This window comes from Caballeronia udeis (assembly GCF_001544555.2).
Classification (GTDB): Bacteria; Pseudomonadota; Gammaproteobacteria; order Burkholderiales; family Burkholderiaceae; genus Caballeronia; species Caballeronia udeis.
This window is the reverse complement of sequence record NZ_FCOK02000046.1, coordinates 1-57671: the sequence shown is the minus strand read 5'-3', so window position 1 is coordinate 57671 and position 57671 is coordinate 1. Positions and strand designations below refer to the sequence as shown.

General features: G+C 56.0%; 41 protein-coding genes (1 of these 41 running past the window's edge). 11 read left to right on the top strand and 30 right to left on the bottom strand.

Annotated elements, in window-relative coordinates; genetic code table 11:
• Positions 1-409 carry the 5' end (the start) of a dihydrodipicolinate synthase family protein gene (locus tag AWB69_RS27710; protein WP_062090026.1) on the bottom strand. The gene continues 533 nt to the left of window position 1, outside the view, so only the first 409 of its 942 coding nucleotides appear in the window; its start codon is at positions 407-409; its stop codon lies off the left edge, out of view.
• 286 nt (positions 410-695) lie between these two features.
• Between AWB69_RS27710 and AWB69_RS27705 the strand changes: the two genes are divergently transcribed.
• The 3 genes from AWB69_RS27705 to AWB69_RS27695 all read left to right on the top strand — a co-directional run bounded on the left by AWB69_RS27705 (position 696) and on the right by AWB69_RS27695 (position 4948).
• On the top strand, positions 696-2777 hold the full coding sequence (locus AWB69_RS27705) for a hydantoinase/oxoprolinase family protein (protein WP_062090025.1): 2082 nt from the start codon (positions 696-698) through the stop codon (positions 2775-2777).
• A gap of 23 nt (positions 2778-2800) precedes the next feature.
• Positions 2801-4417 carry a hydantoinase B/oxoprolinase family protein gene (locus AWB69_RS27700; protein WP_062090024.1) on the top strand — a complete coding sequence of 539 codons (1617 nt, stop codon included), beginning with the start codon at positions 2801-2803 and terminating at the stop codon, positions 4415-4417.
• Between the two features lie 345 nt (positions 4418-4762).
• A complete protein-coding gene (locus AWB69_RS27695; RefSeq protein ID WP_156528987.1) occupies positions 4763-4948 on the top strand; it encodes a hypothetical protein in 186 nt (61 codons plus the stop codon).
• 119 nt (positions 4949-5067) lie between these two features.
• Here the strand turns inward: AWB69_RS27695 and AWB69_RS27690 are convergent, their stop codons facing one another.
• Positions 5068-6036, bottom strand: a complete 969-nt coding sequence (locus AWB69_RS27690; RefSeq protein WP_231937258.1) for an AraC family transcriptional regulator — start codon at positions 6034-6036, stop codon at positions 5068-5070.
• 78 nt (positions 6037-6114) lie between these two features.
• Positions 6115-9522 carry a molybdopterin-dependent oxidoreductase gene (locus tag AWB69_RS27685; protein ID WP_062090021.1) on the bottom strand — a complete coding sequence of 1136 codons (3408 nt, stop codon included), beginning with the start codon at positions 9520-9522 and terminating at the stop codon, positions 6115-6117.
• Between the two features lie 552 nt (positions 9523-10074).
• Here AWB69_RS27685 and AWB69_RS46070 point away from each other — a divergent pair.
• Positions 10075-10860 (top strand): glucose 1-dehydrogenase, encoded by a 786-nt coding sequence (locus AWB69_RS46070; RefSeq protein WP_075643997.1) that lies wholly within the window; start codon positions 10075-10077, stop codon positions 10858-10860.
• A gap of 256 nt (positions 10861-11116) precedes the next feature.
• Here the strand turns inward: AWB69_RS46070 and AWB69_RS27675 are convergent, their stop codons facing one another.
• Both AWB69_RS27675 and AWB69_RS27670 read right to left on the bottom strand, forming a co-directional pair.
• Positions 11117-12097: an aminotransferase class IV gene (locus AWB69_RS27675; protein ID WP_231937257.1), complete on the bottom strand. Its 981-nt coding sequence runs from the start codon at positions 12095-12097 to the stop codon at positions 11117-11119.
• Positions 12098-12261: 164 nt separating this feature from the next.
• Positions 12262-13401: a branched-chain amino acid ABC transporter substrate-binding protein gene (locus AWB69_RS27670; protein ID WP_062090046.1), complete on the bottom strand. Its 1140-nt coding sequence runs from the start codon at positions 13399-13401 to the stop codon at positions 12262-12264.
• A 484-nt stretch (positions 13402-13885) separates the two neighbouring features.
• On the opposite strand from AWB69_RS27670, the gene AWB69_RS27660 reads away from it, so the two are divergent.
• Positions 13886-14752: a helix-turn-helix domain-containing protein gene (locus AWB69_RS27660; RefSeq protein WP_231937255.1), complete on the top strand. Its 867-nt coding sequence runs from the start codon at positions 13886-13888 to the stop codon at positions 14750-14752.
• A 246-nt stretch (positions 14753-14998) separates the two neighbouring features.
• On the opposite strand, the gene AWB69_RS27655 is transcribed toward AWB69_RS27660, so the two are convergent.
• The 5 genes from AWB69_RS27655 to AWB69_RS27635 all read right to left on the bottom strand — a co-directional run bounded on the left by AWB69_RS27655 (position 14999) and on the right by AWB69_RS27635 (position 20630).
• Positions 14999-16012 carry a glycoside hydrolase family 3 N-terminal domain-containing protein gene (locus tag AWB69_RS27655; protein WP_062090017.1) on the bottom strand — a complete coding sequence of 338 codons (1014 nt, stop codon included), beginning with the start codon at positions 16010-16012 and terminating at the stop codon, positions 14999-15001.
• Positions 16013-16020: 8 nt separating this feature from the next.
• The gene (locus AWB69_RS27650) at positions 16021-17070 is read right to left on the bottom strand and encodes a glycoside hydrolase family 3 N-terminal domain-containing protein (RefSeq protein ID WP_062090016.1); all 1050 of its coding nucleotides are present in this window, start codon (positions 17068-17070) and stop codon (positions 16021-16023) included.
• Positions 17071-17439: 369 nt separating this feature from the next.
• The gene (locus AWB69_RS50415) at positions 17440-18978 is read right to left on the bottom strand and encodes a methyl-accepting chemotaxis protein (RefSeq protein ID WP_062090015.1); all 1539 of its coding nucleotides are present in this window, start codon (positions 18976-18978) and stop codon (positions 17440-17442) included.
• A gap of 342 nt (positions 18979-19320) precedes the next feature.
• On the bottom strand, positions 19321-20202 hold the full coding sequence (locus AWB69_RS27640) for a sugar phosphate isomerase/epimerase family protein (RefSeq protein WP_062090014.1): 882 nt from the start codon (positions 20200-20202) through the stop codon (positions 19321-19323).
• A 74-nt stretch (positions 20203-20276) separates the two neighbouring features.
• A complete protein-coding gene (locus tag AWB69_RS27635; RefSeq protein ID WP_062090013.1) occupies positions 20277-20630 on the bottom strand; it encodes a hypothetical protein in 354 nt (117 codons plus the stop codon).
• Positions 20631-20864: 234 nt separating this feature from the next.
• Here AWB69_RS27635 and AWB69_RS27630 point away from each other — a divergent pair, with 234 nt between their 5' ends.
• Positions 20865-22136 (top strand): ABC transporter substrate-binding protein, encoded by a 1272-nt coding sequence (locus tag AWB69_RS27630; protein ID WP_063977926.1) that lies wholly within the window; start codon positions 20865-20867, stop codon positions 22134-22136.
• 585 nt (positions 22137-22721) lie between these two features.
• On the opposite strand, the gene AWB69_RS27625 is transcribed toward AWB69_RS27630, so the two are convergent.
• Positions 22722-24386 (bottom strand): GMC family oxidoreductase, encoded by a 1665-nt coding sequence (locus tag AWB69_RS27625; RefSeq protein ID WP_231937254.1) that lies wholly within the window; start codon positions 24384-24386, stop codon positions 22722-22724.
• A 76-nt stretch (positions 24387-24462) separates the two neighbouring features.
• On the bottom strand, positions 24463-25554 hold the full coding sequence (locus AWB69_RS27620) for a Gfo/Idh/MocA family oxidoreductase (RefSeq protein ID WP_231937253.1): 1092 nt from the start codon (positions 25552-25554) through the stop codon (positions 24463-24465).
• 362 nt (positions 25555-25916) lie between these two features.
• Here AWB69_RS27620 and AWB69_RS27615 point away from each other — a divergent pair, with 362 nt between their 5' ends.
• A complete protein-coding gene (locus AWB69_RS27615) occupies positions 25917-27065 on the top strand; it encodes an MFS transporter (protein WP_062090011.1) in 1149 nt (382 codons plus the stop codon).
• 288 nt (positions 27066-27353) lie between these two features.
• Here AWB69_RS27615 and AWB69_RS27610 read toward each other — a convergent pair whose 3' ends face one another.
• The 4 genes from AWB69_RS27610 to hisD all read right to left on the bottom strand — a co-directional run bounded on the left by AWB69_RS27610 (position 27354) and on the right by hisD (position 34761).
• Positions 27354-28436 (bottom strand): MFS transporter, encoded by a 1083-nt coding sequence (locus AWB69_RS27610; protein ID WP_269447497.1) that lies wholly within the window; start codon positions 28434-28436, stop codon positions 27354-27356.
• A gap of 735 nt (positions 28437-29171) precedes the next feature.
• A complete protein-coding gene (treS, locus tag AWB69_RS27605) occupies positions 29172-31283 on the bottom strand; it encodes a maltose alpha-D-glucosyltransferase (protein ID WP_231937251.1) in 2112 nt (703 codons plus the stop codon).
• Between the two features lie 200 nt (positions 31284-31483).
• Entirely contained in the window at positions 31484-32614 is a 1131-nt protein-coding gene (locus AWB69_RS27600) for a porin (protein WP_062090009.1), read from the bottom strand.
• Between the two features lie 869 nt (positions 32615-33483).
• Complete coding sequence (hisD, locus tag AWB69_RS27590) at positions 33484-34761, bottom strand: histidinol dehydrogenase (protein WP_062090007.1); 1278 nt, start codon at positions 34759-34761, stop codon at positions 33484-33486.
• A 553-nt stretch (positions 34762-35314) separates the two neighbouring features.
• Here hisD and AWB69_RS27585 point away from each other — a divergent pair.
• The 3 genes from AWB69_RS27585 (at position 35315) to AWB69_RS27575 (ending at position 39482) form a co-directional block, all read left to right on the top strand.
• Positions 35315-35980, top strand: a complete 666-nt coding sequence (locus AWB69_RS27585) for a ThuA domain-containing protein (protein WP_062090006.1) — start codon at positions 35315-35317, stop codon at positions 35978-35980.
• Between the two features lie 101 nt (positions 35981-36081).
• Entirely contained in the window at positions 36082-37869 is a 1788-nt protein-coding gene (locus tag AWB69_RS27580) for a thiamine pyrophosphate-binding protein (RefSeq protein ID WP_062090005.1), read from the top strand.
• Between the two features lie 14 nt (positions 37870-37883).
• Positions 37884-39482, top strand: a complete 1599-nt coding sequence (locus tag AWB69_RS27575) for a GMC oxidoreductase (protein ID WP_062090004.1) — start codon at positions 37884-37886, stop codon at positions 39480-39482.
• Positions 39483-39538: 56 nt separating this feature from the next.
• Here the strand turns inward: AWB69_RS27575 and AWB69_RS27570 are convergent, their stop codons facing one another.
• The 6 genes from AWB69_RS27570 to AWB69_RS27545 all read right to left on the bottom strand — a co-directional run bounded on the left by AWB69_RS27570 (position 39539) and on the right by AWB69_RS27545 (position 46430).
• The gene (locus AWB69_RS27570) at positions 39539-40621 is read right to left on the bottom strand and encodes a LacI family DNA-binding transcriptional regulator (RefSeq protein ID WP_231937250.1); all 1083 of its coding nucleotides are present in this window, start codon (positions 40619-40621) and stop codon (positions 39539-39541) included.
• 91 nt (positions 40622-40712) lie between these two features.
• Positions 40713-41528 carry an inositol monophosphatase family protein gene (locus AWB69_RS27565; RefSeq protein WP_062090002.1) on the bottom strand — a complete coding sequence of 272 codons (816 nt, stop codon included), beginning with the start codon at positions 41526-41528 and terminating at the stop codon, positions 40713-40715.
• Positions 41529-41633: 105 nt separating this feature from the next.
• Positions 41634-42725 carry an ABC transporter ATP-binding protein gene (locus tag AWB69_RS27560; RefSeq protein ID WP_062090001.1) on the bottom strand — a complete coding sequence of 364 codons (1092 nt, stop codon included), beginning with the start codon at positions 42723-42725 and terminating at the stop codon, positions 41634-41636.
• Between the two features lie 2 nt (positions 42726-42727).
• Positions 42728-43618 (bottom strand): carbohydrate ABC transporter permease, encoded by an 891-nt coding sequence (locus tag AWB69_RS27555; RefSeq protein WP_062090000.1) that lies wholly within the window; start codon positions 43616-43618, stop codon positions 42728-42730.
• Between the two features lie 4 nt (positions 43619-43622).
• A complete protein-coding gene (locus tag AWB69_RS27550) occupies positions 43623-44582 on the bottom strand; it encodes a carbohydrate ABC transporter permease (protein ID WP_082913623.1) in 960 nt (319 codons plus the stop codon).
• 78 nt (positions 44583-44660) lie between these two features.
• Complete coding sequence (locus AWB69_RS27545; RefSeq protein WP_062089999.1) at positions 44661-46430, bottom strand: thiamine pyrophosphate-binding protein; 1770 nt, start codon at positions 46428-46430, stop codon at positions 44661-44663.
• Positions 46431-46785: 355 nt separating this feature from the next.
• On the opposite strand from AWB69_RS27545, the gene AWB69_RS27540 reads away from it, so the two are divergent.
• Positions 46786-47613 (top strand): helix-turn-helix domain-containing protein, encoded by an 828-nt coding sequence (locus tag AWB69_RS27540; RefSeq protein WP_082913619.1) that lies wholly within the window; start codon positions 46786-46788, stop codon positions 47611-47613.
• A gap of 526 nt (positions 47614-48139) precedes the next feature.
• Here the strand turns inward: AWB69_RS27540 and AWB69_RS27535 are convergent.
• The 8 genes from AWB69_RS27535 to AWB69_RS27500 all read right to left on the bottom strand — a co-directional run bounded on the left by AWB69_RS27535 (position 48140) and on the right by AWB69_RS27500 (position 57270).
• A complete protein-coding gene (locus tag AWB69_RS27535; RefSeq protein ID WP_062089997.1) occupies positions 48140-48730 on the bottom strand; it encodes a DUF1349 domain-containing protein in 591 nt (196 codons plus the stop codon).
• A gap of 230 nt (positions 48731-48960) precedes the next feature.
• On the bottom strand, positions 48961-50091 hold the full coding sequence (locus tag AWB69_RS27530) for a porin (RefSeq protein ID WP_062090041.1): 1131 nt from the start codon (positions 50089-50091) through the stop codon (positions 48961-48963).
• Between the two features lie 293 nt (positions 50092-50384).
• The gene (locus tag AWB69_RS27525) at positions 50385-51176 is read right to left on the bottom strand and encodes an IclR family transcriptional regulator (protein ID WP_062089996.1); all 792 of its coding nucleotides are present in this window, start codon (positions 51174-51176) and stop codon (positions 50385-50387) included.
• 16 nt (positions 51177-51192) lie between these two features.
• Entirely contained in the window at positions 51193-52854 is a 1662-nt protein-coding gene (locus tag AWB69_RS27520) for an ATP-binding cassette domain-containing protein (protein WP_075643999.1), read from the bottom strand.
• On the bottom strand, positions 52847-53683 hold the full coding sequence (locus AWB69_RS27515) for an ABC transporter permease (RefSeq protein WP_062089995.1): 837 nt from the start codon (positions 53681-53683) through the stop codon (positions 52847-52849). The genes AWB69_RS27520 and AWB69_RS27515 overlap by 8 nt, the downstream gene beginning before the upstream one ends.
• A gap of 26 nt (positions 53684-53709) precedes the next feature.
• Positions 53710-54732 (bottom strand): ABC transporter permease, encoded by a 1023-nt coding sequence (locus tag AWB69_RS27510; protein WP_082913618.1) that lies wholly within the window; start codon positions 54730-54732, stop codon positions 53710-53712.
• Positions 54732-56315 (bottom strand): ABC transporter substrate-binding protein, encoded by a 1584-nt coding sequence (locus AWB69_RS27505; protein ID WP_197500336.1) that lies wholly within the window; start codon positions 56313-56315, stop codon positions 54732-54734. The genes AWB69_RS27510 and AWB69_RS27505 overlap by 1 nt, the downstream gene beginning before the upstream one ends.
• Positions 56316-56382: 67 nt before the next feature.
• Positions 56383-57270 carry a dihydrodipicolinate synthase family protein gene (locus AWB69_RS27500; RefSeq protein ID WP_062089994.1) on the bottom strand — a complete coding sequence of 296 codons (888 nt, stop codon included), beginning with the start codon at positions 57268-57270 and terminating at the stop codon, positions 56383-56385.
• Positions 57271-57671: the final 401 nt, after the last annotated feature.

Here is a 57671-nt window from a genome sequence, read left to right as displayed (position 1 = left end):
CCGGCTTGCCGAGCGCGTCGGAGAATTCCCGGATGCCACGTTCGACACCGGTGAGCGTAGTGGGAAAGACGGCTGGCAATACCATCACCGTCGGGAAATTTCGCGCTTTGAGAATGGGCAGACTATCTATTAAGCGACCGTAATCGGCGCCCACGGACGGCAGCACCCACGAATCGGGCGCTGCAAATTCTTCAAGCATGTCGAGCACTTCCGCAAGCTGTCCCGTCGGCAGATGATAGAAGTTTGCGTTGCCGCCGTACATCAGCGAGGTCACTCCGCCCCCCTCGAGGTGGCGGATAAGCCGCTGATTTTCTGCGCGATTCAATCTGTAGTCTTCGTGACGTGCCAGCGGTGGCACCGCGATGACGGAGGAGGCAAGATCGTCGAACGTAACAGCGGTAGTCTTCATAGGGACACTCCAAAAAGCACAAAATGTGAAAAGTTACATATTTGTCATTTCAGAGCGCATCCTAGTACGAAAAAAGCGCTTTGTGTAGCCTGTTTTGGCATTGAGGATCAAAAAATACTGAGGCTGTTTACCCTTACTTTCCCCCTTACCTTCCTCAATAGACTGAGCCCCCATGCCTCGCGGCGTTGAATGACGGCCGTCAGCCCGCCATTACAGATTTATGTTGACAAGTAAAAATTAGTCCAAGAAACTTACTACATTGTCAATACAACAAAGGACGACTGCGATGCCCGATCAACGCTTGCGCCTGTCGGTAGATATTGGAGGGACATTCACGGACGTGGTACTGGACCGTGGCAGTTCCAGACTGTCGATCAAGGTGCTGACGACTCACCATGCACCCGAGATCGGCTTGTTCGACGGCGTCACTCAGCTTTGTCAGCAGGCAGAAACTTCTTTGTCCGAGATCGGCCTTTTCCTGCACGGAACAACCCTTGCCACCAACGCAATCATTGAGCGGCGTGGCGCCCGCACCGCACTACTGACCACGAAGGGATTTCGTGACACGATCGAAATCGGCACGGAAAGCCGTCACGATCAATACGACATCTTCCTGAAGAAGCCTGTGCCATTGGTTCCGCGGGAGTGGCGATTTACCGTGAGCGAACGCCTGAATGTTCACGGCGGCGTACTGCTTCCGCTTGACGAAGACGAAGTCGCTCAGCGAGCTCGCGAGCTCGAGGAACAGGGCGTCGAAAGCCTGGCCATCAGCTATATTCACGCCTACGCAAACGGTGACCACGAGCAGCGCACGCGCGACCTTATCGCTCGACGTTTGCCGAAACTTTCGGTGAGCATTTCCTCGGAGGTTTGCCCTGAAGTCCGCGAATACGAGCGTGCGTCCACGACCGTTGCAAACGCCTATGTCCGGCCTGTCATGGCAAGCTACCTGGGAAGGCTCGAACGCAAACTGACAGAACGTGGCCTCACCTGCCCGATCCTGCTGATGAGCTCTGGCGGTGGTTTAACGACCATTTCACAAGCTTCGGCATTCCCCATCCGCTTGGTCGAATCAGGGCCCGCTGGCGGCGCGATCCTGGCGGCAAAGGTTGCCCGCGAATGTCAATTGGATGAAATCATCTCCTTCGACATGGGTGGCACCACGGCCAAGTTATGCCTCATTGACCACAGCAAACCACTCAAGTCCCGCACGTTCGAGGTGGACCGTACCGAACGTTTTCTCAAAGGCAGTGGCCTTCCGGTGAGGATTCCTGTTATTGAAATGGTTGAGATCGGCGCGGGCGGCGGCTCGATCGCTCGGGTCGATGAGCTCGGCCGGGTCGCTGTCGGTCCTGAAAGCGCATCGTCCGATCCTGGCCCAGCGGCTTACGGACGCGGCGGCACTCGCCCCACAGTGAGCGACGCGGACGTCGTCCTGGGACGGCTGGATCCGGAGCGCTTCGCCGGCGGCAAGCTGCAACTGCGTCCTGATCTCGCCCGCACGGCACTGCAAAAAGCAATCGGCGACACGCTTTCGCTGGATTCGACCATGTCCGCTCTGGCGGTCAGCGAGATGGTCGAGGAAAACATGGCAAATGCCAGTCGCGTTCACGCGGCGGAATTCGGCAAAGACTTGCGCAAACGCGCGCTCATCGCTTTCGGTGGCGCGGCGCCCCTTCACGCAGCCCGCCTTGCCACGAAGCTCGGCCTGAGCAAGGTCATCATTCCTCGCGGGGCCGGCGTAGGCTCAGCCATAGGCTTTCTGGAAGCACCTGTCGCTTATGAGGTTGTCAGAAGCCGCCACGTTCATTTGTCCGGCCTTGATGCTGCGGAAATAGAGCAATTGCTTAAGCCGATGGTAGAGGAGGCAATCACCGTCGTGAAACCGGCGAGCAACGGCTTCCCAGTTTCCGTCAAGCGTTCGGCCTTCATGCGCTACGTTGGTCAGGGGCATGAGCTGGAGGTAGACATGCCTGACACGGCGTCCAACGAGGAGGTCCGAGCCGCGCTAAAGGACGCCTTCACCCAAGCGTACGAGCAAATCTTCGGTCGGGCCTTGCGCGAGCACGCAATCGAAATTGTCACTTGGGCCGTGACTGCCGCCGTGGAGAATCCGCTCGCTACTCAGGCGCTTCCGCTTGCGACGCTCGGCGTGGACGAGCCACGCGTCGGCTGGTGCGATCTCTACGATCCGGACAACGGCGCTGCATCGCGTTCGCCTGTCTACTGGCGCGACTATTTGAAGCCCGGACTTCATATCGATGGGCCAGCGATCATCGCCGAACAGGAAACTAGCACTGTGGTTACGTCATCATTCACGGCGACGGTCGATGAGCTTGGCCATATTGTCTTGAACCGGCGCGCTTAAACCCATTTAGCGAGTGTAAGACCATGACCGAAGCAACACATACCAGCCAAACCCCTGTCGACGCGCGCCGTTCGGCTATGGGCGAGATCGACTTTCAGATCATGTGGAATCGACTCATTGCCGTGGTGGAAGAACAGGCGCAGGCGCTTCGACGCACTGCTTTCAGCCCAATCGTGCGCGAGTCCGGCGACCTGTCGGCCGGTTATTTCGACTACGACGGCCGCATGATTGCGCAAGCGGTGACGGGTACGCCCGGCCACGTCAATACCATGGCCACATCGGTGCTTCACTTTTTGCGCCTTTTTCCGGCGTCAACAATGAAGGAAGGCGATGTATTCGTCACGAACGACCCATGGATGGGCACAGGCCACCTGCACGACTTTGTAATGGTTACGCCAGCATTTCATCATGGCAAGATGGTCGGGCTTTTTGCATCGACTTGCCACTTCATGGATGTCGGCGGGATCGGCTTTGGCCCGGACGGCCGGGATGTCTTCGAGGAAGGCTTTTACGTGCCACCGTCGCGTATGATCGATGCCGGTGTAGTGGACCAGACCCTGATCAGACTCGTCCGGGCGAACTCCCGGTATCCAGCGGAAGCGGAAGGCGATCTGTTTTCGCTTGCCTCTTGCAACGCCATCGGCGTCAAGCGACTTGGTGAGATGCTCGTGGAGTTCAAGCTCGATAATTTGAGCGAGCTCGCTGACGAAATTATCGCCCGGTCACGTCGCGCCGTGCTCGCGGAGATCGCCAAGCTTCCGGAACGCGAGGTGTCGGGTTCCATGACGCTCGACGGGTACGACCATCCAGTCACCCTCCAGGCTCGGCTCAAGATTTCGAAGGAAGGGATCGAACTCGACTATTCGGGTACATCGCGCATCTCTGCACGGGGTATCAACGTACCGCTTTCATATTGCCAGGCCTATAGCGCATTCGGACTCGCCTGTTCAATATTCCCTAACATCCCGAATAATTCGGGCACGCTTTCTGTACTGAAGATCACTGCCCCGGAAGGGTCAATCCTAAACGCGGTCCGCCCTTCGCCAGTGTCCTCCAGGCACGTCATTGGACAAATGCTTCCTGATGTTGTCTTTAACTGCCTGGCACAAATCAGTCCGGATCGGGTGCTTGCCGAAGGCGCCGGCGCATTGTGGAACTTGATCCTCGAGGATGGTCACGATGCCTGCGTGACCGAAGGCATCACAAATACACAACAATTCTCCGCGCTGTCGGTGCTGACGGGTGGTACGGGCGCACGTCCGAACGCCGACGGACTGAACGCTACGGCGTTCCCAAGCGGCGTATCAGGTGTGCCGATCGAAGTCATCGAAACGATTACCCCCTTGGTGTATTGGCGTAAGGAATTCCGCGCCAACAGCGGAGGAAACGGGAAGTTCAGGGGCGGCATGGGCCAGGTCATCGAAATCGGACACCGTGACGGGCATCCGTTTTATTTGTTCGCCGCGTTGGATCGCATTCACAATCCGGCGCGCGGCCGATTTGGTGGTTCCGACGGCGCACCCGGCAAGGTTTCGCTTGCTTCCGGAAAGACACTCAATGGCAAGGGCAAGCAGTTGATTCCACATGGCGAGGTCCTGGTGGTCGAAACACCGGGCGGGGGCGGCTACGGAGAATCCTGACACTCCGTGTAATGCCGAGTCGGTGACGGACCCCAGCAATTTCGTCACCGACGTTCCTCTCGATAGATTACGATTTTTCAAATTTTATTAGTTTAACTATCTATATGGCTTTGGCCGGATACTGCGGCACTTCACGTCGCCAGGCAACGCGCGTGGTGGCTACTACTCAATGAGGCGAAGGGATCAGAAGCTTGACTGATTATTCACCACAGCTTTATGTAGATAGATCATGCCGCGCTCACATCCGGCCCTCAGTGTCGTTCCGTTCGTCAACGGACAATTTCTGTGGCTGAGTGACTTGATAAATAGACATTAGGAGCGGTTAAGATGCATTCGGACTTATTCATGGGTCACACCAACGAGCTGATTGCCACGCTTAAGTATTTCCCCCACAGCATCCTTTTAATTGTCTCTACATGCATGATCGTACTGATAGCCGGTTTTTGTTTGCTGCTTAAAATCAGCTTCAACCTCGATAAGCCCTCTTCCAACGTTGTGAAAGATAGCCTGCGTCAGCGCCCGAAACAGTGAAACGAATGGACGCCTGCGTGCATGGATGCATCCCGACCCGGTACTTGCCGGCGTGCCTGCTAGGACGAAGGGAGTGCTCCGCTCTTCGCAATCTGCGACTTTTGCGCGCGCGGCCCTATTCAGTCCTGGGGTGTTTTGATTTTTGACGCGAGGGGTCGGGAAAGTAATTGAGTCAAAGACATTCCAGCTGAGCGCTTCACCATCGCACTGAAAGCGCTTGTGCTCGTGTAGCCAAGCTCGGCAGCGATCTCGTTGATGGGCTTTGAGTCTTCGGCTCGCGAAACTGCCTCGGCCAGAAGTACTTTCTTCCGCCATTGTGAAAACCCAATCCCCAACTCCCGGCGAAAAAGACGAGCGATCGTCCGAGGGCTGGCGCCAGCGTGTTCCGCCCACGTGTCGAGGGTGGAGTGACGCATGGGATTCTCCAGCACAGCTTGGCATAGTCGGCGTATCCGTCGCTCTTTAGGGAGTTCAATACCGAGCGGAACAGACGGGGCTATCGAAAGTTCTTCGATTGCGACGTTGACAAGCAGCCTTTCCCGTTCAGGCCTGTCAGGAACTGTTGGCATATCGTCGTCGGGACGCGGGTCCATCTGCAGCACCACCGCCCTCAGCAGATCCGACACTTCTATCACCCTGCATCGCTCCCAACGCGCACTGCCACTGACAGGGTTCGGCGGCACGGGTATGGCGTCTTCCAAAAAGTAGAGCGTATAGACTTCTGTTTCTGCCGGTACGGTAACTGCATGCCCCACATTTGCGGGAATCCATAACGCTTGCCAAGGCGCCACAATGAAGACACCGTCTTCGACAATCAATCGTGTCATCCCGGTAATAGAGAACGCCAATTGCGCCCAAGGATGGCGGTGTGGTGACACCTCCTGGTTCATAAACAGACGCTGAACCTTAGCTCTTACCGGACGCGCAGGCGTAGGCTTATTCAGATTAAGCGAAATTTCGTTGTTTATGTGATTTTGTTGCATTGTCACAGGATGCGTTGACGAAGTGGGAATGTCTACTGGCAGTACGTTTACATCATAAGCTGATTGACTTAAGCAATAGATCCATTTATCTCCCATGATATTCATGTAGTCGACACTCGTTCTGTATGCCCCACCAATTCACGTAAACCGTCCCGTACGGGCTCCGACAAAGAACATCTCTGATCATGCTTCAATTGTCACATCGCCGGTAGGTACGGCCTGGCATGCGAGACACGTATCTCCACCAGGATGCGAAACGTGCACACGATGCAGACACTCGCCATGCAGTATTTTCACTTCACACGACTCGCACTGCCCCGCTCTGCAACCGTTGGTAATTTTGATCCCGGCCGACTCAGCCAGTTCCAGAATGGATCCTTTTTCGCGAGACCACGTGAGTGTCTTTCCTGACTTCGAAAACACGACCGCATACTCCCCGGTAGGAAGACTATTTTGGTCAACCTGCGCCGGTGCAAATGTCTCCTCGAATACAAGGCTGGGTGGATGTCCAGCGTCCTTCAGCGCTTGCCTTAACGCTTTGGTCATCGGTGCAGGACCGCAGAAATATATAGCAGGTGCCTCCTCGAAGTCAGGACGCAGGAGATTCTCGATACTGATACGTGTGGTGACAACATCGTCAGGGAGCGGTCCCTCCGTTGCCCCCCAGTGCCGCGATGCTGTCAAAGTAGGAATACGCGCTCTAAACTCGGCAATCCGATCAGCGAATGCTTCGGTCGATTGGGACCTGTTTGCGTACACAAGGTGGATTCTGTGACTTGCACCAGCGGCCGCAACCGTCTCCAGATAGGACATAAACGGTGTGATGCCGATCCCGCCCGCTACCATCACGATCGGTCGACGCGAAATAGCTGGTATTACAAAATCTCCACCCGGTGCCTTCACATCGACCCGATCGCCAACCGTCACTCGACGATTCATGATCTCCGACATTTTCCCGTCAGGAAATTCAGGACGATCATGTGGCGCAGGCACAAACCTTACCGCAACAGAAAACGTCTTTCGATCCTCTTGCCGGGCCAATCCGATCAGTGAGTAGCAACGAATGATCTCCGTCTCTGATCCATCCGGTCGGAGACTGACTGTGATGTGTTGCCCTGGCTCATAATCCGGCAGCGTCGCGCCATCCAAGCCCTCGAATGTCACCATGGTCACTTCGTCCGCCACGCGCCTGATCTGCCGGATTCGCATCGGACGAAATCCTCGCCAGCCGTTTGGATTTCGAGCCTTGACCGGAACAACATTACACGATTGCGACCTAAGCCCCGCGGTTCCACTCATTGGATCAAGACGCTTGGCATCCACCAATATATTGTAGTTAGACCCGCCCGACCTATAAGGATCGTAACTTGATAACCCCTCATGCTCACTTTGTTTCCACCATCCGTATGATGCACGCACCACCCGAGGGTGGAGCGTCTTGTCGATTTTCGCGCGCATCCGGATGCTTCCGTCGTGGTTTTGTATGTCGACCCAGTCGCCTTCCTCTATACCTAATCCTTCCGCTGCCTCAGGCGACAGACTGACGCTTGGATCAGGCTCGCGTTTGCGCAAAGACGGAACCTGACGGTGCTGCGAATGACAAAAATAACCCGCCTTGGCCGTTGTCAAGGCAAAGGGAAACTCCTCGTTGGATGGCAAAATCCCGATGTCGAACTCAGGAACACCCGGTTGCTGGAAACGCACAAGTAGCGCGGAATAGAGTTCAACAAGGCCTGTCTCAGTATTGAATCCATTGACCTTTCCGTCACCCACTTCCGCGTATTTCTTGTAGCGCTGCTTTAGCGGCAGGCTTATTCCCTCCGGATTTTCCTTTAGTTGTTCTAACGTAACCCCGAGAGGTTCCAGAATATAAGACCTCGCCGCATCAATGTCCCCACCGAAAAATTGATCACGCAATCCCAGCTCATTGGCAATCGCAAAAACAATCTCAGCGTCGGAACGTGATTCGCCGATCGGCTCCACCATCTTATGACGGTACTGTATATGTTGTTCGGCCTTCAGGCCGGAGCCAAAACCCACGCGCATGGCGTCTCGTTCCCACGGGGAATTGACAGGCAACAATATGTCGGCGAAACGAGCCGTGGGATTTTCGAAGATGTCGCAATGGACGTAGAAGTCTAATGCCCTCATGGCTTCCCTGCCTCGCGCGGAATTTGCATGAGCAACGGTCAGGTTTGACCCGAATCCAACAAGCGCTTTAGGCTGATACGGGTCCGAGTTGAGGACAGCGTCGTAAAAATCGTGTGCAACAATGCGGCCAACGCTCGGAGGGCCAAGTGGCCGCTCGTTCATACCGATGGCCTTTGCGAGTTGCTCCGCAGCCAAAAGCTGGGGACCGGCCACCTTATTCGTTGGGTGACCCGGCAGGACGAGGTTTCCGCCCATCGCATCAAACCCGCCTTTCAGACTCATCAGCGTTGCAAATGCTCTGTCGATCTGTGTCGATTCAGCGTGCTGGCCGAGTCCTGTCCACGTGTAATACGTGGCACTTTTCGCCGAACCCAATGCGTCCGCCGCTGCAATGATTTGTTCGACCGGGATCCATGTAATTTCCGCCACTTCATCGAGTGTTTTCGCCTCGAACGCTTGTCTAAGCCGATCAAGGGAGGTGGTGCAGTGAATGCGTCCAGTGGATGTTTCCAATTCGATAGACGCTGACAAGCGAGCCTCCAGCAGCTTGTCCCCCTCTACAGCCGAGTTTCTCTTAACGTACACCAGAGCGCCGTCGTCCCCGACCGCCACAAAGGCGTCCGCCTCCTGTGACGAATCGACGTCACGAGCTCGCAGGAACTGGCCGTCGTCCTCACGCACGAGCAGTGCCGCATTGGTCCAGCGTCTAAGGAACCTGGTGTCAAAAGCGCCCGTCTCGAACATCCTGCGCATCATACCCATGGCTAAAAAGCCATCTGCGCCCGGGCGGACCCGAAGCCAATGATCCGCACCCATCGCGAAACCAAAACGACGTGGGTCAACCACTAACATTTTTGCGCCGCGCGCGCGTGCCGCTGCGGCTTGAGTGGCTTGATCAAGCCACACTGAAGTCGGATTGAATCCCCAGAACACGATCATTTCCGTGTTCTCGTAGTCCGGATAAGGGATCGCTGTTCCGATCGTAAACGCATGCGACGAATCTTTATGCCAATTACAAACCTCCGTACTGCTAATCCAGTTAGGGGAGCCGCTGAGCCGAATCAAGCGGTCTATCCAGTCGTCACCATCGCTGAGTGCGGTCCCGCTAGGTGTCGTCGTCGAATAGCATACGGCTTCGGCTCCATGTTCGGCCCGAATGGCCCGCAACTTTTGGCCCACTGTTCCGATCGCCTCCTCCCACGATATGCGAACCCAGCCAGGATCGTCGGCCGTTTTGGGATTCGTGCGCTTGAGTGGATAGAGCAGTCGGTCAGGGTGGTAAAGGATTTCCGGAGCAGCCTTCCCTTTGATGCAAAGCGACTTGCCGGTTGGGTGCTCCGGAGCGGGACCCGCTCCTGTGAGCCGGCCATTTTCAATGGTGTAGGTTGCGCCGCAACGTGACTTACACAACGCGCACCAACCGACCAGTTGCTCAGCCATGGCTCGACTCCTTTTGGAAATGCAATTTCAACGTGGATCTACGGCCAACTGCCTAGGTATAGCTACATTCTCGTCGCCTTCAGTTCGTAGTGGTTGTCCAATCAAGACATTATCTATCTAAAAAATGACAATGTAGTAATTCCTTGAACCCGTTGAACCTATTTATGAAGTAGGTACCTGACGCAAAGAACAGCCATAAATCGCGTGCACGGAGCGATGGCCGCCATCATTGACATTGGCACGCCGGCCACCGCCTGCCCGAAGACGCGCGGCGTCCGCTCATTCACAGCTACCGTACAGCAGTTGCGTACGATTACAGCCAGGGAAATCGGCGCCTCTTACTTGTATTGACATCATTGTACTTTGACTATATTATTTGTCAATAAAGCGTCACGTGCTGAGCGATTCGCCGACTCAACGTGTAACGTCACTCCGCAACCAGTGAAAGCAGACTCGCTGGATGGACGAACAGGATCAAACGAGCTAAGCCAACTTTCAATCAATTGAAGGCGCGCGACGCCAGCCGGCATCTCTAATGGGAGGAGGATCATCGTGAAGGGAATCAAAGGAAAAAGAGTTTTGGTGACCGGTGCATCTCAAGGAATCGGACTTGCAATTGCTGAACGACTTTTAAACGACGGCGCGCGCGTGATGATCGGCGACGTTTGTCGACCTGAAGTTTCCGACAAGGTCCTACAAAATCTCAACGAAAAGCATGAAGGGCGAGTGTTTGCAACTTACCTTGACGTCACAAATGAACAAGCAGTTGTTAAGGCGTTCATTGAGACTCGAGATTTGTTCGGAGGCCTTGATATCCTTATTAATAACGCGGGAATTAATCATCAAAGCCCGTCGCACCTATTTTCTGCTGAAGATTTTGACAGGGTTGTATCAGTCAATCTCCGTGGGCCGTTTTTATGTAGCCGGGAAGCAATTAAAATTTTTCTTGAGCAAGGTTCCGGCTTAATCCTGAACAACTCATCGAATCATGAGGTTATCCCCAAACCCAGTTTTTTGGCATACTCAGTGAGCAAGGGCGGTCTGGGCAATCTTACCCGAACGCTAGCTCTCGAATATGCGGACAGAGGAATCCGCGTCAATGCAGTAGCGCCTGGCGCCACGCTAACCCCGCTGAACGCTTCCTGGTCTGGTGACGACGAAAAACGCGCACGGGTAGAACGCCGCATCCCGTTAGGCCGTGCTGCTTCTCCTGCTGAAGTTGCGAATATTTTTGCTTTTCTTACGAGCGATGAAGCGTTGTATGTAACTGGGCATACTATCTTTGCAGATGGTGGGCTCACGTTACATAACGACTTCCGAGAGAACTGGTCGTCGTAAAGAGCGTTGCAAACGCCTGTGGGACGCGCCTTGATCCGCATTGGAGGCATGTATCAAGGTACAAGTTGCGCTAGCCACGCACTGCTGCCAGCGCCACCTTCGCCTCGAACGCCTCTAAGTCCGCGCACCGGATTCTCCTCGTCATCGTCTGGTTTCCTATGTAGGCATCATGCCTATCTCAGATCCCAGCGACTCCATCTAACCGACTGTCCGGATTTCCCGGCCCCCCTCTCTTCCTTGAGATCGGTGTGCGTTCTCACCAGTAGAGTGCGGGCGACCCGAGCCATCCGCTCGTGCGGCGATCCCAATACTCTCGATGCAACTTCGCCGTCAACGCACCTGGACCGTTTCCAATTTTCCGCCCATTCACCACAGTCACCGGAAGAATGCCCCCCGCGGTCGTGGTCAGAAATGCTTCTTCAGCCGCTATAAGGCTATCCAGGTCGAGATTTATTTCCTCCGCTTCGATGCCGATCTCGCTGGACAACTCCAACACCGTTCGGCGAGTCATCCCGTCCAAAGCAGCAGTCTTGGGAGTGACCAGCTTCCCATCCACTACGGCAAACACGTTGAACCCTGGGCCCTCCGAGATAAAACCATCCATGCTTTTGAGTAATACAGTGTCCGCGGAACAATCCAGTGCCTCGAAAAGACCCATTTCGAAATCGAGCCAGTGGTAATGCTTGATTAACGGGCTCACGGACTGAGCAGGGACGCGCCGAATGTCGCTCACATGAACACTCATCCCGTCTTTCTGCTTTTCCGGACTTGCAATCCAGACATAAGGAATGGCAAATGCCTGGAAGCGGTTCTGACATTGCCGGGGATCTCGACTGCCGATTGGCGGTATGCCGCGTGTCATGATTATCTGAACATAGGCATCGCGCCATCCGCCAATAGCCACAAGCTTGTGTACGACGTCACGGACCTCGTCCTTGCTTAGAGGATTAGTCAACCGCAATGATTTCCATGACCGCTCGAACCGGTCGAGGTGATCCTCGATACGGAAGAACTGTCCGTCCCATACCGAAATTGTGTCCTGGCAGGCATCTGATCGTGTAAAGCCCCAGTCCAGCAGCGGAATTCTGGCGTCGCCCACAGGGACATAACGGTCGTCGACATACGCGACCCCCTGCGCATAAGATGGGCTGAGCGCCTTGTGATCCCAAGGGGAAGTGTGAATGGGAAGCTGCAGGTTTACCGCTTGCTTGACGGACGGTGAAATTGAATTAGTCACAACAAATCCTCGAATAGTGGTTGTCCACGGCGAGCATGGAAACTGCTCAAAACGCGGACGCACGAAAAGTGCTGAGTGAGCCATCCTTCGGTCCGCGGCTCGCTGCTAAGTTGATCTCCGCAACCGGGCATAAATCCCTGACCTTAACGCCGGCTCGAATCCATTCAGGGTTTCATGACGTCCACCAACGTCTTCTGGCCGTCCTGATATCGATAGATGGAAACAACGGGCTGCTTCAGGTCTCCATTCTGAGCAAACTGGATTTTCCCCGTCACGCCGGAATAATCCGTAGTGGGCATGACGGCAAGAACCTTCGCCGCGGAAACGGACTGAGCGCGCTTCATTGCGTCCACGATCACGTAGACCGCGTCGTAGCTGAACGGCGCATAGGTCTGAACAGGCACCTTGAAACGCTCTTCGTACTTCTTCTGAAACTGGATACCGCCTGGCATCTTGGTAATGGCCATTCCACCTTCAGAGCAATAAACTGAACCGGCAGCGGCGCCAGCAAGCTCGGGAAGATTGGCCGTACAGCCGCCGTCACCCAGAAGCACCTTCGAATCTATCGCCAGTTGCTTCGCCTGCTTGGCAAACGGGCCGCCAGTCGCGTCCATCCCTCCGAACATGATCACATCCGGACGTTCGGACTTGAGTTTAGTCAGGATCGCTCTGAAGTCGATCGCCTTGTCGTTGGTGACTTCTCGCGGAAGAACCTTCATTCCCATCGCCGCAGCGCTTTTTGCAAACTCGTTTGCAAGCCCCTGTCCATACGCGGTTGCATCGTCAACAACGCCGGCGGTCTTCGGCTTGAATGTGGCTTCGGCGTATTTAGCAAGAGCGGGGCCCTGCTGAGCGTCGGTTGCCACCAGCCGATACTCAGTCTTGAATCCCTGGAGTGTCAGAACTGGATTCGATGCAGCAGGAGTGATATTGGTGATACCCGCATCGTTGTAAAGTTTCGACGCGGGAATATTGACGCCGGAATTCAAGTGCCCTACTACAGCCACCACTCCGTCGTCGATCAGTCGCTGAGCCGCTTGCGTTCCCTGCCGAGGATCGCCCGCATCATCCTGGGAGTCCAGGACAAGCGTTATTTTCTCGCCAGCGATAACCAGTCCCGACTGGTTGATTTCATCGACCGCAAGACGTGCGCCATTTTCAAGGTCCTTCCCTTGGTGCGCGAGGTTACCCGTCAATGGGGCGATATGACCTATCTTTACGACAGTGTCCGCATAAGCAGACGGGCCTGACGTCATGCCAAAGGTCACAGCTGCGATCATCAAAAACTGAGTCTTGCGCATCATCATGTCTCCCCCAATTTCAGTGAATAAATTTCGTCAGACACCATCGCATGGTGTTACACCAAGAGCAGTGGCGGACGAGGCGGCGCTCTTGCTCTGATGGTCGACAATGCAGCGTCGCCACCTGGCTGCCTGTTTCTGTCGTGAAGTATTCATCGCGAAATTTCGTGACTCAATTTCGCTTCGATAGATAAAATTGCGCAGCTTGACGCACGATGCGCGAACCCTTGCGAATCCTTACTTCGCAGAGCGATCGATGCTTCGAGGCAACTTTGGACGGTGCCTTGCCGGCACGTCGTGTATCAAACGTCGCGTACCTCGCCATCACGGATCTTCTCTTCTTGACGCAGATTGACGCATTTCGCGAGGATGTCATTCAGTATGAATTCGCAGGCGCGGCGAATCGTGCGTAACGAGTGGGCAAAATTAGCAAACGTTAAGTCGCGCAAGATCGAGCGCCGCTTCGTAGGGTAAGAGGTGCCCGATAATGAACTTCCAGCAATCACCTATTTTTACGACCAGGACCATGGATCGACACCAAGACCTCACGAACGTGTCTGCCAATTTGACTCAGCTGGCCAACTCATTCGAGTCGGTGGCGGAGTTCTGCAGAAAACTGGACATCAATCGTCAGCAGTTCAACAAGTACGTAGCTGGGCAACATCTGCCCGCGCAGAAAGTCCTGCAGAAGATCGCGCGATTCTTCCTGATGGAGCCGGACGAACTTTTCCGGCCACCCACGGAGTTCAAGTCTTTCTTTGATGGACGCAATTTCGCCCTGCCTTTTGACCTCCATACGGCACCGGAACTATTGCGTATGCTGCCGCTGCTGAAAAGCTCGGACGAGGCTCTGCATGGCATGCTCGGGGTCTACTATCGGTACCACAACTCGTCGATCTACAAGGGGAAGATCCTGCGTTCGGTTACGTGGCTGTATCATCGGGCCGGTTCTACCCGTTACGTCACCGTAGAGCGCTTCCCCTTGCTGGACGGAAGCGGGAAGTCCGGATATACCTTCACTTATCACGGGTTCTGCATGCTTTTGGGTGATCGGATTTTTTTAATCGACGCCGAAAGCAAACAGCAAAACGAGGTCACCTTCTCAATTCTCAACCAGCAACATCGGCGTCCTAACCGATATTTCTACGGCCTCTATACCGCGATCGCGTCGTCCTCGTACAGACAGCCCTTCTCCACGCGCCTGGCGTTCCAGCATGTCTCGAATGGAAATCTCGCGCGACATCATCTTCGGAATGCGACTGTGCTGTCACCGGACGACCCTTCGCTCCCTGTAGAGGTGCGCGATTACCTCGTCCGTCCAGCCACGAGCACGATTTGGGGCGGCGAGGACTGATACGGACGTGTTCGCCGCGACAAGCAATGCTGCAGCGCGTTTAATGCTGCTTCAAGACGCGTGCTTGCATGTCCGGATCGCCGGACCGGGCGCGCAATCACCTATAACAGCGCACTGATAACGGCGTGGTTTGAACGCGACGACGTTATGATTCATCGGGGCTTCACGTTCGGACCATCAACGCGACGGCAGGCCGCAGCCAAAGACCGCCCCGGTGTCGGTCTTGCTGAGCTGCGGAAGGCTTCGTCAGATGAGACGGCGCTCCGCCTGAGCACACACTTGCGCGTGGGCGGCCTTTAGACGCGAACCGTCAAGTACTCCTCGTTCCACCGCTTTCACAATGTACTGCGCTACCTCGTCGAGATGAGGCACAGCCTTGGTCGATAACAGAAGCAAGTCCGCGCCCGCAACAAGCGCTGCAACCGCCACTTCCCCGAGAGAAGCATCACCGATGGTCGATTTATGATCGAGATCACACGTCATCACGAGTCCCTTGAATCCGAGTTCCTGACGCAACGACCCCATGAGGTCAGCGGACAAAGAGCCGGCTATTGCGGGCTTTACCGCATCGAAACGCGCAGGCCCCATCATGACGGCGTCAGCCCCTTCCTCAATGCCTGCGAGGAAGGGGGCCCAGACGGCCCGGAGTTCGTTGAGCGACAAGGGGACCCTTGCGTCGCCCGTCGAGAGATCACCCGTCAGGACAGGATGACCTGGGAAGTGCTTCAGCGTCGTCTTGACGCCCGCACGATGCACACCGCGCACGTATGCACGCACGATCGCGGCAGCGACTTCAGGGTCCTCCGACAAAGTGCGTCCTGCTAACCACGCGTTGTTGCCCGTCACAATGTCCGCGGTCGGCGATAAAACGAGATTCACTCCAACAGTCGCAACTCCCCGTCCCATTTCAAAACAGATTTCCTCCAACGCTTCAGCCGACAGGGCTTGCGCGGCCACGCGATCCGGTAATGGCGCAGCCAGGCCCTGCAAACGGTGTACCGCCGCGATGTCGGCGTCTGCGGCAAGAATAAGTCTGCCCCCACGATCAACGGCGGTTTCGATCGTTTGATGCCATGAGCTCAGCGTCTCGCGCTCCAGCCTCTCCTTGCTTAGCCGTCCGCTAACATATTCTTCGCCTGATTCACCGAACAGCAGACTCTTGCCGCCCTGATCAAGAAAACGGAGGATGTGCTCGTTAAGTTCGAGGGTTTCAACTACTGGAAATAGAACGCTATACGCTTGCCGGGAAATTTCGCTCATGGCTTGCCTCAGTCTTTTGCCTGCTTGGAAGTTCCACCCGCAAAACTACCGGCACTGAGTTCGCTCGCAAGCGCGCGGACTCGGGAGGCCGCCTCGGCAAGCCGTGCATGTTCTATCACGCCGCTCTGGACGGCGTTCACAATAGCTTGAGCAATGTGGTCCAGGCCGGCTTCGCTGGACAGGAGTAACAAATCGGCCCCAGCGGCAAGCGACGCCACAGCGGTCGCATCGATCTCACGGCCGCGCAAAATACCGGGTGCATCAATGTCGTCGGAGATGATAAGCCCCTTGAATCCCAGTTCTCCACGCAGCAGGGCCAAGGTGTCACGCGACGTACTCGAGGGCTGCGCTGCATCCACCGCCGGCACCAGAGCCGGTCCGGCCATGACAGCCTTGACGCCGCTTTCGATCACGTCGCGGAAGACGTTCAAGCCAGGCTTCAAATCTTCCAGGGTGCCTTTGACCACTGCCTCGTAAAGGGCGGGATCGAGTTCTGTCACTGGATGACCGGGAAAGTGCTTCGCCGTTGCGGCGATGCCTGCAGCTTGAACACCGCGCACAAACGAGCAAGCAAGACGGCTAACTTCCGCGGGATTTTTGCCGAGGTTCCGATTATGGAGCCACGGATTCGGGCCCGTTACCACATCAACGATAGGTGCGAGAAAAACGTTCACACCGAGCAGACGCGCCGCCTGGCCCATGACGGTCGACCTATGGACAATCTCGTCCGACGACAACTCGAGTGCTTCCGCGAGCGACGGAAGTGCAGGTACAAGGTCGTGCAATCGCGGAATGCCGGCAAATTCCTGATCAATTGCTACCAGCACATTACTTCCGGCCCGTTCACGCGCCGTGCGCGTGATGGAGATAAAAGCCTCAGCGGTCTCGCTTGCGCGCCGGTCCGCACTCATTGCCCGCCCGACGTACTCTTCGCGGGATTCCCCTAGCAGAACAGAGACGCCACCGTTGTCGAGATAGCGCAGCACATTATCGGCAAGTTCAAGGCCACCGAAGGCGGGCAGCAGGACGGCATAAGCGTCACGGAGTAAGTCGGTCAAGATATACCTCAAGGAAGAAAGAGAACTAGGAGCAAGCCCGACCACGCAAAAGTAAAGCGCGAACCTCAAGCGTGCCATATGATCGATGTTGAAATATATGGATCATTATAGCTCGATTAGGATTAACCGCCATTTTTTTCAACGGCTTCGCGACTTGCGGACGAGCGGGACATGCCTGATCGAGACCGGTCAGTGCAGTGCCAACGCGACTTGGATAGGGGCTAAAAACCGCAGACCGATCGCAAGAGGTTGCCGATGATTGGCGCTAGCGAATTCGTCCATGCCCCCGCTTCGCTTGCGTTCTGGCGCTGGGTGCACGCCCACTAAAAGGTCTTGCCAACGGCCCGCGAAGTAACGCGCGGGCATCATTCACAAGACGCGGAAGTTAGCGACTTCCCTGTGCAAATTCGACGCTTGCTGCTCCATGGCGGACGCTGCCGCGGCTGCCTGTTCCACCAGCGCCGCATTCTGTTGAGTGGCTTCGTCCATCTGCGAGATAGCCTCATTGATTCGCTCAATGCCTTGCGTCTGCTCTACGGAGGCGCTCGCAATCTCATCCATGATCCCCGTCACTCGCTGAATTGCCTCGCCAATCTGCATCATCGAATTACCTGCATGGCCGACTAGTTCACTGCCTGCCTGTACCCGACTACTGGATTCATCTATCAACTCCTTGATTTCCTTCGCGGCGCTGGACGAACGCTGGGCGAGCGCGCGAACCTCGGTTGCAACAACGGCGAAGCCACGACCTTCCTCGCCCGCTCGCGCCGCCTCAACGGCCGCGTTCAGTGCAAGAATGTTCGTCTGGAATGCGATGCTTTCAATGACACCAATAATCTCGCCGATCCGCTCGGAACTTTGCTCGATCCCGCTCATCCTTTCCACGACCTCATCGACGATCCGGGCACCTTCCCGCGCCACTTCGCTCGCACTTCCGGCGAGACCTGTCGCGTGATTTGCATTTTCTGAATTCCGCTTCACGGTAACGGTCAGGTGCTCCATGCTGGCTACCGTTTCTTGAAGTGAGGCCGCCTGATCTTCCGTACGCGAAGACAAGTCAGAGTTACCAGTCGCAATCTGTTTGCTCGCCGCGGCAATGGCTTCTGCATTCAGACGCACGCTTCCGACGGTCCCAGCGAGTTTGCTCCGCATCTCGGCGATGCCTCTTGTCAGTTGAGCCATCTCGTCGTGCCCCCTGGTGTTATCTGTACCGGTGAGGTCACCATCAGCGATGTGCCGTAGTAGCGTTAATGCCCCGCCCAACGGTCTGACAATCGCTCTTCGAAGAAAAATCCATCCGCCTAATGCGGCCAGTACTCCCAGAAACATGAGGCTACCGCCCAAGACCTGCTGCATTCGGTAGCGCTTCGCATTCGCCGCATTTTGCAGTTCCGCATACCGAGTCCGGAAATGCTTCAGGCGGTTCGATGCGTCCGCCATCACGTCATAGGCCTTCGGCAAGGTAACGAGAGAAATGCGGTTGACCTCGCCCTGGTTGTAATTTCCGATTGCCGTCCCGAAGTCCGAGATAATCTGCCTGAGCTGGGCTCGCGCCTCGCGTGCATCGCGGGCCAGCCCGTCCTCCTCCGGGTTACGGGGAAGACTGTCGTATCTCTTGAACCAGTCATCCGACTGGTCGAGCAACGCGCCAGCTTGTTTTTGCAGATCGGCGTTTTCCTGCGATGTAGGCTGCAACGCAATCCTGTCATAGACGAACCGACTGCGCCCAATGTAGATCTCCGCATTCCCCAATGCGTCAATGGCAGGGATTGTATTTTGACTTGCCTCGCGCATTGAGTCGTTGATGATGCTCATGCCGTACAAGCCCAATCCGATAGCCAATGCTAATAGCAAACCCATGAATGACATGCAGAGCCCCAGACGGGAGCGGATAGTAAGACTTTTCATTAGCGTCTAAATCTTCCTCGTTAGCGGAAAAGGTCAGCGGCGTGAAAAGTCCGAAGATGAACCCATGATCACCGCATGTCCGTAAAGCTCCTGAAACCTTTAGTTCATGTATCTGTGCTATTTTAAATATTGATTCGCAGTACCATTCATTTTAAAAAAATTTCTCACTCACGCTTACTTCATTGTCCGGCATAAATGACTACGGCTGCAGGACACAATAGTCGGTGCCGTCATGAAAAGAAAAAGTGTGCAGAGGGCAAGGTCGATCTCTCGTCGGAAACCGACCCCAACGCTGTTCATCTTGGAAAAAAGCATCCAAAAAAGCGCTGCTCGTGTCGTCTGCTACAGCACCAGCGTCTTCATAAGATTTTTAAGTTCTTCTGCCACGAGGTAGCCATTCTGTTGATGCTGTCGATTGCAAAATAGCTCACAACTCCACCATCCTGTATAGCCGGTTGCCTTTACAGCGTCGGTCCAAAGTTTGAGATCAAGAACACCCGCGCCGGTCGGTACATCTCGAAGAACACTTTCCATGGGAATACCACCATCGAATTGGCGCGAATCGCAGACATGCACACCGTAAATCAACTCCTTGTCCAACTTGGCGACGTCATCGGGCGTTACGCCCGAGGTATAGCAATGCCAGTAGTCAACGACGAGTCTGACATTGTCGCGCTCCGCCCTCTCAATGACGCGAAGCGACTTGTCGAGCCCATTTACCGGAGACCACGAAAGTGTTTCCAGATAAAGAAGCAGTCCGGCTTCCTTGGCCATGTCGGCCAGTACCGCAAGATTCCTGGCAGTTATCGCGATCTGCTCATCGTCCGCATAGCCAAGCAAGCCGGCGTAGTGATTCGTACGGCCTAGCTTCGACCAGTCAATCACGGCCTGCACGTTGACCGGGCCCGTAAGCACCTGCACTCCCTTGGCGCCCGACAACGTCGCGAGATTGAATAGCGCCCTGGCGCGCTCCCAAAGCGCAACTGCTTCTTCGCCTTGTCGTTCGATGTCGATGAGAAACCCGATCCCGGGCACGGACACGCTCGCCAGGAGCTGACGCAAGTCTTCGCTCGAGTAACCGGCGTCGAGGTAAGCCTGGAGCTTGGTGCTGGTGAGCTCAACGCCGTCGAACCCGACCGACCTCATGATGTCGATGTCCGTTACCACGTTAGAGTATTTTGAAACGGTCGCATGGAACACGAGCGCATTGTCTCTTTCAACCATTTTTACCCCTTCGTTATTGTCAAGCTGCGAGCCTTACGCCTTGGCTGTACCATTCCCCGCGTGAGCGAGCGTTGTCATAGCGTGTTCAACGCTTCGGCGGGCTTTCCGCCTATCCACAAATCGATCGCTTGTCTGATGCGATTGGTCGCGGTTGTCAAAACGTTCTGATCGGCTTTCAGCGAAAACCGCTTCTCCGGTCCTGCCGATCCGTCGGCTAGACTTCGGGTTGTAACCGACAGGCTAGCCAAATCATCGCCCTCTCTAAGAAGCGCTATCTCGATCACGAAGTCGCGATACATACGAGTGTGGTGGCCGTTCATCTTCTTCGGATCGGTGATTTGGCGGTCAGTCTGAATACTCAAAATTCGGTTGGCAATTTCGCAACTGCTCCGAAAGCCGACGCATGTAGACGCACTTTCCAGCGCCACCGGCCTCGATGAACAACTAGGTATCCAAGAAAGACGCGTGATCTACGGCGTCGGAACGAAGACAGAAGCGACTCGACGCTAGCTCAGCGTCAGTTTGCGTCGCAAAACTCCGAATAGCGAAATTGCGCGCGTTAATTTGCACTCGAATACTCCGGACTGTTCTCAACGTTGGCAAAAAAAGTGGCACCCGCTAGTGACGAACATCGACATCTATGAGGAGATTGTGCTGTGAAAATGAAAGCGAAGCAGAAGCAGGGATTAGCACGCTTGATCGCATCGGTCATCGCAAGCGGTGCGATGAGTGGGATCGCTGCGGCGCAGACGCCGCAGGTTGAGGTAGTGCATCAGTGGACGTCGAGCAGCGAATCGTTCGCACTACAGGCGGTCAAGGATGCGCTGGTAAAGAAGGGCTTGGGCTGGAAAGACAGCGCAATCGCCGGCGACGACGGTGCCAACCAGCAGCAGGCGCTTCAGGCACGGCTATCGGCGGGCAACGCACCCACCGCCGCCCAGGCACAGCCACAACTGCTGTTTTCTTACGCGGAACAGAATGAACTCGCCAATCTGGATACCTATGCCAAGGCGGGCAATTGGGACAAGCTTGTCTCACCCGAGTTGATTCCCTACGTGAAGTACAAGGGCTCGTGGTATGGCGTTCCCATCGACGAGCATCGCGAAAACATGCTCTGGATCAACAAGAAGATCCTTCAGAAGTACGGCGGCAAGGCGCCGACGACGTGGGAAGAGTTCAACACCCTCGCCGAAGCGATGAAGAAAGACGGAATCATCCCCGTGGCACTGGGTGGCGAAGACTGGCAAGAAGCCGAGATTTTCAGCGATCTGGTCATTGGCATGGGCGGCCCGGCGTTCTACAAGAAAGCGATCATCGAACACGATCCCGCGGCCATCCAAAGCGCAACGATGGGACGGGTCTTTGACGAACTTCGAAAGATCATCGGATACACCGATCCCAATCGAGCAGGGCGTGACTGGAACGTCGCAACCCAAATGGTCATCGATGGCAAAGCCGGCATGCAGATTCATGCAGACTGGGCAAAGGGCGAATTCCTGCGGGCCGGCAAGAAGCCTGGCGTCGACTTCGTGTGCTCGGCTACGCCTGGTAGTGGCCATGCATTCGTCTGGGTGATGGATTCGTTTACCTTCTTTAAGCAGACGAACCCGGCCGCACTGGCCAATCAGGCGACCTTGGCAAACGCCGTCATGGACCGCGACGTACAGGAAAACTTCAACCTTCGGAAAGGCTCGCTCCCGGCCCGGAACGATGTCCCGCAGGAAAAGTTTGACGACTGCGCAAAGACGAATTTTGCGGACCGTGCTGCCGGTGCCAAAGAGGGTTCGGTCCTGCCGTCATTCATCGAAAATGCAGCGCTGGAACGCGACATCCGCGCCGCTTACGTCGATGTAATCACGCAATTTGTTAACACGCCGTCAATGACGTCAGCAGAAGCCATCAAGAAGTTGCTGGCATCTGTTAAAAACGCCTGAGTTTAAGACTGAGTGATCTCCGACGCGTGCGCCGGAGATCACTTTATCCAAAGAACGGAACGGTGGTTGAAGGACGTTTTCCTGCGTTTCGGCCCTGGGCCGTGGACCTGCGCGGCAGCTTCGGATCACGTCGGGTCTTCGGTTCCAGGACGACCGGAAAGCAGCGCCTGCGTTCAACCTGGGTTGGTGGCTTGGCCTGACCAATGAAGCATTAGTGCATGGCACGAAAACGCCAAGACCAGGAAAAGTTCTACCAATGGCCGCGCATCTGCCTTCGCATGTTAGGTGGCCCAGACGGCATTCGGAACAATCACGGGATCGCGCAATGAGTGCTGACGCCACGTCATGCAGACCGCGAAAGACAACCTGTGTCTAGATTTTTTCCGCGCAGCTTTCCTGCGTCGAAGGCGTCCAAAGCCAAGCGACCTCTTGCCCCACCGCGACTACGGCCTCTCACGCGACACAGGGTGAAATGGCTTTTGGGCATGCGCATAGCTGGCACGCGCGGATCTCGAGCATGCCAGCGCGCCCGCCCAAAGGCCGTACCCAAAGATCGTCCCTTGGGGCGGGCGAACAATGACGGTGTCAGGCGGGACTGATTGCTCGATCGCTCTCGTCGGGCGCATCATTGCGAGCGTTGCTGATTTTTATCCCGCGGATCAGATCCGAGGCTTTCTCGCCGATCATGATGCAGACCGCGTTAGGGTTACCTGAGATGAGGACTGGCATGACCGATGCGTCAGCCACCCGCAAACCATCGATACCCCGCACACGAAGTTCGGGATCGACGACGGCAAGCTCATCGGTGCCCATGCGACACGTTCCGGCGGGATGCAGGGCGGCATGAGCCTCCTGCTGACAGAATTGGCGTAACGCCTGTTTATCCAGAATCGGTTGCAACGGAACGAAGCGACGCTCGATGTATTTGCTCATCGCGGGTTGTTCCATGATATCCATCGCTTTCGAACACCCTTGAACCACCGCATCCAGATCGTATGGATCACTAAAGTAGTTTGGGCAAATCAGCGGAACATCCAGTGGATCGCTGCTGTTCAGGGCAACGTATCCACGCGAGCGAGGTCGGATCTGCCCGAGATTGACAGTACAACCGTTGCCGCCGGGCACGCCGTCAATGCCTTCCTCAATTCCGGCTCCGACGACCAGGAAGTACTGGATATCTGGAGTGCGCTCCGATTGGTTGCCCCACCAGAACGCGCCGCCCTCAATTAGATTGGAGGCAGCCGGTCCGCTTTTGAATAACGCGTATTGCAGGCCGGCGAGCATCTTCCAGTGGAGTTTTTTGTATTTGTCGTAGCTGTGGGGACCCTTCAGCTGGTACACAAGTGAGATTTCAATGTGATCCTGCAGGTTCTGTCCCACGCCCTCGAGATTGGCGATTACCGGAATGCCATGCTTCTCAAGTTCCTGCTTGGGACCAATGCCAGACAACATCAACAGCTTGGGCGAATTGATAGCACCGGCGCACAGGATGACCTCGCGCCGCGCTCGTAGCTGCCTTGATTGCCCGTTCTCGACAAATTCCACGCCGACCGCACGACCGCCCTCTATGAGAATTCGCGTCACCCGGACCCCGGTGCGCACGATCAGATTTGAGCGGCCTTCGGCAGGACGAAGATAGGCGACCGCCGAGCTGCTTCTTCTTCCATCGCGAGCGGTGATCTGATACAGGCCGCAGCCCGCCTGATCGCCCGAGTTGAAATCTTCGTTGTAGGGAAGGCCCGCCTGTTGACAGGCTTTCAGCCACACTTTGGTCAAAGGATGAATATGGCCGACGTCCGACACACCCAGCGGCCCACCCACGCCGTGATTCTCATTACAGAAGCGTTCGTTGTCTTCCGCTCGAAGGAAATAAGGCAGTACATCCTTATATCCCCATCCCGTTGCGCCGGAGCTGCTCCACTGATCATAGTCGGACGGCACGCCGCGGATATAGATCATTGCGTTGACCGAACTGCCTCCGCCAAGAACACTGGCCTGCACCATGGTTGGTGACGCCTCGCGTCCCTGTTCGGCCGTGGGCACCCACGGAAAGCGTTTCAGCAGAGGTCCCTGCGCTGTTTTGTAGTAGGCACCGGGGATATGGATATAGGGACTGCGGTCGCGGGGCCCTTCCTCGAGCAGCGTGACCGAAGTGCCTTTCTCCTCGCTCAGCCTGGAAGCAATGACGCATCCAGTAGATCCTCCTCCGACGACGATATAGTCGACCATCGCAACGGCTTTCTTGGTCAATTTTCAGAGTTCCAGTGAGATAGTGGGGGAGCAGGAATGGGCATGTCACCCACGACCTGCCCACTCCTGCCATCAATCACAAATGCGTCCGTCTGGCGCCTTCGAACGCCGCACGTTCGTGTTCCGTCAAGGGCAGCGCTACTGTGCGTCCCTCGGCTGCCGAGGTCGAAACGGCTTCCAGAAGCGCAATCAACGCGACTGCCTCAGGAGGGGCAACGGGGTTGGGTCCCTCTCCCCGTATCGCCTTCTCGAGCTGTACATAGAATTGCGACTGGTCACCGCGAGTCGCCTGCACTGCCCGGCGCTCACCAGGGTGATTCCCAGGGTCAAAGACATACGCGCAGTCCGGGTCCACGCCAAACGATGGGGCTTCCGGTGTCATTCCCGCGAGCAGCTGATGTTCTTGAATATCTTGTCCCTGCTTGACTACCGACCGTCTTGTGCCGTGTACGAGGAAGCGAATGCCGAAACCAGGCACCAGTTGCGCACCTCGCAGAACGACCCTCAATTGTCCGTATGAGAGGATGACCGTGAACCAGTCGTCGGTCCTGGCCCCAGTACGCTGCTGGGCGAATGACGCGGTAACGGTGTCCGGCAACCCGAATTGAAGAAGCACCTGGTCTCCGACATGGGGGCCAAGGTCGAACCACGTGCCGGCGCCGGGAGCCGGCTCCTCGCGCCAGGCATCCGGCACCTGCGGCGCATACCGGTCAATATGTGATTCGAAGTGGACGATCTCGCCAAGATCCTCGTTCCGAATCGCATCCTGTATGGTCAAAAAGTCGCTATCCCAACGGCGATTCTGGAAGACCGACAGATGCCTGCCGGCGCGCGTTGCCAGGTCCGCCAATTCACGCGCTGCCTGCAAGGTCGGCGTGAATGGCTTTTCAACCACAACATGTTTGCCCGCCTCAAGGGCAAGCTGCGCGAATTTGAAGTGGCTCTCGTTGACACTGGCGACCACCACGAGGTCAACCGCGTCAGAAACCGCCGCGGCCTCCGGACTCAATACTTTGACCGTCGAGACATCCAATCCAACCTGGCTCGGGCGCTGGGTGCCAACAGCAACCAGTTCCAACCCTTCTACGCTTGAAATCAGCGGTATATGAAAGTGCCGCGTAACGAATCCATATCCAATTATCGCTACCCTGATCTTTTCGTCTTGCACTGCATGTCTCCCGCATTCGCATTGCAGCACGCAACATGCGTGCTGCCATCTCCATGGTCATTGACCATTAAGCCGCCATCAATTTCGCGAGCACTGCATTTCCGACGCAACAAGGCGCGGATCATGCGTCACTCTGCGTCTCAAACGGTTTGCGCGACAGATCATCTTTAAGGATCTGTCGCTGCGGGTCCATTGAGACTTCTTAGACCTCGTCATGACGTCGATGATGTTTATTGCGTCGCATTGCGTCATGAAATGTTCATGTGCGAAGTTACCCGTGCACACGGACACACTTAAACTAAAGGGTTATTGCCACGAATCCGAGCGTGCTTCATTCCACCGCGGTGACCACCGAAAACAACATGGATACTACGAGCGCGAACCGCACCCTCCCCTCATCTGCCTCTGAGCGCTCATCCACACGAGCCGGCTTTTTTTCCTTCGGACTGTTTCTGTCCGCATGGGCTCCGCTGGCTCCGCTGGCCAAATTGAGGCTGCATCTTTCAGATAGCCAGTTTGGATTCTCCCTGCTTTGTTTCGGACTGGGATGTCTCCTCGCCATGCCCGTTGGAACGGTCCTCGCGTCCCGCTATGGATGTAGAAGAGTCATTCTCTCGGCCGGTCCTGTCGCTTGCCTGTCTCTTTTCCTTCTCGCGGAAACTGGAAGCAGCGCCGTATTGGTTATCTGCTTGTTTCTCTTCGGGTCCGGACTGGGCGTTACCGAGTCGGCCATGAACCTGCAATCCGCAGTCGTGCAAAGGGCACACAGCGAACCCCTGATGTCTGGTTTTCATGCCTGGTTCAGCATTGGGTGCATTGCAGGAGCAACAGGGGTAAGCGCCCTCCTTTCCCTGCATTCAAGTCCCGAATTCGCGGTAGCTTGCATTGCTGCCATTCTGGTCGGCATCTGGTGTTACTACGGCCGATATTTCATTGCGTATACGACCGAAGCAACAAACTTCATTCTGACCTTTCCAAAAGGCCGCGTGCTGTGGATCGGTGTACTTTGCTTCATCTCGTTTCTCGCGGAGGGCGCCATGCTCGACTGGAGCGGCGTTTTCCTGACGACAATAAAAAGCTTCGAGCCATCTCGCGCAGGCTACGGATACGCATGTTTTGCGGTGGCAATGACTCTAGGGAGGTTGTCGGGAGACTATCTTGCGAAGGTGCTGCAGTCGAGGCGCCTGCTTTGGGGCGGATCTCTACTCGCCGCGTCAGGGATCGTCTTGCTCGTGGTAACGACAAACTGGATGTTCTTGGGGTTGTCTTTTGCCTTGATAGGATTTGGATTGGCCAACATCGTACCAACCCTGTTCCTCGCCGTCACACGGCAGAACGTCATGCCGATCGCCGTTGCCATGCCGGTCGTCGCCACCATCGGCTATGCAGGTATGCTTACCGGCCCGGCGTTCCTTGGCAATATTGCCGACCTCCTGAGCCTGCCGGTGGCGTTCCTCACCATTGCGGCCATGCTTTTTGTGATCGTCGCGACGGCTAAGGTTGCGGACTGACTGATTCAGAATCGCGCTTTGCAAAGATCATAACCGCGGTGGACTAGCGCCACTGGCTTGATGATCCTGCAACGCGGTTGCGAGTGCAGGCGCTCGCGCAGCCTAGCTCGAATCCTGCGGCCCGGGGATGCGCACGGCTCGCGAAAACGCAGCGCTCCCAACTCGAGCAGACCTGCTCGAGTTGGGGCCTGGTTAGTGCAAAAGTGTTTGTCTGGAAGGGGGAGAGAAAGGGACTTTGCTCTGACCCATGCGCGAACGCAAAGATGGAATATGCCGCTTATCCCACCTTTATTCACTTCGGAGCACTATCCGCGCAGTTACCGCGATGCATAGCAAGAGAGCAGTCACCGCAAGAAAAGCGGACGCGAGCGTCGAATATCGCGCAATCGCCCCTATGAGGGCCGGCCCCACGAAGATGCCCCCGTATCCAATCGTAGTCATGGCCGCGACCGCGGCGCCTGTAGACATCAGTTTTTGCCTGCCGACCGACGAAAACAAGACGGGTGCAATGTTTGAACACCCTGCTCCAACAAGGGCATATCCCAGTAAAGCCAATTTCCACGAGGGAACGACTGCCACAATCGCGAAACCCGAGGCAGCGAACAAGCTGCCCACAACAACAATACGAATCCGACCAAAACGGCGAACCACCTTGTCGCCCATCAGACGTCCGATGGTCATTGTTGCAGCGAAGGATGCATACCCATATCCGGCATAAACGTGAGTCATGCCACGCACCGACGTAAGGAATACCCCGCTCCAGTCCAGCACAGCGCTTTCGGTCAGAAAAACGATGAACGTGAATGCACTGAGGACGAGCACGACTCCGCGGGGGACAGCAAACAGCGTTGCCCCCTTGGCCTGTGGTTCCTTGATCAAGAACGGATAGGCATACAGCAAGGACATGGCGATAAGAAGTGTCGCCAAAGCGGTCGACGTACCCGGCGAAATACCGGCGGTAAGCAGCAAGCTTGCACCCGCGGCGCCCGCGATACCGCCCACACTGTAGAACGCATGAAACCCCGACATGATTGAACGCCCGCAGTCTCGCTCGACCTCAATTGCCTGAATGTTCATGGCTACGTCGATCGCCCCCCCTGCCATGCCAAAGACTGTCAGCGCACAGATCACCATAGGAACGGTGCCCGCACACGCAAGAGCGAACAGTGCAACACAGAGCAGTACGGTTGATACCGCAATCACCACCCTGCACCCGATCCTGGCTGCCAGTGCGCCGGCAAATGGCATTGCGACCATTGAGCCGGCGCCCAGACAAAGCAACAAAAGCCCGAGTTGGCCATCGTCCAGGCCCGCGCGCAGTTTGACAAGCGGCACAAGGGGCGCCCAAGCCGCCCTGCCGTAACCCGCCACGAAAAAAATTGAGCGCGTAGCACTCTGTCGACCACGAGACAGGAAGTTCTTGCTCAACGCTGCTTTAAATCGTACGGAGTGCTCGGAATACATAGGCGCTGGTCGCGAGTAATGGCACGCCCGAATCCGTGTACGGCCACGGCCGGGGTTGGTCGATATCCGAGTCTGCGCCAAGGTGAAAAAATGATCTGACCAGCGAAGACTTTTTGGTCAATGCCGTGTCAATGAACGCATTGAGTGCGTAGCCTCAACTCGCGCGAAGCTGCTGCTGGCAGTCAATCTTATTGATGACTTGCCTGGCGATCCGCGATCCTGGAAAACGCATCCGTTCAATCCCAAACCAGGCGATCGCCACGATGGCGAAGAAACCTAAAAAAAAGAATCCGGGGTGTGCTCGTTCATCAAAGGTCCTGCGTAGCGCCCCACTCCCTCTGACGAAAGCGGGCCCATCGAGTCCACGAGACGAGGACCGTCGCTAGCACTGATGGCGCTTGTCCTCGCCTCTCAGACCATTAACTTATACGTATAAGCCGGATTATCTCTTATCAGGTTCTTTGTGTCAATATCGCCTGACGCCGGCTTACACCGAATTGCTGGACGCGGATCAACGCCCAGTGTGCGACGAATCTCCTACTCTTTACCGACACGGGAATGCTCGATTTGCGTAGTGGGCCGGACAACCTTCATGCGACAAGCACGGCTTTGCCGAAAGCCCTTGTTTGCGCCCACGGCGTCTCAGGACTGGACATGCGACCCGACTGGAAGCGTGCTGACAATGCGCAAGCTCAGTCCTTCATACCCGTCGAGATGGATTCTGAGTTGGCCATATTGGTCGAGGTCGCCCTCAACGCTCTCATTGATCATGTCCACTACAGGCCCGGGTGGAATCCCCGTCAGGGAGAGCGTTTCTTCAATCGACACCGGACCGAAGTTCAATGCCGTCACTTGCGTTCCCCGGCCACCCGGAAGTTCGTGCACCATGACGAGTAACCCGGGACTACTCACATTGGGAATTGCGATTTGTTTGCTCGAGGCAAGGCTGTAGGCGTGTCGGATCGCCAGCAAGCGCTTGAGTTGACTGGCGAAAGAGTTGGCGTCTTCAAGCTGTTTAGTCAGGCTCCCGTACAAGCACACCGCTTTGGGCGTTCCGTCGCGAGAATGTAATGCCGCCTCGTCCGCGTCGACAAGATCGTAAGCCCCACGCTGGATCCAGCGGGTGTCACCGTCTCCCATCCGGTGTTCCACGCTGGCCATGGGTAGTGGAAGCGCTCCTACCAGGTCCCATCCGGAGATTGCGAAAATTCCCGGCTGTAGGGCGTTGTACATGCAAAGTAGCAGGTGAATCTTTTGAACGCGCCGCTTGTCTTCCTCGCTCATGGCATCGAGCTCGCGGATTCCCAACGCGGCGGTGATGACGCTGGCAGTCGTACAAGCCACACCATTGGTGACGAAGCGCAGGTTGTAGGGGGCGTGCTCTCCGCACAGGCGTTCGTACATAGTCTCGCGTATATGCTCGCGCAATATGATGCCGGGCCAGGTTTGTCCCTTGAACGCAAAAGTGGTGCCGGCGTGCAGCGTCCAGAAATGAACGAGTTCCAGCGTCAACTCGTCATGGTTCTGCATCGCGTGGACCAACGAGGCCGGATCGATACCATGCTGATGCACCGTTCGAAGCATTAAACGAAGAAACTCAGTATCGCCAGTGAGAATAGCGTGGTGATAGGCAGGACGGGTGATGAAATCATAGGAGAGATCGGCCCCACCCTTCGACATCGCAGCAATATCATCGACAGTGAGATTCAACTCCTGAAAGCTGAAGCCTCCAGCCTTTCTGATAGCGCCGCCGAGAAGTTGATTGCCGGTGATGGACAGCGGATGGCTTTCGGACCACGCATTTCCGCCTGACCGCCGCTCCACACCCAGGAAGCCATTGGCGTCGAGTCGCAGGCCACGGGCGCCCAATGCATCAAGTGAATGGAGCGCGTCGCCAATGATCAACTGCTGAGCTGAAAAGGTAGGATCGAGCCAGTTGAGGGACGGTTGGCCTTCTTTGAAATAATGAAGATACACCCACCGTCGAATGACGCTGTCGACCCCGGTGACGGGCCCGGTCACACTCCAGTCCGTTTCCTTGATGCCCGGCTCAAAGAAGATGACACGCTGCAGTTGCCCAACGATATAACACTTCTCTTTGAGACAATCCACGAGTTCGGGGGTTAAATTGAGCGCGTCACGGTGGTCGGGAACGTCCGGAAGAAGATCCCAATCTTCTGGCTTGATTTCGACCATGTGATACAAGCCGGGATAGTCTTCATAGCCCATCTCGGCAAGCCGAAAATCTGCTCCTTTGCCAGTGTGCGCCGGCACCACGTCATCAATCACGATCGCGTTGTGCGCGGCCGCCATGCGACTCATCGCAATGAACTCGGCGTCGGTCCCCACCGCTGCATCGATCTCAAAACCAATGCGGTCGAAATTCCCGTCCACCGAAGGCGTATGCAGCCATCCTTTGATGCCTCCCGCCTTTTTGGTGGGGCCGGGATGCACTGCCTGTACTCCGATGGAGGAAAGCGCGCGCCACAAGACATCGGAACCGAGTGTCGCCAGCACGGACTCGCCTGGCGCGCAGATCAGTGATCCAGCGTAGGCAGTGAACCAGACGGAGGACACATCCGACGCAACCCGCGGACGGGATTCGGCATACGGATGCATCCACTGGCGAGCCTGCCCGGCGTAGGTTTTTGCACGTTCCTTGGCCTGGCGAAGCATTGATTGCTCAAGAAGCCAGCTAAGGTAATCAGGATCAGGGCTTGACAAGAAATCTCCCGGGTAAATCTTTTGCGTCAACGAGGGCACCTACTCAAGGTCACCGGCCGGCTGGCGAGCGCAACCCAGGTTCTTTGCGCGAGGAAAAAGGCGTAGACGGCTAGGACATAAAGAAGTGGTCGAAAAGCTTGCACATGATGAGAGTCCGTAAGGACTCCGCATAAACTAAAAAAAACGCCCGGGATGTGAGAGCATCCGCGGGCGCCAAACACCCACGCTCCTTAAAACTTGTGACGCAACCCGACAATGGCGAGCAGTTGGGATTGCGCGCCGGCGTCTACGTCATATGATCCGATGACTGCTTGGGCCTCGCCCGCGCCGTTCTGGCCATTTGCGTGCGTATAAGCTCCAGCCAGATAGACATCGGTGCGCTTGCTCAGCAAGTAATCCAGGCCGACGTCGGCCTGGTGATACGTCGCCGACGAATTACCGCCCGACTTCGTATAGTTGTAACCACCGATCAACTGAAATGCGGGATTGATCATCCAACTGGCGAACACCGAACCGTTTTGGAAGTGTTCCGAGCCAGTGAACGTTGACGACGCGTCCGGACTATATAGCGAGTACGAGTATGCGGCGCCTGCCGTGACCGAACCAATGACGTACTGCGCTCCAACCCGTCCAACATTGATTGACCGCGACGAAGCGTACGCCGAGTTAACCGAACTATTGAAGAAGCTGTCTGACGTGGAAGTTCCTCGCGTCGAGAGCACGGTGTTGCCGTTATCCACGTGCAGGAAACCGCCTGCAACGCTCAACGCGCCAGCGGTATACGCCGCTGCCGCAGACCAGGTTTGACCCGAGCCTACCGAGCCGGCTACGCCACCCAGTGCGTACATGGTCTCGACGGTCACGCCGCCCCAGGTCGGGCTTGTCCACTTGACGGCATTGTCGAACCGGGCACTATCGTCGTAGTTGTCAATGTCTCCGGGAGGAGCAAAGATGCCGCTGTAGGAGTCGGCTGTGATCGGCTGCAGAAGATCCGTAACCGGGTCGTATTGACGGCCGAGCGTCAGCGCACCGTATGATGTACTTGTCAAGCCTACGAAAGCCAGGCGACCGAATTCGCGTCCATTGTTCTGCAACTGACCGGATCCAAGATCGAAGCCATTCTCGAGCTGAAAGTTGGCCGTGAGTCCACCCCCGAGGTCCTCTGAGCCTTTGACTCCCCACTGGTTGCCCGACAGATTGCCGGATGACATCTTCACCTGAGTACTGTTGCCACCGCTGTTATGAATGTACGCGATTCCTGTATCGACGACGCCATAGAGTGTCACCGAGTTTTGGGCGTGCGCCCCGGTGGCGTAGGCGGCAATACCCAGAGCGATTGTGGAGATAACCTGTCGTTTCATTGACTTACCCGTGCTATATGTGTGTATTGGAGAACAAGTCCGGCACATGCCTTCGGCTGCTATGCCGCCGCACTACCAGAAAGATCGCTTGTGAACTGCTACTGACGAAAATCGCGGGAGGGTCAACTTTACCTAAAAGTAGGTTGTACTAATTACAAGGATCCGTCCTCTTGAGATGGACACCTGATCTATGTGGGGGGTCTTCTCTTGGATCCCCTCGGTGAAAACTCGAAATGATTTATCGGTTCATCGATATGTCATATCTCCTCACTTGCGTCGAAGTATTGAAGCCCAATAATCAAGGCTCAATTTCGCAAACAGTGAATTTCTGGCGCGAACCGACGCACGAACTGCGTCACCCAAGAACACCGACGGCGCTCCGGGTCGATGTTTTTCCCATTCGCAACAATCGAGATCGTCAGCCGGATGCGAACGGATGCTCAGTCAATTGCTTCGCAACGCATTTCCATTGAGGGATCCTGCGTGACGCAGCACGACGCAGTGCGTGAATCTGGTCGCATCAACCGTGGCAAGAAAAGCCAACAGTGCAAACTATATGAGGGGGAAATGGACGACCTGCAATAAATCCCATCAGGCGTAGCGATCAGGGAGTCCAAGGACAGAGGCACGCTGAAGCTCTTACTGTCCGCAAGAGACACTGAGCATATGAGAAAGGCGGCTATGTAGCGAACAACCTCCCGTGCGCGCCGGAGCAGCAATCCGTAGATTGCTGCTCAATGAGACGGCACCCGCCGCATCGTCGGTTTGAGGGCCTTCGAGCTTTCAAGTGGCAGGCATCACAACGCAAGCGACGGCACTCACGTGAGTGCCGAAAAGTCGCGCGCGGCTCAGATGAGCGCGACACATCCTTACTTGCTGAAGCGACGCACCCGGATGTCGGCCTGCTCTTTGTGTCCGGCAAACCCTTCCATTGCGCAGAGCCGCGAGCAGTATTCGCCAATCATCACGGAAGCTTCGTCAGTCAGGACGCGCTGATACGTGCAGGTCTTGATGAACTTGCCAACCCAGAGACCGCCTGTATAACGGGCCGCTTTCAGGGTAGGAAGCGTGTGATTGGTCCCAATCACCTTGTCGCCGTACGATACGTTCGTTCGATCGCCGAGGAACAACGCACCGTAGTTCGTCATGTGCTCCAGGAAATAAAGGGGATCGCGCGTCATGACTTGCACGTGTTCCGAGGCAATGCGGTCGGCTTCTTCAACCATCTCGTCGATGGTATCGCACAGGATGATCTCGCCGTAATCCCGCCAGGCTACCGAAGCAACTGCTGCAGTCGGCAGGATCGCCAGTTGTCGCTCGATTTCCGCAGGCAACGCATTGGCAAGTTCTCTCGAGTTGGTCAAAAACACCGCTGGCGAATTGACACCGTGCTCGGCTTGCCCCAAGAGGTCGGCGACCACAATTTCAGCGTCTGAAGACTCGTCTGCAATGACGAGTGTCTCGGTGGGCCCGGCAATCAGGTCAATACCAATCTTTCCAAACAACTGACGCTTGGCCTCGGCGACGTAGGCGTTGCCCGGCCCGACCACCATATCGACTGGCGCGAATTGGTCGGTGCCCAGCGCCAAGGCAGCGACCGCCTGCACGCCGCCAATGCAATAGATCTCATCGGCACCTGCGAGATACATGGCTGTCACCATCGCGGGGTGCGGCTTACCGTCGAAAGGCGGCGCGACCGCGACCACCCTCTTCACGCCCGCTACTTTTGCCGTCAGTACGCTCATGTGCGCCGACGCCAACAGCGGATATTTGCCCCCGGGGATGTAGCAGCCGACCGAATTGACAGGGATGTTTTTGTGGCCAAGGATGACCCCCGGCAATGTCTCTACTTCCACATCCCGCAGCGCTGCCTTTTGAATCTCGGCAAAGCGGCGTACCTGCTGCTGCGCGAACTTGATATCTGCGATCTCACGCTCGGAAAGGGTGGCGACGCACGCCGCAATTTCATCGTCGGTCAAACGGAAGGACGCGGGGTCCCACTTGTCGAAATGCTTGGAATATTCACGCACTGCGGCGTCGCCTCTTTCAGCCACATCCGCGATGATTTTTTCTACGGTGCTTCGAACCTGACCGGCGATCTCGGTTTGAACTTCCAGGGGCTTGCTCAACTTTAAATACTCAATCACAACTGACCTCCAAGGGCATTTCCGAAGCCATACCGCGTGGACTAATCCGACGCCAGCCATGGCAGACATTTCAAACAATATTCGACCAGACCACCAAATTCTCACGGGGCGTCCGGCGGAAGGCAATTGCGCACCCGCATACGATGTGACGCAACGTGGCGCAGCGGCCCGACGCACTGCGCGATAACTCGTAAAAACGGACCCCATGAGCACGTCACCGATAAATTGCCCGGTCGCAACCGATTTGGTTCGAGCAAATCACGCAGTTCCGGATTTGAGGTTGGCAGCCAGGCCAAGCGTTCGCACACAGTCCTGATTAGTTACCTACATCACCCACAGTATTTAAAGCCAAATTTCCAAGTTCAATTTCGCGGACCTGGAATCATCGACGCCATGTGACGCACGGTTTGCGTCGCTTCGCGCCTCCCCTTCCGATACTTGGGATCCGTGTCTGAATTCAGGCTTTCACCCACTTGACACGAGCAATTTGAAGTCTCAGCATTGTCGAACTTATACGTATAAGTCTATTGTGATGCATCATAGGAGTTTCAGCATGACGCGAGTTCTTCATCTATACGGCGGCTGGCCGGGACACTACCCTTACGAGGTCGCCGGGTGGACCCGTGAGCTTCTCAAGGAGTTGGAATGGGACGTCGAAGAATCCACTGACATCTTCACGTTGGACCGCGACCTGACAAAGTTCGACTTGATTCTGATTGGCTGGAACAACGCCGTCACTACCGAAACCCTGACTGCATCACAGGAAAATCACCTACTCGAGGCGATTGAAGCAGGGACCGGTCTTGCAGCGTGGCATGGCGCCGGCGCTGCTTTTCGAGCAAGCCTCAGGTATCACATGGTCCTGGGTGGATCGTTCGTCGAGCATCCCGCCGGCGAAGGACTTCCCCATCCCTACATGGTCAATCTCACGGATCGCGAGCACCCTGTCATGCAGGGCGTGGAAGACTTTGAAGTCCGCTCGGAACAGTACTATATGCAGGTCGACCCCAATAACCATGTTCTCGCGGAGACCACTTTCGATGGGAATCCGTTCCCTTGGCTCAAGGGCAATAAGAGCCCGGTCGCCTGGGTAAAAAATTGGGGGGATGGCCGGGTTTTCTACCACTCTATCGGTCACGACACCGGCAACCTGGCGGACCCGAACGTACGCCGCATGACCCGGCAAGGTCTGCAATGGGCTGCACGCACCGCAGGTTAGCGCCGCAACTGGCTTGATTCGTTTAACTAACCTAAAAATCAGTACCCCGCCGCAGCGCATCATCCGCTCGGTTATCAATCTCACCTTTGCAGGATCTGGAAATGGCAAAGCTCACAGGTAGTCAAATCGTCGCACAGACGTTGAAAAATTACGGCGTGGAATACGTCGCCGGCATTCCGGGTCACGGAATCTGGACGCTGACGGATGCGTTTCTCGAGAAGGACTCGGAGATTCGCTTTATTCAGGTGTTTCACGAGCAAAGCGCAGTTCATCTGGCAGACGGTTACTACCGTGTCGCGGGAAAGCCGATGGCTGCCGTCACGTCGATCGGCGCCGGCGCCAGTAATACGGTGATCGGCATGGCGACCGCATTCACCGACTCCACGAGCGTCATGCTCATCACTGGCGGGCCGCCGACGCATATGCGCGGCCATGGTCTGTTGCAGGAGCTCGAGCGTTACACCGACAACGACTTCCCGAAGATCGCGGAAGCGGTGTCCAAGCGTCACTGGGTCGTCCAGCGGGTCGAAGAGCTGCCGTTCGTGATGCATCGCGCTTTCAGCTCGATGTTGACGGGCCGTCCCGGTCCGGTGCACATCGAAATCCCGATGGACACGCAAGCGGAAGCAGCCGAAGTCACGCTGCATGATCTCGAAGAACGCGTGCCGGTCGGCAAGGTGTTTCCGGATCCGGCTGCAGTCAGCCGCGCGGTGGACGTTCTGAAGGACGCAAAACGCCCGGTCATTGTGATTGGTGGCGGGGTCATCACGAGCGAAGCTTCCGCAGAAGTGCTGGTGCTCTCTGAAAAATGGAAAATCCCCGTTGTTACGACGTGGAACGGTAAAAGTGGATTCCCAGAGGACCACGAACTGTTCGCCGGCAGTGTCGGACAGACCGGCACGCTGTGCGGCAACAAGGTCGCCTCCACGGCTGACGTCATTCTCGCCGTCGGTTGCCGCTTTACCGACTGGTCGTCGTCGAGCTACGCGAAGGGCGTCACGTTCTCGATCCCACCGGGCAAGCTGATTCACATCGACATCGATCCGCATGAGATCGGCAAGAACTATCCCGTCGCGGTCGGCATTGTCTCGGATGCGAAACACGCACTCGCGCATATTGTCGATGCGCTGAAAAATGACTCAGTCGAACGCGACGAATATCTCGGTCAGGTGGCCGGTTACAAGGCCGAGTGGGAAACGAAGCTGGCCACTCGGCGCGACTCCGACCGATTCCCCTTTACGTCGCAACGGCCGCTGGGCGCATTGCGCAAGATTTTCCCGCGCGACACGATTGTCGTGGTCGGCTCGGGCAACACTCAGGGCGCGGTCAAGCAGACCTTCCCGGTCTACGAACCGCGCACACACCTGACCTCAGGCGGTTTCTCGTCAATGGGTTGGGCTGTGCCGGCGGCCATTGGCGCGAAGCTGGCGGCGCCGCATCGTCCGGTGGTGTGTATTCTCGGCGATGGCGACTTCCTGATGACCTCGCAGGAGATCGCCATTTGCGTGACGAACAACATTCCGGTGGTGTTCATCGTGCAGAACAATGCGGGCTACATGTCAATTCGCGGCGGTCAGCGCAAACAGACGAGCCGGCACATAGGCACGGAATTCAATCATCCGGACGGCACACCCTATTCGCCCGACTTCGAAGCACTCGGCAAGGCTTTCGGCCTGAAATCGTTCCGCGTCAATAGCAACGACGAGCTCGAGCCGATCCTGCAGGAGGCGCTTGACTGCAACGCGCCAGTGCTGATCGAAGTGCCGACCGACCGCGATGCGGCCGGTCCCTGGGTCCCGGGCTGGTGGGATTTTCCGATCCCGGCTTACATCACCGATGAGCGCCAGGAAGAGTACACACAATTCCGTCAGTCGGAACAACACCTGTAAGACGAAGGAGCAGTATGAGCGATGCAACGATCGTTCATCGTGCAGCGTCCGACCTGGATGCCTTCGCGCCGGTTCCCCGGCGCGAAGTGCAAACGGTCATTCCCGGCGACGATGGCACTGTGACCTGCGATGTGGTCATTATTGGATCGGGCATGGGCGGGTCGACCTTCGCCCATAGTCTCGCCGGGCGCAACCTTGACGTGCTGGTTGTCGAGCGGGGAGACTTCCTGCCTCGTGAGATTCAGAACTGGACGACCGAATCCGTGTTTGGTGAAGGTCGCTACCGCAACGCCGAGCATTGGATCGACGATAACGGCAAGCCGTTCTCGCCGGGTGTTTTTTACTATGTCGGCGGCAATACGAAAGTCTTCGGCGCCATGCTGCCGCGCTTCCGAGAAGCCGATTTCGGCAACCTCAAGCACAGGGAGGGTGTATCTCCCGCCTGGCCCATTACCTATGCCGACATGGAGCCTCACTACGCCGCGGCCGAGCGCCTCTATAAGGTCCATGGTCAACGAGGCAGCGATCCGACTGAGCCATGGCGCTCGGGCGAGTATCCCTTTCCCCCGCTGCAACATGACCCGGCGCTGCACAAGCTGCACGCGGCAATGCGAGCTCAGGGTCTTCAGCCTTTTGCGATGCCTGCTGCGGTCGACTACGGTGAAGGTCGTCCGTGCGTGCTGTGCTCGACATGCGATGGCTACCCATGCCTGGTGGATGCCAAGGCAGACGCTGAGGTATCGGCTCTACGTCCGACGGTTAGCAATGGCCGTGCTCGATTGATGGTTCAGACCAAGATCGACCGCCTCGTCATGTCGCCCGATGGCAGCCGGATCGAGGAAGCGCACGGCACCAGAAATGGCTTACCCGTTCGTATCAGGGCAAACAAATTCGTACTCGCTTGCGGCGCGGTGAATTCCTCAGCACTGCTCTTGCGGTCCGCGGATAAGAATCACGCTGAAGGAATAGGAAACAGCTCCGGACTTCTTGGCCGCAACTATATGGTCCACAACAGTACGTTCATGATCGCAGTGGACCCGCGGCGTTTCAACAAGGTCTTCTTCCAGAAGACTCTGGCCCTCAACGATTGGTATCTCCAGTCCAGGTGGAACGACTTCCCGCTTGGCAACGTTCAGATGCTTGGAAAGATTCGCGAGCCGATGGTGACCGGTATGTATCCATGGCTGCCCAAAGCTGTCTCACGTTACGTCACTGACCATAGCGTGGACTTGTATCTGACAAGCGAGGATCTGCCCGATCCCGAAAACCGCGTGACCTTCAACGCGCAGCAGGGCCGTATTCAAGTCCGCTGGCGCCCCAATAATCTGCGAGCACACGAGGAGTTGGTGAGAAAAACTGTGAGCATGATGCGCAAGGCGGGATACCCTTTTGTCTTTACAAAACGCATGGGAATTGCGACGAATTCGCATCAATGCGGCACGGCACTGATGGGCAAGGATTCGGCGAGGAGTGTGCTGGACACGAATTGCAAGCTGCACGATATCGACAACGCATGGATTGTCGACAGCTCATGGTTCCCTTCGTCCGCCGCAGTCAACCCGGCTTTGACGATCGCCGCGAATGCTATCCGCGTCGCTCAGGCGTTTGACTGACCAAGGGATGGTAGCAGTCCATCGTGGGCCCGAGTCAGGGGTCCTTCCGCTTACCTTCAGGCACGTTTGCGACGCCGCGATTTCGTGGTGGAGCGAACGACCAGTTCGGTGGGCAATATGATCCTGGTTGCGGCGGACTTTTTCGATGGACCATCGCTCAACAGTTCGTTGAGCAAGCGGGCGGCGTGTCTACCCTTTTCAACGAGCGGTTGCCGTATGGTGGTCAATCCGGCACCCTCCGCGTCAGGAATGTCGTCAAATCCAATGATAGAAAGCTGGTCCGGAACAATGACGCCGTGCTCCCCCGCTGTCTTCAATATGGACAGGGCCATCACGTCAGAGGTGGCAGCCACGGCGCTCAGACCTTTGCAACTCAGGATCTGTTCAGCCGCCCAATAGCCGGAAGCGTAGTCAAATCCTCCGGCCTCCACGATCACCAAATCCTCGAAGGTCAGGCCCGCGGCCTGTGCCGCGACCAGATACCCTTCCAGCCGGGCTCTAACCACGTTTTCAGTTGACTGCCGGAAACGTTCAGGCGAGACCCACCCTCTCGAACCATCGGGCCGCAGGCGGTCGGCAATGATGCCAATTTTCGTGTGCCCGAGGTCGAGCAAATGCTTCATCTGAGTGATGCCAGAGCCGAAGTCGTCAATTCCCACAAAAGGCACACCCTCGATGATCGGCGCATCGACCACGACGAAAGGAATGTTCTGCTTCCGGGCCATGGCGATCACCGGGTAATCATCCGGCAGGCTATAAACAATTAAACCATCGACAAAACCACGCACTGCCAAGCTGACAATGTCCGGTTCGGCAGCGTGGTTTGCCAGGTCCTTCTGCAATGGGAAGAGCGCAAGCGCAACATTTGCCAACTCGCCGATCTCTCCTATGCCCCGCAAAAGCCCGGTAGTCGACGGATCCACAAAGGCATAGGGAAGCTCGTCCATGATCATGAGACCGATCGCACCAACCCGGCCGGAACGCAAACTCCCGCCTCGAACGCTAGGTCCGGGATAGCCGAGCTTTCTTGCGGTCTTCAGGATGTGCTCACGTTGCGCCTCCGATATTTCCGACGGCTTGTTATAAGCGTACGACACCGCGGGCTGAGATACACCTGCCGCGAGTGCTACATCCTTCATTGAAACTGTTCTTTTCATTTGCGAAGAGGCGTCCAGTCCTTGTACGACCAATCAAGGGATTGTACAGGTAGCCCCACCCAAGCCTCAATCGTCAATCGTCAGCCGCGACCAGGAGCATTCGAAGTGCCTGATGATGCAAGGCAGGGGTCGAGGAAGCAACAACATCACCGGCTGAGTGCTCGGTCAATTCCTCACCCTGCCAGTCGGTCATGATGCCACCGGCATTTTCGATGATCGGCACAATGGGAAGAAAATCATGTGGCGCCAGCCCACACTCCACGACGAGATCGCATCGACCCGTCGCAAGCGCTGCATAGTTGAAGCAGTCGCCGCCGTATCGATGGACGGCTATCGCCTTGACCAGGCGCCGGAATCCCTGGCCCTGGCGCGGCGTGAACTTGTCGGGAGTGGTCGTGCACAGTCGAACAGCTGCGAGCGCCGAGCAAGCGCTCGTTCCCAGCCTCTCTTCAACGGGTCCCGTGCGCCGCCCGCCCGGCGCGAAGAAGCGCCGGCCTAACGCCGGCATCTCGATCGCCCCCAGCCAGGGCCGGCCATCATGCAGGACTCCGATCAATGTTCCCCACAGGGGGCTTCCGGTCACAAAAGCCCTTGTTCCGTCGAGTGGATCGATCACCCATTTCCTGTCGGAAAAGTGATTCGGTGCTCCCTCCCATATGCCGAACTCTTCGCCGATGATGCTATCGTCGGGATGTCTCGACTGGATAGTGGCACGCAGCGCCAGTTCTATCTGCCGGTCGAGTTCGGTCACCGGTGACTCGTCCTCCTTTCGCGCAATCTGGAACAACCGGTCCGGATGCGCCGAACCAAGTTTGCGGGCTTGATCGCACAACTGACGAATCGTTTGCCGATAGTACTTCGCTTCCTGATCGCTGATCAACGCCTGCATTGAACGGGGCTCCTGGCCAAGTCAAAGCTTATCGACGAGCCGTGCACGATGAACACGACGGCTCATCTCCTCTCATGCTTCACGCAATCGCCTGCCTGACCCGAATCAAGACACGCGCTCTTCCGTCACCGCGTCAAATATCAGAACCTTGCCGGGATTCACGGTCAACTTGACAACCTCACCCACTTTGCCGACCCCGGGTGCGAATCGGGTCATGATGGGTTCGCCATACGCGGCGACCAGCACGAAATTGTCCGCCCCGGTTGGTTCGACCACGTCAACGGTCGCCGTGAAGCCCGCATCGCCGGCACTCAGAGCAAACCACTCAGGGCGAACACCCAGCGTCATTTCGCGTCCAATATAACGCTCCTGCGCCGGGGACAATTGACCCAGCGAAATTTCGAGCGGATGCGCCTTGTCCGGCCCCCCCACAAAAACCACGCCGGACGGCCTGCTGCGAAGCATGCCCTTCATGCAGTTCATTGCGGGAGACCCGATGAACCGGGCGATGAACAGGTTATTGGGCCGGTCATAGACGTCTTCCGGTGTCCCGATCTGCTGAACCTCTCCCCCCTTCATGACGACGATCTTGGTGGCGAGCGTCATAGCCTCGATCTGGTCATGCGTCACATAGACGGTGGTCGTAGCCACGCGCTGATGCAACTTCTTGATTTCCGCGCGCATGTCGGTACGGAGTTTTGCATCCAGATTCGACAAGGGCTCGTCGAAGAGAAAAATCTTCGGTTCGCGAACCATTGCCCGTCCCATTGCGACGCGCTGTCGCTGACCGCCAGAGAGCTGGCTAGGCTTTCGGTCAAGCAACTGATCGAGCTGGAGAATGGACGCAACCCGTTGAACCGCAGCCTGCTGCTCACGTTTGCTCGCGCCGCGTACGCGCATGCCGAACGTCAGGTTTTTGCGGACTGTCATGGTCGGGTAAAGCGCGTAAGACTGGAACACCATGGCAATATCGCGACGGGCGGACTCGATGTCGTTCACGATTGTTCCGTCGATGATGATCTCGCCCTCAGAGACAGGTTCGAGACCCGCGATCGCGTTAAGCAGCGTCGATTTTCCGCAACCCGACGGCCCGAGTAAAACGAGAAATTCGCCATCATCGACGTCTATGTTGATCGACTTCAGACAAGCGACACTGCCATAGTTCTTCCGAACGTCCCGGATATGCAAAGAAGCCATCATTACCCCTTGACTGCACCGGCCATGAGGCCGCGCACAAAATATTTACCGGCAAAAACGTAGATCACCAACGTGGGAAGCGCCGCCAACAAAGCTGCGGCCATGTGTACGTCATAGGGACGTTCGCCTGCGCTTGCGCTAACCATGTTATTCAGCGCAACCATGATTGGCGTGTTCTGACCGCTCGTGAATGAAACGCCGAACAGGAAGTCGTTCCAGATTCCGGTGAACTGCCAGATCACCGTGACCACGATCATGGGCACTGAAAGCGGCAGGATGATATGCCAGAAGGTCGTCCAGAATCCGGCTCCATCGACTCTGGCGGCCTTGACCAGATCCTGTGGCACAGTCATGAAATAGTTGCGGAAAAACATGGTGGTAAAGGGCAGTCCATAGACCGTGTGCGCGAGAATAAGACCACCAATATTTCCGGACAGCCCCAACACGCCAAGCGTCTTTGCAAGCGGAATCAGCACCGCCTGATAGGGAGTGAAACTTCCGAACAGGATGACCCCGTACACAACTCGCGATCCCTTGAAGTTGAACTTGGTCAACGCATACCCGTTGAGCGCTCCGAACAGGGTCGAAAGCATCACGGCGGGAACCACCATCAACACGGTATTGAAATAGAAGCCTTGCAGCCCGACGCAGTCAATGCCCACGCAAGCATGGGCCCAGGCGTCCACCCACGGCTGGATCGTGGGTCTTAGGGGTACCGAGAGAATCGACGTCGAGCGGATTTCCGCCATGTCCTTGAGCGATGCGAATAGCATGACGATCAAAGGCATGATAAAGAAGCCGGCGAAAGCAATCAGCACCACGTAAAGGACTATTCGGCTGATCGTTTTGGAAATCGCTCGCCGGCGATTCCTGGGCCGTGCCGGATGGCGCACGGGATTAGAGGCTATCGTGGTGCTCACGCTTAAACTCCGAGTAAAGATACGGGACAATAATGACGATCACGACCAGCAGAATCATCACGGAACTTGCAGCGCCCTGCGCCAGCTGCCCACGACTGAACGTGAGGTTGTACATGAAGGTCGTCGGCAGGTCGCTCGAGAAGCCCGGACCGCCGTTAGTCAGTGCAACCACGAGGTCGAACGATCGCACAGCCTGATAGATAAGAATCACGATGACGCTGAACACCGACGACCTGAGCATTGGAATGATGATGGTCAAGTAGATGCGGGTGGTGCCTGCCCCTTCCATCTGGGCCGCCTTCACAATATCTGCATCGACCCCTCGAAGGCCCGCCAGGAAGATCGCCATGACGAAGCCAGCCGTTTGCCATACCGCGGCAATGACCAGCGTGTAGACCGACATCTTGGGATCGATAAGCCAGTTGACGTGCACACTGGTCCATCCGATCTCATGAAACAGCATCTCAAGCCCCAGTCCGGGGTTCAGGATCCACTTCCATGCCGTGCCGGTCACGATGAGCGACACGGCCATGGGGTAGAGGTAAATCATCCGAAGCGTCCCTTCGGCCCGGACCTTCTGGTCCAGGAAAATGGCAAGAAGGAGTCCGATAACGAGAGAGATCAGCATGAACGCTACGGAGAACAGGCCAAGGTTCACGACCGCCACGTTCCAGCGATCGGAATTCCATAGGCGTGCGTATTGCGCCAAGCCAACGAAATCATAGTTCGGAGCGAACTTCGAATTTGTAAACGATATAAGCACCGACCAACCGATGAAGACGTAAACCGCGATCGTCAGTACGATGACACTCGGCGTCAAGGTGATAACGGCCGGATTCAAATATCGTTTGCGGCGAGGTCTCTGCGACTTTGTGCTGCCTGCTCCATCTCTAGATTTCAGAGATACGTTCAGCCCGCGACTCGTATCTACTTCCATGAACTTGCCTCTGTAAATTTGCTTGACCAAAAAGTGTCCTGGCAGCCAAGGTCAATCGACCGCTGAGACTTGACGCGCTTACTCAACAAAACTTCTCTCGGGCCGACAGGTCGAGGCTTGTCCTCCCTCGTAGCCGAAACCATCCCAGCACTCCGTGAGCGATGCCGTGTCTTCACGTTCGGTCAGGACCTCCACCAGTGCCGGTCCTCCGCTGGACAGCGCCCGGCTCAACGCGCTCTCCAGTTGCGACTCATACTCGACCCGCCATGCCTCAAGTCCGAAACTGCGGGCAATGTCGGAGAAATTCGGGGAATACGGCCTTCCATTAGGCAAGTTGAACTCCGAACCAACGTGTCGCCCCAATAGCTTCTGCTGCAGGAAGCGGGTCGACATGTGCCCGCAGTTGTTCAGAACCACGAATACCAGTGGCAGGCTGTGCATGACGCAGACAGCCATTTCGGGTATGGACTGAAGGAAATCGCCATCCCCGACAATGCACACGACGTCCCTCGCGGGCACAGCCAGCTTTGCGCCAATCGCTGCTGGAACGGCCCAACCAGTCACGGGCGAATTCGCACAGGTAAGCTGGGTACGCGGCGCGTAAGCGCGAAAAACCTGCTGGACAGCAATCAGTGCCGTTCCGGGACCCGCAACAATCAACCCATCCCGCGACATGAGTTCCTGAAGCTTGGCGATGGGTCTTTGAGCGGGAAAGGGCGTCTTAAGCAGGCCGGACCTGTCCTCGACCATCCGCAACCATCGCGCTTTCAACTGTTGCACCACTGCGAGCCAGCTCGCATGCTGTGCCAGTGCGCGCCGCGATCGATACGTAGATATTGACTGCGCGATGCCGGAGAGCGAGCGGGATAGATCCGCGCTAATGCACAGACGGGGTTGTTTTCCTGAGACGGACCCGGGCGAGAACGTGATCAGTTTTTGTGCATCCGTGCTTGTTTTCGAGCCCGATGAATTCTGGATTGCCGCCCAATCGCTATCTGTGCAGCCTGCAACGAGAACGAGGTCTGCGCGCGCCAGGATTGCATTGCCCACGCCGGTGCCAAACCTCCCGGCTGAAAGTCCACTGAGGGGATGATCTTCAGCAATCACACCCTTGGCGCTGGCCGTGGTAACCACTGCAGCGCCCGCCTTCGAAGCAAGCTTGACGAGGATTTCACTTGCGTTCGACGTCACGGCGCCGATGCCGACGAACAAGACCGGTCGCACGGAAGCTCCCAGCAGCGCCGCAGCCTGTTCGATGAGGCTCTCGTCCGCATCCGGGAGGTCGGGCGTCCCTACGCTCTGGAGCAGCGAAACATCAACGTCTATCTGTTCAACCTGAACTTCAAGTGACACATCGAGCTGTACAGGGCTCGGCTGGCTAGCCAGTAAATCGCCCAACGCCAATGGCAGAACGCCAAGCAGGTCTCTCGCGTTACGCGGGTTCCAACGCTTGGGAGCGGTACCAAACGCGTTCATTCCGATTTGCGTGTTCGAGGCCTTGCGCGGCGTGATTCTTTTTGGAGAATACTTGCCCGCAGCGGCATAACCACGGAGCAATAGTGCAGCACTGGAATGCTCGGTCATTGAACCAACGTCACTTGCAATCGCAAGATCGTTGCCGCTAACACCACCGACAACTGCCATTGGGCGGCCGCACGCCCGATGAAAGCCGTCGGCAAGATGTACGGCACTCTTCGACTGCATGACCTGGATGAAAGGAATATCCCTTCCCGCGTCGAGCAGCGCATCCAGCAAAGGAAGACAGTCCCGCCCTGGTACACCAGCAACGTACTGGACGCCGTGCATTTTCATCGCCTGTGCAATGGCCTGTGCGCCGGTCAACTTCAATCTCGTCTCCTTTTTGTCAAGCAGCTGCCGGACGGATCGCCTGGTTAAGCATCCCGTTCAGAGGGGACGATTATTTGCCGCTAAAAAAGCACACTCAATTTCGCAGGACACTCAAATTAGACGCACTGTGACGCACAGGAAGCAGTACACTGAATCAGTCGATAGCCCCTTGGCGAGCGGCATCCTGATAGCAGCCCCACGCGGTTTTGGCGACGTGTTTCGGTATGATTTTTACTAGTTGGCATTCGGGCGCGCGCGCGATACCATCCGCCGATCCGTAGCATCGTCAGTTAGGCATGCCCAACTATTTCCCTGAACAATTGGGCTCAGCCCGAAGTCCTCCCCAGACAAAGACATGGATCGCCAGCAAGACGTCGCCCATCTCGCCACTAACCTTTCGCTATTGGTGGCCTCCTTCGACTCGGTCGCGGACTTCTGCCGCAAGCTGAACGTAAATCGTCAACAATTCAACAAGTACCTTGCCGGCTACCACGTCCCTTCGCAGAAAGTGCTTATCAAGATTGCCAAGTTTTTCCTCATGGAGCCGGCAGATCTATTTCGCGCACCCGCGGAGTTTCGTAGCTTCTACGAAGGACTCGAATACGAGTTACCCATTGATCTGAAGTCAGCGCCGCAATTTCTTCACTTTCTTCCGCTCATCAAGTCTTCAGTCGGGCCGCTGCGTGACTTTCTCGGTGTCTACTATCGTTACCACAATTCGTCGATCTATAAGGGGCGCATCCTTAGGTCAGTGACTTGCATATACGAGCACGACTCCGTCATTCGATACGTCACGGTGGAACGCTTTCCGTTACAGGAAAGCACTCACAAGGTGGGGTATTCCTTCACGTATCACGGCTTTTGCTTTTTGCTGGGCGATCGAATTTTCATGATTGATTTTGAAGGTCGGCAACGCAACGAGATGACATTCTCCGTGCTCACGCCCCAACATCGACGCCCGATCCGTTTCCTCTATGGAGTCGTCACTGGTGTGGCCTCTTCATCCTTTCGTCAGCCATTTTCAACACGTTTGGCTCTATGCTTCGCTGACCGTGGCTCCATCCGGAAAAAACACCTTCGGGAAGCGACGGTCCTCCTTCCAAGCGACCAGTCCCTTCCGCTTGAGATACGGGAATACATGACCGGGGACCAGTCCACAATGGTGTGGGGTGGCGAGGGTTGATGCAGGCGCACGCAGAGAATCCCTTCCGGTGTCACGTGAGCCAGCCCTACCTTCCGCAGCCAGCGAATCGGCACCTCTTGGATCAGACGCCGTTGGGTCGACGTTAAGCCTGCAAGCAAATGACAGATTGGACATTTCATATATAAAGGGGGGAGTCGTTATGTTCGGAACTCTTAACACTGACGCCTCCCTGGTCGTCTACCTCCTTAAATCGCTACCACCTGCAATCGAATATGTTGTTGCCTGCGTAGCGCTCTTTCTCTTCGTGACAATCCTCGGGTGGCTGCTCACCTTTCCCAAGGTAGAGGCTGATGATCACCAATGAGCGAAGTTCAGCGGGTTTTGTTGTGTAAGACGTGCAGAGAAAATTCTCTCGCTATGCGAAGCAGTGCTTAGATTGCCAAGGGCTGTCGCCTCGCTGGATTGGAGTTCTGGATGGACAGGACTACCTCGAACGGCGACGACGCACCACATATTAATAGAGTAGCTCGGCGTCATGTCAGTGCTCACGTCTTGCAGAACCTGATCAAGTTCCGTTTCGGAGGTTCTCTAGTGGCGCAGTCGAATATCGGATGTCCGAAAATCTCGCCATAGATCCGTCGCCTGTTGGTGACTGCACTCCGAACCCCACTTCAACAGGACGCGAACCCAGATCAGGAATGGCAAACCATCTCAGGAATCGCCAATATTTCCCGTCCTCGGAAAAGTGAAAAGCCAAGGCCTGGCCGTCGCAATAAACACGCAGCCAGACATGGTCGCCGTTATGGATAGGGCCATCACTATCGTCGGATGTTGTGCGGGTGACTACACTGACAATCGTCGGCCTGCAGTTGGCAGAATATTCGAACGCCAGTTTCGCCCAGGTATCGACGCCTGTTCTGATGAAAAGCGCACCCGCATCATAAGGCGAAGAGAAATCCACAGAGACTCGGGCCGACAACGAGAAGATAGGATCAGCCACTTTCGTCGATGCCGCGATCACATTTTCCATCCGAGTCGTACCGACTGGGCTGAAAAACCAATCCGTCTTCGAATTTGCCCGAAGAGACACGGTGTCCTCCGTAATCTTTGCATCTCCATTTTCATTACCACAGGCGATCAAATCGTTCAGTCGCATTCAATATCTCCAAGTATTCTATCGATAATTTTTCAGATAGCGCCTGCTACTGACAGACGCCGAGACAACGTGAATGAGAGTCAAAGCCTAAAGCGAGGCACTGATTCCGCCACCCGTCAGTGGGTCGATGCATCGCATTCACTTCCTCATTTCCGCACAATAAGCTCGCTTGACCGTAGTCGTATCAACTTCCCCTTCCCGATTACAGCCAGCGGTCACATGACGCACGCTCAGAAACGATGACGCATGCCGGCGAACGTAAGGAGTTGCGATCGCGCTCCCGAGTCCACGTCGAACGAGCCGACTACGGCCTCTGCCGGGCCCTGTCCGTTGTTACCACTTGCATGGGTATAGCCGCCTCCAAGATATACATCTGTGCGTTTGGTCAATATATAGTCGATCCCCAGATTTGCTTGATGATAGGTTGCCGAAGAATTACCACCAGATCTGGTGTAGTTGTACCCGCCAACCACCTGGAAGTTCGGAGTACTCATCCAATTCAAAAATACCGACCCGTTTTGAAAATGCTCCGATCCACGAAACGCAGAGGCCGCGTCCGACGAATATTGGGTGTAAGAATATGCGCCACCAGCCGTGATTGAGCCAGCAACATATTGCGCGCCTACGCGAGTAATATTGATTCCGCTAGCACTCGCATACGCGAGATTGACCGAACTGTTAAAGAAGCTATCTGCAGTTGTCGTGCCTCGAGTCGCAGTCCTGGCATTCCCGTTATCGACATGGAGGAAGCCGGCAGCAGCGGTTAATGAGCCCGCGTTGAAGCTAGCCCCCGCTGACCACGTTTGTCCAGATGCAACTGAACCCGCTACCCCGCCAAGAGCATACATGGCCTCAAGCGTTGCGCCCGACCAGTTCGGACTTGTCCATTTCACCGCGTTATCGAAACGGGCGCTATCGTCATAGTTGTCGATATCCCCAGGCGGCGCAAAGACACCGCTATAGTTGTCCGCCGTAATGGGCTGTACCACATCGGTGACTGGATCATACTGCCGCCCCAACGACAACGTTCCATATTGCTTGCTCGCAAGACCGACGATCGCCAGGCGCCCGAACAAACGGTTATTGTTGGCCGGCTGGCCTGAGTTAATGTCGAAACCGCTTTCGAGCCGGAAAATGGCAGCCAGACCTCCACCGAGATCCTCAGACCCTTTTATGCCCCATCGATCTCCGGACAAATTACCCGCCGACATTTTCCATTGAGAGCTTTGACCGCCGCTGTTGTGAATGTATGAGATCCCGTCATCCACGACCCCGTAGAGCGTTACCGAATTTTGAGCATGTGCCGCCGTGAACGGAAGCACCGAGCATACCGCGGCAAGCAACGCACTGAAGCGTTTCATATACACCCCCTTCATACCGTTAATGGAAAATACCTATTCACCGCTTCATTCAACATACTTTGTAGTATTCCTAAGCTTAAACCTTATTCGCCTATCTTCATCTACCTACCTTGCGTAGATCGCGCAATAGTCAGTATTCGATGCCTCTGATACTTGATCGGTTCGTGGTCGCTATGCCGACTTTATTTAGGATGCCAAACATAAATAGGAGCACGACAGGTTATTGTCATCTGACATAACCCACCTTCGTCGATCAGAACCCGAACTGACCTGACAACGTAATCTTCCCGAGCTTAGTCATTGTCCGACGCATGAAATCCCAATGCTTGTGAAATAGCTAACGCGGCACTCGATACAATTTCCCCGGTTGCCGGCACTCTTTCCGACGTAAGTCTGGAGATGGGCCCACTGACGCTGATCGCGCCGATTGGCCGTCCGGATGCATCGAGCACGGCCGCACCAATACAACGGCCACCGATCGTGGACTCCTCGTCATCGACCGCGAACCCTCTTTCTCTGATGACGGGCAATTCTGCAAGCAGGTCGTCTGGAGTCTGCAAGGTGTTTGCCGTGAATCGAACGAGTATCTCCTCAGGCAAGAGTTTTCTGACCTCTGATGGCGTCAGCCAGGCAAGTATCGCCTTGCCCAGCGAACTCGCGTGCCACGGATTCTGGCCCCCAACCGTTGCACCTTGCTTGAGGACTTGCGTCGCTTCGATGCAGTCGACTACCACGACCTCACCGTTAATCCACAGAGCAAGGCTGACGGTCTCATTGTATTGCGCATGAAGCAATTCAAGCTGCGGCCGAGCGACGACGCGAACATCCCGGCGATGTAATGCTTTCCTGCCAAGGATGTACAGACCGATGCCGAGAACGTAGCGACCGCCCTCGAGCTTCTCGACGTAACCGTGACCAACCAGGCTAGCAAGGTAACGCGATGATGTTGGCTGCCCTAACCCCACTTCTTTCGCTATCATGGAGAGCGTCAGTGGCGATTCTGATCGTTCCAGCGCTTTAAGAATTGCGACAGCGCGGTCGACGGCATCAAAGCCCGTGGTTGTCGTAAATTGAGTCTCTTTCATTTCTGCTTGAATGTCCTTAGTCCCGATATGTGTCGCCGGCAATCATGGCAGGCATGTCTTTTGAACACGGCTCCATTCTATCCATTCTCGGCGCGGCCGCCAGCAGCATGCTCGAATACGCGTCTTGCGGAGCGCACAGAACACGATGAGTGTTACCGGATTCAACGATGTTTCCATCCTTCATGATCAACACCGTCTGAGCTATTTCGGACACCAATGGCAGATTGTGTGTAATGAAGAGCATCGCAAGCCCTTCCTCTTTGAGTTTGCGCAAGAGGTCGACAATCGCGGACTGAACTGAGACATCCAGCGCCGAGGTAATTTCATCGCAAACCAACAACCGCGGCTTCATCGCTAGCGCTCGAGCGATCGCAACCCGTTGACGCTCGCCTCCTGAAAGATCCGATGGGTAAAGCTTAAGTGCACGTCTAGGAAGCCGGACCTTGTCGAGCAACCGGCACGTTTCCGCAGAGATCTGGTCGGTTGAGGTCGCCCCTGATAAGCGGAGAACACGACCGATTGCCTGTGCAACTGACTCCCTTGGATTGAGCGAGCGATCAGGGTTCTGAAAAACGGTCTGGAGTGCAGCCAAATCTTTACGTGAACGCCGCTCGATGCCAAACGCCAACTCTCGCCCTTCGAAGGTCATCCGTCCGCTTGCCGAACTGTTTAGCCCCGCAATACAGCGCCCGGTAGTGGTCTTGCCGCTACCGCTACCGCCGACCAATGCCACGCATTCACCCTTGGCGATCGAGAAGGAAATCCCATGGACGGCCTCGAACCGCCCGTGAAATATTTTCAGATCCTGTACGTCGAGTACCGGCGCTTCGGAGACGGACCGTTTGCTTCCTTCAGCTACAAAGCTCTCCGGGCGCTCGATGAGCGGTTCGTCCATTGGTGGCAGCATAGGCATGGACGCGAGCAGCATGCGCGTGTATTCGTGTCGTGGCGCTGTGAAAACCTGTTTTCGTTCACCCAATTCTACGATCCTGCCAGCGTGCATTACCGCGACCCGGTGTGCTACGACGTTCACGACAGCGAGATCGTGAGTAACATAAACGAAGCTCGACTTGCTGTTAAGAACGAGCCGGGAGATCAGGCTAAGGATGGTCTGTTGGGTCGACACGTCCAAGCCGGTTGTCGGCTCATCCATCACTATAACCTTTGGATTACTGATGAACGCCATACCGATCGCGACGCGCTGAAGCTGCCCGCCGCTCAGCTCGAACGGGTATTTCCGGAGAAAGCTTTCATCCGACGGAAGATCTACCCGGCGAAGCGCGTCCTTCACAAGCGCTTGGATCTCATCTGCTCCGTAACCGTGTGCGACAAGCAACTCAGCCATCTGCTTGCCAATCCTCATGCGAGGACTGAAGCTTGAAGTGGGATTTTGCGGTACAAGAGAAACAACTCGCCCCCGGTAGTTGCGCAATTCCGGAGCTGAAAATTTCAAAATGTCCTGTCCATCTATCAAAATCCGGCCTGATGAAATATACATACCAGGCCTTGCAAAGCCAAGAATACTGAGTGCCACTGAGGTTTTCCCGGATCCTGACTCTCCGATCAGGGCCAGCACTTCGCCGCTTTTGACCTCGATCGAAACGTCGCCAACAACTTCGCGTCCTTTGACATCGTGCATTGCCAGCGATTGCACCACCAACGGAGCGGAATTAGCCATGAGCATGCCTCTGCGAGCGGCCAACTGATCGTGCGAAGTTGTCAGCCAAAACGTTTACTGCGACGGAGAATACGGCTATTGCCAACGCTGGTCCGGCGGCGAGCCATGGCGAAATCGTAATGCCAACCCGGTTCTCACTGATCATCATGCCCCAATCAGCAGCCGGTGGCGGCAAACCGAGCCCCAGATAGCTCAACGAGGCATAGAGAATGATGGAACCACACAAACGAACGCCAAAGTCAGCGAATACGGGTGGCAGAATGTTTGGGAGAATGTCCCGAAAGCAGATCGCTGCCCAACTTTCACCTCGGACAAAAGCCGCCTCAACATATTCATTCTGTGAAATGTCGATGGTAATCAAGCGAACGATCCGGAAGATACGTGGCACATGAAGGAATACGATGCCGAGGATGACGGTAGTCAGGCTCGGTCCGGTTGATGCAAGGAGAACCAGCAGGAAGATCGCAGGGGGTAGCGCATAGACGATATCCGATGCGGCAATCAATACGACGTCGAGCCGTCCGCGTCGTAATCCCGAGAAAATTCCCAGGGGTACACCAATGCAGTATGCGAGACTGGTGGCGACGATGGCGATTGTAAGCAGCGTCTGCCCACCGCAGAGGAACCGGCTGAATGCGTCTCGGCCTAGATAGTCGGTTCCCAGCCAGTGCTGAGCCGAGATCGGGCCGAATGGCAGGCCGGATATCTCGTCGTATGCGTAAGGGCTAGTGTACGGCCCCACGGCCGCTACCGCAATAATCGCTATCACGAACAGAAGTGATATTCTTGCCGACCAGGTCGCCAAGGTAAGGCGAATGACATTGGACATGCTTCAGACCTCTACGAGTCAGTGCGTCATGCGTTCTTCACACGCAGCTTCGGATTAAGGAGCAGGATTAGCGTTTCAGATATCAGATTGATCAGGACGTAGGTGGCCGTAATGATCATTGTGATTGCGAGCACCGTAGGCGTGTCCCGATTGGTAACCGCCCCCGCAAGCGCGCTACCGATTCCAGGCAGCTGGAACACGGCTTCGGTCACCACCACACCTCCGGCTAGCCAAGCCGCATTGAGTGCAACGGTCTGTATGGACGGGCTCACGACATTTGGGAACACGTGGAAGAGAATGATTCTCGTTCGGCTCAACCCTCTTAATTCAGCCATATAGATATACTCGGCCGACAGAACTTCGATCGTTACCGCACGAACCATACGTACCACTTGCGCGAGCGTGGTCGCAAGTAACGTCAGTATTGGCAGGACAAACAGGTTGGCTTGCGAGAACAAAGTTTCGTCACCATCCAGCAGCGAAACCGGTGGTAAGGCATTAATTAATACTGCGAACAATATGATTAAAATTGTACCGATCACAAATTCCGGGAGCGCGACCGCGACGATCGTCGGGACGGAGATGAGGAGATCGGGAGCCCTGTCTTTGTAGATCGCCGCCACGATCCCTAAAACAAACGAGAGCGGTATCAGTAAAGCAAGCGAAGCAATGGTCAGGAAGGCCGTATTCTTTACCTTGGACCGGATCATCTCAAGTACAGGGTGTCCTGAGGGAATTGATTTCCCGAAATTGCCCACGACCACTCCTGAAATCCAGCTCGCGTATTGAGAGACGGCCGGGCGATCAAGGCCGAATTCCCGGCGCAACGACTGTACCGCCGTAGGGTCGGCCCTCGGGCCCAATGCGGCTCGAGCGGGGTCACCCGGAAGAAACAGGGTTGCGGCAAACACGACCGCAGACACAGCGAGCAAGGTCACTAGTGACAATCCAACGCGCCCTATCAATAGTCTAACTAACTGCGGATTCACTTTATGCTCCTCACAACGAATGCCGCCCCACGAGGCTTGTCCCCACGGCGCTCGATTCATCAGCTTTCAAAATAGGTGCCTTCGAAGCGGTAGTAACCGAGGTTGCGCTGGTTTGAAGGTTCGATGCCCTTCACCTTTGCGTGCTTCGCATCCAGCAGATCCCGGAAACCCCAGACGACGTAACTTCCCTGATTCCAGAGAATCTTTTGTGCTTCGACGAAATATTCTCTCCGCTTGGTGGGATCAAAGGTCGTCCTTGCCTGGGCGACCCATTTGTCGAAATCGTTGTTCGTCCAGTCCGGTTCGTTCCAGTAAGCACCTCGAGCATAGGCCTGACCGAACTGGGACTCGATCGTATGCTGACCCCAGTCTGAGCAGCAGACAGGCGTCTTCTTGAACTTTGGTCCCGCGTAGTAGCTGTCCGGGGGAACCACATCGAGTTTGATATTTACGCCGACTTTTTTCGCCTGATTTGCGATCAGTGTCGCCGAAGCCAACATGCCTGGGGCAGCATCCGAGGCGTAAAGCTCGACCACAAGGTTGTTGTCGAATCCGGCCTGTTTAAGAAGTGACCGTGCCTGATCCGGGTCATAAGGCCGCTGAGGTATCTCTGACGCGTAGTCAGGATCAGTGATGCAATGCAGATCGTTACCAATCTGCCCGTACCCCGCCAGAGCGTTGTCCACGAGCTGCTTCCGATCGATCATCAGCCGAAACGCCTGCCGGACCCGCACGTCGGCGAAAGGCTTCAGGTTCACCATCATGAACTGGTCAGTCGTTGCCCCGCTTTTCGATCTGATGAGCGCAAGCGCGGGGTTCGCTTGAACAATCCGCGCCAGGCTTCCGTCAATTTGGGCGACAACATCGACCTGTCCAGCGACAATGGCATTCAGCCGAGCGGTCGAATCATTGATCGCGATGAATTCAACCCCGTCGAGATAGGGCATCCCCGGCTTCCGATAGTTGTCGCTCCGCACCAGCGAAACACGTTCACCGCGGGTCCACCGGACAAACTTGAACGGACCTGTGCCAACAGGGCTCGTAAAGTCCTTCGTACCCTCCTTGATCAGAAACATGACTTTACTGCCAAGCACATCCGGCAGCAGCGAATAGGGCCGCTTCAAGGCGACTTCGATAGTCGACGCGTCAAGGCTGCGCACGCCGCTCGCATTCATGAGCGGCGCAAGATTGGTGTAGGCGTCAGCTTTATTGTTCGGATCAAGGATGTACTGTATGGAATATACGACGTCCTTCGCGGTGAACGGACTCCCGTCATGCCAGACAACCCCAGTCTTCAGCTTGATTTTCCAGACATCGCCGCTCTGATTGAAACTGAATTCTTCGGCGAGGCTGTTATATAGCTTTCCATTCTTGTCGAAGTCGGTCAATCGGTCAAAGATCGATTGTGCTACGGCGAAATCCATGTCTCCGGTCGAAATGAACGGATTCAGTGACGACTTGGCTCCCGCCGCTCCGAGCCCGACATGTAGCGTGCCCCCCCGCTTGGGTGCACTGGCGAAGGCACTCCCCATCCCTGCCGCTGTGATCAGAAGTCCCGAGCCAAGCGCCGCGCTCGTCTTCAGAAAGTCACGACGCCCCAAATGCGCCAACCCAGCCGTGTCGTCATTGACATCCAGTTCCATAACTTTCGTCCTTTTTGATAGGTATCGCCTGCGCCGTATTCGACGTCGAATGGCCCACCATTTAGTGTTACTTAAGAAGTCCCGCGTGCCTGATCGCCGCCTCAATGTTTCTTCGATCGTCGGGCGCAAGATTGCCGCTCGGTTTGCGCGGCTCGCCTACGCTTCTTCCGAGCAGGTTAATTGCGTATTTAACGCGGGCCGGGAAGTTGTCTGGCTTGATCATTTCCCGAGCCAGCGGAGCGATCTTCTCCGTCAACATCCGTCCCTGCAGGTAGTCACGGCGTTCATGTGCCGCGAAGATTTCCCGGTATTGGTGCGGGATAACGGTATTGATACCGGATATCGATGCATGAGCGCCAAACAGAAAGCTCGCAATATTGACGCAGTCAGCCCCTGCAGCGACAGCGACCTTGTCTCCGACAGTTTGAACAAGCTCTGAGACCGGCTCGAGCGCCACCTCTTTAAGACAAATGACGCCTGGCAAGTCTGCAATGCGCTTCATCACTGACGGCGGATTGAAAAAATGGTTGTAGTAAATGATTGGCAGACCGGTTGCACTCGCAACATCCGTAATGAAATTATCAAGGCCCTCGGCCGACGGCGTCGTATAGATCGGAGGTCCGAGCATCAGTGCACACGCGCCAGCCTCTTTCGCCAGCAGGCCACGACGGATTGCATCGCGCGTTGTGGTGGTAATTACGCCCGCAATTATGCGAAGGCTGCTTTGCGATGTCGCCACGCCAATGAGCGTTGCCAATTCGTCGGGCGAGAGCTCATCACCAGAGCCCGTGCTGCCTCCGACCACTGCGAGCGAGATACCGACGCTGCTCATGAACTTGAGCTCATTGATGAATAGATCCAGGGCCAAGTCTCCGCCAAGAGTGAAGGTTGAGACAAGAGGTGGAATGATGCCCCGTATTTCTTCTTTCTTGAGCGCGCTGTTTGAAGCAACCATTTTTAATACTCCTTTCATTCAGTGAAAGTGACATTTGCGGAATGAAATAATAGACAGCTAAAAATTAGTTGTCAACCGATCCAAAGCGGTTAGAGTCGACCTATGGTTCGCACTAGTGGCCTGGCGAATATTTGCGTACGCGGTATCGAGTGGGACTCTCGTAGACCACAATGAAGTTGTCACCGATTCGAGAGTGAACCAAACCGTGGGAGGCTATTTCCGTCGACTTGACCGCCGTCATAGACGACGAGACGACGCCTTACCCGACGGGATACGGCGCTTGGAATCTGCGAGGGTTCTAACAAAAAAAGCCCGGCGAGCCCGCCGGCACCCTCGCTATATCAGCTACGCTGGCGACGTTGCCAACCGATCGGAGTTGCTATGCGACTGATCATCGAGGC

Bases quoted from the DNA above. Each gene is read 5' to 3' on its own strand.
- AWB69_RS27575 (WP_062090004.1), top strand. From the start codon at position 37,884: ATGAGCGATGCAACGATCGTTCATCGTGCAGCGTCCGACCTGGATGCC.
- AWB69_RS27580 (WP_062090005.1), top strand. From the start codon at position 36,082: ATGGCAAAGCTCACAGGTAGTCAAATCGTCGCACAGACGTTGAAAAAT.
- AWB69_RS27520 (WP_075643999.1), bottom strand. From the start codon at position 52,854: ATGGCTAATTCCGCTCCGTTGGTGGTGCAATCGCTGGCAATGCACGAT.
- AWB69_RS27525 (WP_062089996.1), bottom strand. From the start codon at position 51,176: ATGAAAGAGACTCAATTTACGACAACCACGGGCTTTGATGCCGTCGAC.
- AWB69_RS27700 (WP_062090024.1), top strand. From the start codon at position 2,801: ATGACCGAAGCAACACATACCAGCCAAACCCCTGTCGACGCGCGCCGT.
- AWB69_RS27655 (WP_062090017.1), bottom strand. From the start codon at position 16,012: ATGAGCGAAATTTCCCGGCAAGCGTATAGCGTTCTATTTCCAGTAGTT.
- AWB69_RS27570 (WP_231937250.1), bottom strand. From the start codon at position 40,621: ATGAAGGATGTAGCACTCGCGGCAGGTGTATCTCAGCCCGCGGTGTCG.
- AWB69_RS27670 (WP_062090046.1), bottom strand. From the start codon at position 13,401: ATGATGCGCAAGACTCAGTTTTTGATGATCGCAGCTGTGACCTTTGGC.
- AWB69_RS27695 (WP_156528987.1), top strand. From the start codon at position 4,763: ATGGGTCACACCAACGAGCTGATTGCCACGCTTAAGTATTTCCCCCAC.
- AWB69_RS27585 (WP_062090006.1), top strand. From the start codon at position 35,315: ATGACGCGAGTTCTTCATCTATACGGCGGCTGGCCGGGACACTACCCT.
- AWB69_RS27690 (WP_231937258.1), bottom strand. From the start codon at position 6,036: ATGAATATCATGGGAGATAAATGGATCTATTGCTTAAGTCAATCAGCT.
- AWB69_RS27630 (WP_063977926.1), top strand. From the start codon at position 20,865: ATGAAAGCGAAGCAGAAGCAGGGATTAGCACGCTTGATCGCATCGGTC.
- AWB69_RS27500 (WP_062089994.1), bottom strand. From the start codon at position 57,270: ATGGTTGCTTCAAACAGCGCGCTCAAGAAAGAAGAAATACGGGGCATC.
- AWB69_RS50415 (WP_062090015.1), bottom strand. From the start codon at position 18,978: ATGAAAAGTCTTACTATCCGCTCCCGTCTGGGGCTCTGCATGTCATTC.
- AWB69_RS27615 (WP_062090011.1), top strand. From the start codon at position 25,917: ATGGATACTACGAGCGCGAACCGCACCCTCCCCTCATCTGCCTCTGAG.
- AWB69_RS27530 (WP_062090041.1), bottom strand. From the start codon at position 50,091: ATGAAACGCTTCAGTGCGTTGCTTGCCGCGGTATGCTCGGTGCTTCCG.
- AWB69_RS27510 (WP_082913618.1), bottom strand. From the start codon at position 54,732: ATGAATCGAGCGCCGTGGGGACAAGCCTCGTGGGGCGGCATTCGTTGT.
- AWB69_RS27705 (WP_062090025.1), top strand. From the start codon at position 696: ATGCCCGATCAACGCTTGCGCCTGTCGGTAGATATTGGAGGGACATTC.
- AWB69_RS27560 (WP_062090001.1), bottom strand. From the start codon at position 42,725: ATGGCTTCTTTGCATATCCGGGACGTTCGGAAGAACTATGGCAGTGTC.
- AWB69_RS27660 (WP_231937255.1), top strand. From the start codon at position 13,886: ATGAACTTCCAGCAATCACCTATTTTTACGACCAGGACCATGGATCGA.
- AWB69_RS27550 (WP_082913623.1), bottom strand. From the start codon at position 44,582: ATGGAAGTAGATACGAGTCGCGGGCTGAACGTATCTCTGAAATCTAGA.
- AWB69_RS27640 (WP_062090014.1), bottom strand. From the start codon at position 20,202: ATGGTTGAAAGAGACAATGCGCTCGTGTTCCATGCGACCGTTTCAAAA.
- AWB69_RS27515 (WP_062089995.1), bottom strand. From the start codon at position 53,683: ATGTCCAATGTCATTCGCCTTACCTTGGCGACCTGGTCGGCAAGAATA.
- AWB69_RS27685 (WP_062090021.1), bottom strand. From the start codon at position 9,522: ATGGCTGAGCAACTGGTCGGTTGGTGCGCGTTGTGTAAGTCACGTTGC.
- AWB69_RS27540 (WP_082913619.1), top strand. From the start codon at position 46,786: ATGGATCGCCAGCAAGACGTCGCCCATCTCGCCACTAACCTTTCGCTA.
- AWB69_RS27600 (WP_062090009.1), bottom strand. From the start codon at position 32,614: ATGAAACGACAGGTTATCTCCACAATCGCTCTGGGTATTGCCGCCTAC.
- AWB69_RS27535 (WP_062089997.1), bottom strand. From the start codon at position 48,730: ATGCGACTGAACGATTTGATCGCCTGTGGTAATGAAAATGGAGATGCA.
- AWB69_RS27505 (WP_197500336.1), bottom strand. From the start codon at position 56,315: ATGGAACTGGATGTCAATGACGACACGGCTGGGTTGGCGCATTTGGGG.
- AWB69_RS27565 (WP_062090002.1), bottom strand. From the start codon at position 41,528: ATGCAGGCGTTGATCAGCGATCAGGAAGCGAAGTACTATCGGCAAACG.